The organism is Streptomyces sp. NPDC001515 (assembly GCF_053597115.1).
The window spans coordinates 1-49,383 of sequence record NZ_JBSFHN010000049.1 but is presented as its reverse complement, the minus strand read 5'-3'; the positions used below and the strand labels follow the sequence as shown (position 1 = coordinate 49,383).

46 protein-coding genes and 1 pseudogene are annotated in these 49,383 nt (G+C 72.3%); 16 read left to right on the top strand and 31 right to left on the bottom strand.

Annotated elements, in window-relative coordinates; all coding sequences use genetic code 11:
* The 3 genes and pseudogenes from ACWCXC_RS34550 to ACWCXC_RS34540 all read right to left on the bottom strand — a co-directional run.
* Window positions 1-84 (bottom strand): annotated as a pseudogene (locus ACWCXC_RS34550) (electron transfer flavoprotein subunit beta); the annotation flags it as partial.
* Window positions 85-286: 202 nt separating this feature from the next.
* Window positions 287-793, bottom strand: coding sequence for a flavin reductase family protein (locus tag ACWCXC_RS34545; protein ID WP_450683563.1), 507 nt, complete (start codon window positions 791-793; stop codon window positions 287-289).
* A gap of 196 nt (window positions 794-989) precedes the next feature.
* The gene (locus ACWCXC_RS34540; RefSeq protein WP_450891549.1) at window positions 990-1,316 is read right to left on the bottom strand and encodes a TlpA family protein disulfide reductase; all 327 of its coding nucleotides are present in this window, start codon (window positions 1,314-1,316) and stop codon (window positions 990-992) included.
* A 216-nt stretch (window positions 1,317-1,532) separates the two neighbouring features.
* Between ACWCXC_RS34540 and ACWCXC_RS34535 the strand changes: the two genes are divergently transcribed.
* A complete protein-coding gene (locus tag ACWCXC_RS34535) occupies window positions 1,533-2,255 on the top strand; it encodes a lysophospholipid acyltransferase family protein (protein ID WP_450683561.1) in 723 nt (240 codons plus the stop codon).
* Between the two features lie 28 nt (window positions 2,256-2,283).
* Here the strand turns inward: ACWCXC_RS34535 and ACWCXC_RS34530 are convergent, their stop codons facing one another.
* The 5 genes from ACWCXC_RS34530 to ACWCXC_RS34510 form a co-directional block, all read right to left on the bottom strand.
* A complete protein-coding gene (locus ACWCXC_RS34530) occupies window positions 2,284-2,976 on the bottom strand; it encodes a B3/B4 domain-containing protein (protein ID WP_450683560.1) in 693 nt (230 codons plus the stop codon).
* Window positions 2,977-3,002: 26 nt separating this feature from the next.
* Complete coding sequence (locus ACWCXC_RS34525) at window positions 3,003-3,605, bottom strand: transglutaminase-like domain-containing protein (protein WP_450891548.1); 603 nt, start codon at window positions 3,603-3,605, stop codon at window positions 3,003-3,005.
* A 74-nt stretch (window positions 3,606-3,679) separates the two neighbouring features.
* A complete protein-coding gene (locus tag ACWCXC_RS34520; protein WP_450683558.1) occupies window positions 3,680-4,759 on the bottom strand; it encodes a threonine aldolase family protein in 1,080 nt (359 codons plus the stop codon).
* Window positions 4,738-5,505, bottom strand: a complete 768-nt coding sequence (locus ACWCXC_RS34515; protein ID WP_450891547.1) for an SDR family NAD(P)-dependent oxidoreductase — start codon at window positions 5,503-5,505, stop codon at window positions 4,738-4,740. Before ACWCXC_RS34515 ends, ACWCXC_RS34520 begins: the two co-directional genes overlap by 22 nt.
* 26 nt (window positions 5,506-5,531) lie before the next feature.
* Window positions 5,532-6,929 carry a DUF6421 family protein gene (locus ACWCXC_RS34510; protein WP_450683556.1) on the bottom strand — a complete coding sequence of 466 codons (1,398 nt, stop codon included), beginning with the start codon at window positions 6,927-6,929 and terminating at the stop codon, window positions 5,532-5,534.
* 267 nt (window positions 6,930-7,196) lie between these two features.
* Here ACWCXC_RS34510 and ACWCXC_RS34505 point away from each other — a divergent pair, with 267 nt between their 5' ends.
* Complete coding sequence (locus ACWCXC_RS34505; RefSeq protein WP_450891546.1) at window positions 7,197-7,880, top strand: glycerophosphodiester phosphodiesterase; 684 nt, start codon at window positions 7,197-7,199, stop codon at window positions 7,878-7,880.
* A gap of 58 nt (window positions 7,881-7,938) precedes the next feature.
* Here the strand turns inward: ACWCXC_RS34505 and ACWCXC_RS34500 are convergent, their stop codons facing one another.
* Complete coding sequence (locus ACWCXC_RS34500) at window positions 7,939-8,496, bottom strand: GNAT family N-acetyltransferase (protein WP_450891545.1); 558 nt, start codon at window positions 8,494-8,496, stop codon at window positions 7,939-7,941.
* 225 nt (window positions 8,497-8,721) lie between these two features.
* On the opposite strand from ACWCXC_RS34500, the gene ACWCXC_RS34495 reads away from it, so the two are divergent.
* From ACWCXC_RS34495 to ACWCXC_RS34475, 5 genes are all read left to right on the top strand, one after another.
* Window positions 8,722-9,297, top strand: a complete 576-nt coding sequence (locus tag ACWCXC_RS34495) for a DUF5134 domain-containing protein (RefSeq protein ID WP_450683553.1) — start codon at window positions 8,722-8,724, stop codon at window positions 9,295-9,297.
* 87 nt (window positions 9,298-9,384) lie between these two features.
* Complete coding sequence (locus tag ACWCXC_RS34490) at window positions 9,385-10,320, top strand: M56 family metallopeptidase (RefSeq protein ID WP_450891544.1); 936 nt, start codon at window positions 9,385-9,387, stop codon at window positions 10,318-10,320.
* Between the two features lie 93 nt (window positions 10,321-10,413).
* A complete protein-coding gene (locus ACWCXC_RS34485; RefSeq protein WP_450891543.1) occupies window positions 10,414-11,109 on the top strand; it encodes a phosphatase PAP2 family protein in 696 nt (231 codons plus the stop codon).
* A gap of 46 nt (window positions 11,110-11,155) precedes the next feature.
* Window positions 11,156-11,857, top strand: coding sequence for an HAD family hydrolase (locus ACWCXC_RS34480; RefSeq protein ID WP_450683550.1), 702 nt, complete (start codon window positions 11,156-11,158; stop codon window positions 11,855-11,857).
* Between the two features lie 70 nt (window positions 11,858-11,927).
* Complete coding sequence (locus tag ACWCXC_RS34475) at window positions 11,928-12,107, top strand: hypothetical protein (protein ID WP_450683549.1); 180 nt, start codon at window positions 11,928-11,930, stop codon at window positions 12,105-12,107.
* 135 nt (window positions 12,108-12,242) lie between these two features.
* On the opposite strand, the gene ACWCXC_RS34470 is transcribed toward ACWCXC_RS34475, so the two are convergent.
* Entirely contained in the window at window positions 12,243-13,733 is a 1,491-nt protein-coding gene (locus ACWCXC_RS34470) for an LVIVD repeat-containing protein (protein ID WP_450891542.1), read from the bottom strand.
* A 175-nt stretch (window positions 13,734-13,908) separates the two neighbouring features.
* Here ACWCXC_RS34470 and ACWCXC_RS34465 point away from each other — a divergent pair, with 175 nt between their 5' ends.
* Window positions 13,909-14,577 carry a DUF305 domain-containing protein gene (locus ACWCXC_RS34465; RefSeq protein WP_450683547.1) on the top strand — a complete coding sequence of 223 codons (669 nt, stop codon included), beginning with the start codon at window positions 13,909-13,911 and terminating at the stop codon, window positions 14,575-14,577.
* Between the two features lie 39 nt (window positions 14,578-14,616).
* On the opposite strand, the gene ACWCXC_RS34460 is transcribed toward ACWCXC_RS34465, so the two are convergent.
* Window positions 14,617-15,021, bottom strand: coding sequence for a hypothetical protein (locus ACWCXC_RS34460; protein WP_450683546.1), 405 nt, complete (start codon window positions 15,019-15,021; stop codon window positions 14,617-14,619).
* A gap of 183 nt (window positions 15,022-15,204) precedes the next feature.
* On the opposite strand from ACWCXC_RS34460, the gene ACWCXC_RS34455 reads away from it, so the two are divergent.
* Window positions 15,205-16,575: an FAD-dependent oxidoreductase gene (locus ACWCXC_RS34455; RefSeq protein WP_450891541.1), complete on the top strand. Its 1,371-nt coding sequence runs from the start codon at window positions 15,205-15,207 to the stop codon at window positions 16,573-16,575.
* A gap of 81 nt (window positions 16,576-16,656) precedes the next feature.
* Here the strand turns inward: ACWCXC_RS34455 and ACWCXC_RS34450 are convergent, their stop codons facing one another.
* Entirely contained in the window at window positions 16,657-17,025 is a 369-nt protein-coding gene (locus tag ACWCXC_RS34450) for an ArsR/SmtB family transcription factor (protein WP_450683544.1), read from the bottom strand.
* Window positions 17,026-17,182: 157 nt separating this feature from the next.
* Between ACWCXC_RS34450 and ACWCXC_RS34445 the strand changes: the two genes are divergently transcribed.
* On the top strand, window positions 17,183-17,758 hold the full coding sequence (locus ACWCXC_RS34445) for a YdeI/OmpD-associated family protein (protein ID WP_450683543.1): 576 nt from the start codon (window positions 17,183-17,185) through the stop codon (window positions 17,756-17,758).
* Between the two features lie 7 nt (window positions 17,759-17,765).
* Here the strand turns inward: ACWCXC_RS34445 and ACWCXC_RS34440 are convergent, their stop codons facing one another.
* From ACWCXC_RS34440 to ACWCXC_RS34405, 8 genes are all read right to left on the bottom strand, one after another.
* Window positions 17,766-18,182: an acyl-CoA thioesterase gene (locus ACWCXC_RS34440; RefSeq protein WP_450683542.1), complete on the bottom strand. Its 417-nt coding sequence runs from the start codon at window positions 18,180-18,182 to the stop codon at window positions 17,766-17,768.
* 55 nt (window positions 18,183-18,237) lie between these two features.
* Window positions 18,238-19,365: an aldose epimerase family protein gene (locus tag ACWCXC_RS34435; RefSeq protein ID WP_450683541.1), complete on the bottom strand. Its 1,128-nt coding sequence runs from the start codon at window positions 19,363-19,365 to the stop codon at window positions 18,238-18,240.
* A gap of 124 nt (window positions 19,366-19,489) precedes the next feature.
* Entirely contained in the window at window positions 19,490-20,515 is a 1,026-nt protein-coding gene (locus ACWCXC_RS34430) for a LacI family DNA-binding transcriptional regulator (protein ID WP_450683540.1), read from the bottom strand.
* Between the two features lie 101 nt (window positions 20,516-20,616).
* Window positions 20,617-21,657, bottom strand: coding sequence for an ABC transporter permease (locus ACWCXC_RS34425; RefSeq protein ID WP_450683539.1), 1,041 nt, complete (start codon window positions 21,655-21,657; stop codon window positions 20,617-20,619).
* The gene (locus tag ACWCXC_RS34420; protein WP_450891540.1) at window positions 21,654-22,628 is read right to left on the bottom strand and encodes an ABC transporter permease; all 975 of its coding nucleotides are present in this window, start codon (window positions 22,626-22,628) and stop codon (window positions 21,654-21,656) included. The genes ACWCXC_RS34425 and ACWCXC_RS34420 overlap by 4 nt, the downstream gene beginning before the upstream one ends.
* Window positions 22,625-24,250, bottom strand: a complete 1,626-nt coding sequence (locus ACWCXC_RS34415; RefSeq protein ID WP_450683537.1) for a sugar ABC transporter ATP-binding protein — start codon at window positions 24,248-24,250, stop codon at window positions 22,625-22,627. Before ACWCXC_RS34415 ends, ACWCXC_RS34420 begins: the two co-directional genes overlap by 4 nt.
* Window positions 24,251-24,409: 159 nt before the next feature.
* Window positions 24,410-25,495: an ABC transporter substrate-binding protein gene (locus ACWCXC_RS34410; RefSeq protein ID WP_450891539.1), complete on the bottom strand. Its 1,086-nt coding sequence runs from the start codon at window positions 25,493-25,495 to the stop codon at window positions 24,410-24,412.
* A gap of 462 nt (window positions 25,496-25,957) precedes the next feature.
* Entirely contained in the window at window positions 25,958-26,797 is an 840-nt protein-coding gene (locus ACWCXC_RS34405) for a phytanoyl-CoA dioxygenase family protein (protein ID WP_450891538.1), read from the bottom strand.
* A 153-nt stretch (window positions 26,798-26,950) separates the two neighbouring features.
* Between ACWCXC_RS34405 and ACWCXC_RS34400 the strand changes: the two genes are divergently transcribed.
* Window positions 26,951-27,955: a LacI family DNA-binding transcriptional regulator gene (locus tag ACWCXC_RS34400; protein WP_450891537.1), complete on the top strand. Its 1,005-nt coding sequence runs from the start codon at window positions 26,951-26,953 to the stop codon at window positions 27,953-27,955.
* 124 nt (window positions 27,956-28,079) lie between these two features.
* Here the strand turns inward: ACWCXC_RS34400 and ACWCXC_RS34395 are convergent, their stop codons facing one another.
* The 10 genes from ACWCXC_RS34395 to ACWCXC_RS34350 form a co-directional block, all read right to left on the bottom strand.
* Window positions 28,080-31,334, bottom strand: a complete 3,255-nt coding sequence (locus ACWCXC_RS34395) for a LamG-like jellyroll fold domain-containing protein (RefSeq protein ID WP_450891536.1) — start codon at window positions 31,332-31,334, stop codon at window positions 28,080-28,082.
* A gap of 231 nt (window positions 31,335-31,565) precedes the next feature.
* On the bottom strand, window positions 31,566-32,663 hold the full coding sequence (locus ACWCXC_RS34390) for an NADH:flavin oxidoreductase/NADH oxidase (RefSeq protein ID WP_450891535.1): 1,098 nt from the start codon (window positions 32,661-32,663) through the stop codon (window positions 31,566-31,568).
* A 143-nt stretch (window positions 32,664-32,806) separates the two neighbouring features.
* Window positions 32,807-33,079, bottom strand: coding sequence for a DUF1876 domain-containing protein (locus tag ACWCXC_RS34385; protein ID WP_383636940.1), 273 nt, complete (start codon window positions 33,077-33,079; stop codon window positions 32,807-32,809).
* 69 nt (window positions 33,080-33,148) lie between these two features.
* Entirely contained in the window at window positions 33,149-33,541 is a 393-nt protein-coding gene (locus tag ACWCXC_RS34380) for a hypothetical protein (RefSeq protein ID WP_450891534.1), read from the bottom strand.
* Window positions 33,542-33,574: 33 nt separating this feature from the next.
* Window positions 33,575-36,760: a glycosyl hydrolase 115 family protein gene (locus tag ACWCXC_RS34375; protein ID WP_450891533.1), complete on the bottom strand. Its 3,186-nt coding sequence runs from the start codon at window positions 36,758-36,760 to the stop codon at window positions 33,575-33,577.
* A gap of 13 nt (window positions 36,761-36,773) precedes the next feature.
* Complete coding sequence (locus ACWCXC_RS34370) at window positions 36,774-37,883, bottom strand: endo-1,4-beta-xylanase (protein WP_450683529.1); 1,110 nt, start codon at window positions 37,881-37,883, stop codon at window positions 36,774-36,776.
* A gap of 172 nt (window positions 37,884-38,055) precedes the next feature.
* Window positions 38,056-40,467: a beta-xylosidase/alpha-l-arabinosidase gene (locus tag ACWCXC_RS34365; protein ID WP_450683528.1), complete on the bottom strand. Its 2,412-nt coding sequence runs from the start codon at window positions 40,465-40,467 to the stop codon at window positions 38,056-38,058.
* A 51-nt stretch (window positions 40,468-40,518) separates the two neighbouring features.
* Window positions 40,519-41,412 (bottom strand): carbohydrate ABC transporter permease, encoded by an 894-nt coding sequence (locus ACWCXC_RS34360; protein ID WP_450683527.1) that lies wholly within the window; start codon window positions 41,410-41,412, stop codon window positions 40,519-40,521.
* Between the two features lie 4 nt (window positions 41,413-41,416).
* Complete coding sequence (locus ACWCXC_RS34355) at window positions 41,417-42,346, bottom strand: carbohydrate ABC transporter permease (protein WP_450683526.1); 930 nt, start codon at window positions 42,344-42,346, stop codon at window positions 41,417-41,419.
* Between the two features lie 2 nt (window positions 42,347-42,348).
* Window positions 42,349-43,593, bottom strand: a complete 1,245-nt coding sequence (locus ACWCXC_RS34350) for an extracellular solute-binding protein (protein ID WP_450683566.1) — start codon at window positions 43,591-43,593, stop codon at window positions 42,349-42,351.
* Window positions 43,594-43,808: 215 nt separating this feature from the next.
* Between ACWCXC_RS34350 and ACWCXC_RS34345 the strand changes: the two genes are divergently transcribed.
* The 3 genes from ACWCXC_RS34345 (at window position 43,809) to ACWCXC_RS34335 (ending at window position 46,250) form a co-directional block, all read left to right on the top strand.
* Entirely contained in the window at window positions 43,809-44,873 is a 1,065-nt protein-coding gene (locus tag ACWCXC_RS34345; RefSeq protein WP_385109044.1) for a LacI family DNA-binding transcriptional regulator, read from the top strand.
* Window positions 44,870-45,016: a hypothetical protein gene (locus tag ACWCXC_RS34340; RefSeq protein ID WP_450891532.1), complete on the top strand. Its 147-nt coding sequence runs from the start codon at window positions 44,870-44,872 to the stop codon at window positions 45,014-45,016. The genes ACWCXC_RS34345 and ACWCXC_RS34340 overlap by 4 nt, the downstream gene beginning before the upstream one ends.
* A 145-nt stretch (window positions 45,017-45,161) precedes the next feature.
* Window positions 45,162-46,250 carry a WD40/YVTN/BNR-like repeat-containing protein gene (locus ACWCXC_RS34335; protein ID WP_450891531.1) on the top strand — a complete coding sequence of 363 codons (1,089 nt, stop codon included), beginning with the start codon at window positions 45,162-45,164 and terminating at the stop codon, window positions 46,248-46,250.
* A gap of 24 nt (window positions 46,251-46,274) precedes the next feature.
* Here the strand turns inward: ACWCXC_RS34335 and ACWCXC_RS34330 are convergent, their stop codons facing one another.
* Window positions 46,275-46,952 (bottom strand): uracil-DNA glycosylase, encoded by a 678-nt coding sequence (locus ACWCXC_RS34330; protein ID WP_450683523.1) that lies wholly within the window; start codon window positions 46,950-46,952, stop codon window positions 46,275-46,277.
* A gap of 160 nt (window positions 46,953-47,112) precedes the next feature.
* Here ACWCXC_RS34330 and ACWCXC_RS34325 point away from each other — a divergent pair, with 160 nt between their 5' ends.
* Entirely contained in the window at window positions 47,113-48,138 is a 1,026-nt protein-coding gene (locus tag ACWCXC_RS34325; protein WP_450891530.1) for an N-acetylglucosamine kinase, read from the top strand.
* Window positions 48,139-48,250: 112 nt separating this feature from the next.
* Window positions 48,251-49,174, top strand: a complete 924-nt coding sequence (locus ACWCXC_RS34320) for a sirohydrochlorin chelatase (RefSeq protein WP_450683521.1) — start codon at window positions 48,251-48,253, stop codon at window positions 49,172-49,174.
* Window positions 49,175-49,383: the final 209 nt, after the last annotated feature.

Genomic DNA, 49,383 nt, shown 5'->3' with positions numbered 1-49,383 from the left:
GTCCAACGTCAGGTCATCGGCGAAATGCCGGTCACCGGTCGCGTCGGGCACGTACTTCACACAGACAACGATCCTCAAGCTCACGCCGGCTCTCCTACTGCATCGTCTTTTCCGGGGCTGCCTTGTTGCACGCAGCATAGGCGCCTGATGGGGCGTTTTCCGGTCGGGGCGACCGACGCTCCGACCGTCATATTACTCGCCAGTACATCCATTCGCCGCCTCATGAGCAAGCGCTTTGCCCTGTGATCTGGCCAACGCCCGGCGCCCAGGCGCCGCAAGGAAAAGCTCAGTCGCGCAGCGCCGTGAATCCGCCCTGGTGGTAAACGAGCGGACGGCCGCCGCCGACCGGATCGCCGGTGATCGCCTGGGCGATCACGATCCGGTGGTCTCCCGCCGGAATCCGGGCCACGACCCGGCAGACCAGCCATGCGAGAACGCCGTCGAGCAGGGGGACGCCTTCGGGTCCGCTGCGCCATTGGGTGGAGGGACCGAAGCGGTCGGCCCCGCTGCGCGCGAAGGTCGCGGCCAGGTCGCGCTGGTGCTCGCCGAGTATGTGGACGCCGATGTGCTCGGTGCGGGCGATCACCGGCCAGCTGGAGGAGGACGTGCCCACCCCGAAGGAGACGAGCGGCGGATCGGCGGCGACGGAGTTGAGCGAGGTGGCGGTGAAGCCCACCGGCCGGTCGCCGGCGGCGGTGATCACGGCGACGCCCGCCGCGTGCTGCCTGAAGACGGAGCGGAGGAGGTCGGGGGTGGCCGTGCGGGGGTTGCCGATCTCGGGTGATGCCGTCATGGAAATGTCCTTCTGCGCGTCGGAGGTGCGGGGCCGCGGGTGCTCAGGCACCCGGACAGCGCGCACTCGCGTTGCGGGCGAGGTCGACGTGGACCCGGCCGTAGAGAAGGAGTTCTGGCGGCATAGCGTCAGACTGACGATGGGTGGCGGGTGCAGTCAAGACCGTCCCATCAGGTGGGAGAAGCATCACGGCCCGTCATATGGCGCGGCCCAGTGCGGCCACGACGTCCGCGGTGCGGGGCTGCCCGGCCGCCCGGCGGACGATCCGGCCGGTGGCGTCGAGGACCAGGACCGTGGGGGTGCGGCTGATGTCGAGGTCGCGGACGAGAGTGAGATGCGCCTCGGCGTCGATCTCGATGTGCGCGACGCCGTCCACCATGCCGGCCACCTCCGCGAGGGTGCGGCGGGTGGCCCGGCACGGCTGGCAGAACGCGCTGGAGAACTGGACGAGGGTGGCCTTCTCCCCCAGCTCCGCGCCCAGTTGGGCCGCGGTGAGCCGTTCCGCGTGCTTCTGCCCGTCCACCTTCGGCCTCCTGTCGGATCCCCGCTCAAGGGGTCAGCGCCCGAGGCCCGCCGGACATTCCCTGCCGAGCCACGTGACGAGAATCTCCCGCCCCGGGCCCTGGGAGACTGGCCAGCGCGTCGCGCATGCGGCACGATCGGCCCAATGCCGCAAACCTACGGCTGCGTAACTTCCGCCGGGAGAACCTCTCAGGCGCTGAAGAAGGGTCTTCACCAGATGGCAGAACTCGTCTATCGTCCGGTCATCGGCGTCGCTCGTACGTTTTTCAAGGCGCTCGACCTGAAGATCGACACTCAGGGTTCGGAGCACATCCCGAAGACCGGCGGCGCCGTTCTGGTCAGCAACCACATCAGTTACCTGGACTTCATCTTCAACGGCTTCGCTGCCCTGCCGCAGAAGCGGCTGGTGCGGTTCATGGCCAAGGAGTCGGTGTTCCGGCACAAGGTCTCGGGTCCGCTGATGCGCGGAATGAAGCACATCCCCGTCGACCGCAAGCAGGGCGAGGACGCGTACGCGCACGCGCTTGCGTCGCTGCGCTCCGGCGAGATCGTCGGCGTGTTCCCCGAGGCGACGATCTCGGAGTCGTTCACGCTGAAGAGCTTCAAGTCGGGGGCGGCCCGGCTCGCCCAGGAGGCCGGTGTGCCGCTGGTGCCGATGGCGCTGTGGGGCACGCAGCGGCTGTGGACCAAGGGGCGGCCTCGCAATCTCAGGCGCGACCACATCCCGGTGACGATGCGGGTCGGCGAGCCGGTGGAGGCCCCCGCCGACCAGTACGCGGGGGCCATCACCCGGCGGCTGCGGGAGCGGGTGCAGGAACTGCTCGAAGCGGCCCAGCGCGCCTATCCGGTGCGGCCCCGGGACGCGAGCGACACCTGGTGGGTGCCCGCCCACCTCGGCGGTACGGCTCCGACGGCGGCCGAGGTGCGCGAGCGCGGCTGACTCCGCCGCACCGGGGGCGGCGGAAACGTCACTCCGGGGTGCGGACCGTGATCCGCGCCCCGGGGCTCAGCTTCTCCAGCCCCTCGGCGAGTTCGGCGGCCGCGGCGTCGAGCGCGTCCGCGGTCATCGGCGCCATGGACTCCAGCAGGAACAGCGCGTTGACGGAGTGTTCGGTGAGCCGGGTCCGTACACCCTGGCGCCAGTTCCACCGCCGGCAGGTCACACCCTCGTCGTCGCACCAGACGACCTCGCCGGGCTCGGGGTGCTCGACGGTCTCGGCCCCGCCCGCGACGGTGGCGAAGGGCTCCGCGCCCGTGGCGCGGATGAGGCGCATGGCACCCGCGATGCGGTCGGCGTCCTCCCCGCCGACCGGGATCAGGTGGGCGACGCTGATCGCGTTGTAGAGGTCGACGAGCTGATTGATCCTGGGCAGGCCCGCATCGGTCAGGGCCCGCTTGGCGAGTGCCTCGGCGGAGTTGCGCGTCCGCGAGGGCTTGGCACCGAACGCCGTGTATGCCTCGCGCCAGGCGGCCAGGTGCGGGTCCTCGTGCGGCTGCCGGTCGCCCAGCCGCTCCTTCAGGCGGCGGGCCGCGTCGTCGAGGAGCGCGGAGCTCGCGGCGTCGCTGGGCCCGTTGACCAGGCCCTGCGCCTCGACGACCAGGGGGGTGAAGCCGGGGGCGAGCGTGCGTACCTCGTCGGAAACGGTCAGGGTCAGGGACATCGCGTACCTCGTCTGGAGACGGTGGTTCAGAGTGCCGTGGGGAGCAGCCGCCAGAGTTCCGCGCGGTCGGCGGCCGTCCGCAGGGCGTGCAGCACCTCGGGCTGTGGTTCTGAATAGAGTACCGGATAGTCCACTTCATTGAACTCCGCACGGACCGGCCAGGCCAGCCGCTCCCGGTCGAGGGAGAACTGCGCGTCGACCCCCGGCGGGACGTTGCCCCGCGCGTCCAGGCGGCACCAGCGGTCCCGGCCGGGGAGCAGCACGGCGGTCAGTCCGTGGAGGACGCCGGGCTGACCGTCGTCGTCGGCGAGTGCCTGGTAGCAGAGGGCCGTCGGGATGCCTTCGGCGCGCAGCAGGGCGGCGAGGGCGTGGGACTTGCCGTGGCAGATCCCGTTGCGGGTGGCGAGGACGTCCGAGGCGCGCCAGGCGACGCGCATGTCTCCGGAGTCGACGGAGTGCGCGATGGCGTCGCGAACGAACAGGAAAGCGGCCTCGGCGTATGAGTATGCGCCGTTCGCCTCGGAGCGCAGACGGTCGGCGATCTCACGGACCACCGGATGCTCATGGTCGATGGCCTCGTCGGCCGCCAGGTACGCGGCGATGTCCGGGTTCTGCTGGATCAGCTCCATGAGGGGCGAGCATAGAGAAGCGATCGACCGTGATCAATATCTTTACGGTCGGTCGCAACTCTATGCAGAAGGGTTCAGGCGGCCATCTCTTCCTTCAGCGCGAGGACGAAGGCGTCCACGTCGTCCTCGGTGGTGTCGAAGGCGCACATCCAGCGGACGTCACCGGCCTTCTCGTCCCAGAAGTAGAAGCGGAAGCGCTTCTGCAGGCGTTCGCTCACCTCGCGCGGGAGGCGGGCGAAGACCGCGTTGGCCTGGACGGGGTGGATGATCTCCACCCCGTCCACGGCGCGCACGCCCTCGGCGAGCCGCTGGGCCATGGCGTTGGCGTGCCGGGCGTTGCGCAGCCACAGATCACCGGCGAGCAGCGCCTCCAGCTGCACGGACACGAAGCGCATCTTGGAGGCGAGCTGCATCGAGAGCTTGCGCAGATGCTTCATGGCCCGCACGGCGTCCGGGTTGAGCACGACGACGGCCTCGCCGAACAGGGCCCCGTTCTTGGTGCCGCCGAAGGAGAGCACATCGACGCCGACGGTGTTGGTGAAGGTGCGCATCGGTACGTCGAGGGCGGCGGCGGCGTTGGCTATGCGGGCGCCGTCGAGGTGGACGGCCATGCCGTGCCCGTGGGCGTGCTCGCAGATGGCACGGATCTCGGCGGGGGTGTAGACGGTGCCCAGTTCGGTGTTCTGGGTGATCGAGACGACCTGCGGCATGGCGCGGTGCTCGTCGTCCCAGCCGTACGCCTCGCGGTCGATGAGCTCGGGGGTGAGCTTGCCGTCCTCGGTGGGCACCGTGAGCAGCTTGAGTCCGCCGACCCGCTCGGGGGCCCCGCCCTCGTCCACGTTGATGTGGGCCGACTCGGCGCAGATGACGGCGCCCCAGCGGTCGGTCATCGCCTGGAGCGAGACGACGTTGGCGCCCGTTCCGTTGAAGACCGGGAAGGCTTCCGCGGTGGGACCGAAATGGCTGTGCATCACGCGCTGGAGGTGTGCGGTGTACTCGTCCTCGCCGTAGGCGATCTGGTGGCCGCCGTTGGCGAGGGCGAGTGCGGCGAGGATCTCCGGGTGCGTGCCCGCGTAGTTGTCACTGGCGAAGCCGCGGACCAGCGGGTCGTGATGACGACGCGCGTCGGTCCTTACGGGTGCGGGGTCAGCCACAGGCGCTTTCCGTTCACTTCCGGGGCGGGCCGGTCCCAGACGCCGGCGATGGCATCGGCCAGCTCCTCGACGTCGGTGAAGCCCGCGAACTTCGCATTCGGGCGCTCGGCGCGCATGGCGTCGTGCACCAGTGCCTTCACGACCAGGATCGCAGCCGCGCTGTGCGGCCCCTGCTCGCCCCCCTCCTTGCGGAAGGCGTCCGCGAGGGCGAGGGTCCACGCCTCGGCCGCCGCCTTGGACGCGGCGTAGGCGGCGTTGCCCGCGGTGGGGCTGCTCGCGCCGGCCGCGCTGATCAGCACGTACCGGCCGCGGTCGCTGCGCCGCAGGCCGTCGTGGAAGGCCAGTGAGGTGCTCTGGACCGTGCGGATCAGCAGCCTCTCCAGCAGTGTCCAGTCCGCGAGGTCGGTCTCGCCGAAGCTCGGGCTGCCCCGCCAGCCGCCCACCAGGTGGACCAGGCCGTCGATCCGGCCGAACTCCTTCTCGGTCTTCGCGGCCCACTCCCGGGCCGCCCCGAGGTCGGTCAGGTCGACGGTGTCCCCGGTGACGGTGGCGCCCCCGTGGGCGTACCGCGCCGCGTCCACGGCCTCCGCGAGCCGGGCGGCGTTGGCGTCCGAGGCGACGACGACGGCGCCCGCCTCGGCAAGCCGCAGCAGGGCCGCGCGGCCCGCCGGTCCGGCCGCGCCCGCCACCGCCACGACCGCGCCTTCGAGCGCACCGCTCCCGCTGCCCGTGCCGTTTCCGTTCATGGCCACCGCCTCCTCACGACGTGCGCTCACGCGGCCGCCCGCCCGGCGTCCGCGGCGGTGATCCCCTTGGTGGAGGCGATCACGTTCTTCAGCTTCTTGGAGAGCGCCTCATAGAACATGCTCAGGGGAAACTCGTCCGGAAGCACGTCGTCGACGAGCTTGCGGGGAGGCTGGGTGAGGTCCAGGGCGTCGGGGCCCTTGGCCCAGCGGGATCCGGGGTGCGGTGCGAGGTAGGTCGCGACCAGGTCGTACGCGGCGAACCAGTGCACCAGCTTGGGGCGGTCGATGCCGTCCCGGTACAGCTGCTCGATCTCGGCGCACAGCTGGTTGGTGACCTGCGGGGCGCGCTCCCAGTCGATCCTGAGGGTGTTGTCCGTCCAGCGCACGACGTCGTGCTTGTGGAGGTACGCGAAGAGGAGCTGGCCGCCCAGACCGTCGTAGTTGCGCACGCGCTCACCGGTGACCGGGAAGCGGAACATCCGGTCGAAGAGCACCGCGTACTGCACGTCGCGACCCTGGCGGACCCCGTCCGCCTCCAGCTTCACGGCCTCCTTGAAGGCGGTGAGGTCGCAGCGCAGCTCCTCCAGGCCGTACATCCAGAACGGCTGGCGCTGCTTGATCATGAAGGGGTCGAAGGGCAGGTCGCCGTGGCTGTGGGTGCGGTCGTGGACCATGTCCCAGAGCACGAAGGCCTGCTCGCAGCGCTGCTGGTCGCCGACCATCTCGCGGATGTCCTCGGGCAGGTCCACCCCCAGCAGTTCCACGGCGGCCTCGGTGACTCGGCGGAAGCGGGCGGCCTCGCGGTCGCAGAAGATGCCGCCCCAGCTGAAGCGCTCGGGGGCCTCGCGCACGGCGATGGTCTCCGGGAAGAGCACGGCGGAGTTGGTGTCGTAGCCGGAGGTGAAGTCCTCGAAGGTGATCCCGCAGAAGAGCGGGTTGTCGTAGCGGGTCGCCTCCAGGTCGGCGAGCCACTCGGGCCAGACCATGCGCAGCACGACCGCTTCGAGGTTGCGGTCGGGGTTGCCGTTCTGGGTGTACATCGCGAAGACGACCAGGTGCTGGAGCCCGTCGGCGCGGTCCCTGGCCGGCTGGAAGGCGAGCAGCGAGTCCAGGAAGTCGGGGACGCCGAAGCCCTCGGCGGCCCAGCGGCGCAGGTCGCGGACCAGGGCGTGGTGGTAGGCGGCGTCGTGCGGGAGCAGCGGGGACAGCTCCTCCACGGCGGCGGTCACCCGGCGCAGCGCCTCCTCGGCGCGCGCCCGCTCCGGCGCGTCCTCGGCGCCGAAGTCGATGGAACCGTCCTTCGACTGCCAGGGGCGGATCTCCTCCACGGCACTCTTGAGCGCGGACCAGGCCGGGTGGTCCACCACCCGTTCCGCGGAAGCTATGCCCCCGCCGACACCGTCATGCACAAGAATTTCCGTCATTGCTCTTCCTCCACAGGAGAACCTCGCGTCAAGCAACCGTATCCATGTGCGGTTCCCCGAGACAAGTGGGGTCCGGGAAATTATCCTGCGCCATCCCATGGTCACCGCGATTCTTCCTGTCCCCCACGGCCAGGACGGATTCTTCCGTCGGGCGCGAGGCGTCCTCACGGAGTGGTGGGCCCCGATCGCCTACGGTGTGCGGTCATGCCGGATCGCCCCGTGGGTAGGAGCGGCACGGGCGGAAGCATCGACGGAAGCGAGAGTGCCTTGTCTTTTCTCACCATCGGTCATCGCGGAGTGATGGGGGTCGAGCCGGAGAACACCCTGCGGTCGTTCGTCCGCGCCGAACAGGCCGGAATGGACCTCATCGAGCTGGACCTCCATCTGACCAAGGACGGCGCGCTCGCCGTCATGCACGACGCGGAGGTGGACCGCACGACCGACGGCACGGGAGCGATCGCCGACAAGACCCTGGCGGAGCTGCGCGAGCTGGACGCCGGGCTGGGCGAGCGGGTGCCGGTGTTCGAGGAGGTGCTCGACGCCGTACGGTCCCCGATGCAGGCCGAGATCAAGGACGTGGCGGCGGCCCGCACCCTGGCCGAGGTGCTGACGCGGCGCGCCCTGGCCGACCGGGTCGAGGTCATCTCGTTCCACGACGAGGCGATCGCGGAGGTTGCGCGGTTGGTGCCCGGGGTCCGCACCGCGCTGGTGGCCAGCCGCTGGGGCGACGACGTGGTGGACCGGGCCGGCGCGGTCGGCGCCACCCGTCTGGTGCTCAACATCCGGCGCATCACGCTGGAGCTGGTCGAGAAGGCGCACGCCCGGGGGCTGACCGTGGTCGGCTGGGTGGTCAACACCCAGGACCACCTGCGGCTGGCCCGCGGCCTCGGCCTCGACGGCGCGACCACCGACTACCCGGAGATCCGCCGCGCGGGCCGCTTCACCGCATGAGGAGCGTCACGGGCGCCCCAGGCAGGGCAACCGCCCCGGCCGGGACCGGGGCGGGCGCTCATCCTTCGACGAGGTCCTTGACCAGCAGCTCGAAGGCGAGGTCGTCGCGCTGCGGGATGCCGAAGCGCTCGTCGCCGTACGGGAAGGGGCTCAGCTCCCCGGTACGGCGGTAGCCGCGGCGCTCGTACCACGCGATCAGCTCCTCGCGCGCGGAGATGACGGTCATCTGCATCGAGCGGACGCCCCAGGTCTCCCGCACGGTGCGCTCCGCCTCGGCGATGATCGCCTTGCCGAGACCGGCGCCCTGCTCGGCGGGGCGCACGGCGAACATGCCGAAGTAGGCGGTGTCGCCCCGGTGTTCGAGCTGGCAGCAGGCGACGAGCACGCCGTCGCGCTCCACCATGAGGAGCCGGCTCCCCGGGGCCTCGATGACCCCGCGCACCTCGTCCGGGTCGGTGCGCTGGCCCTCCAGGAGCGCCGCCTCGGTGGTCCAGCCGACGCGGCTGGCGTCGCCCCGGTAGGCGGACTGGACGAGGTCCACGAGCGCCGGTACGTCCGCCTCGGCCGCGTCACGGAAGGTCAGGTGTCCCGGGTCCCGGGTCGGGGCGGTGTCCATGGCGGGTCTCCTCGTCTGCGCTGGGGCGGTGCGGCAGCAGCGTAACTCCCGGGCCCGCGCCGGACGCCACGCGTCCGGGGTGCGGACCGCCCCGCCGGACGGCGTCGCGGGACGGTTCACCCCCCACGCGCGCTCCCCCTTCGCTCCTGTGCGCCGCGTACGGGCGTGCGGCCACGGGCAGCTTCTGAGCGGCGGCGACACCGGTCGCCGGGGGGAGGTCGCGCTGTGCACGGACCGGGCACGTCCGGCTGGCTGCTCACGGCGCTGTGCGCGCTGACGGGGGCGTACTGCCTGCTGCGCACCCGCGGCACGTCCGGCGAGGCGCGCCGCGGTGCGCGGGCGGAGGCGGTGATGGGCTTCGGCATGGCGGCGATGGCCCTGCCCACCGCGGTCCTCACCCCGCCCACGTGGGGATGGACGGTGTACGCGGCGCTCTTCGGCGCCGCCGCGCTGCGAGCCCTGTGGTCCGCCCGGCGGGGCCGTCACCATCTGCACCATCTGGTCGGCTCGTCGGCGATGGTCTACATGTCCGTGGTGATGGCGCGGTCGGGCGGTGCGGGGCACGGTGCCCACGCCTCGCACGCGATGGCGTCCGCCGGGGGTGTGCCGCTGCTGACCGGGCTGCTCCTGGTCTACTACGCGGGGTACGTGCTGCGTGCCGGGACCCGGCTCATACCCGTGTCCGTCGCCCCGGCACCGGCCGGCGCGGCGGCGGTGGGCTGGGGGGCGCGGCCGGAGCTAGCCCTGGCGTGCCGGCTGACGATGGCGCTGGCGATGTTCGCCATGCTGCTCACCCTGTGAGACGGCGGGCTCGGTGAAACCGTGGCGTACGTCACTTGGCGAGCACGGCCATACCCGTGCGGACCACCGCGCTCATAGGCTGACGCCATGGTGGTCTCCGTCGTTCTGCTGCTGCTCGGTGTGCTCGCCGCCGTCGTGACACCGCGGCTGATGGCACGGGCCGCGTGGCCGGAACGCGAGCCCGTGGTCGCGCTGTGGGTGTGGCAGTGCGTGGTGGCGGGGGTGCTGCTGTCGTTCGCGCTGTCGATGACGTTCAGCGCGGCGGCCGCCTGGCAGGCCGTGCGCGGCCATGTGTTCGCGCCGGCCCCGCGCGCGGTCGTGGAGGCCTACGCGCTGGGATCGTACGGGCCCTGGTCCGCCGTGATGGCCGTGCTGCTCGGGCTCGGCGGGGTGTGGACGGCCGCGATGCTCACCCGCGAGATCCGGCGGGCCCGTCGGGAGCGGCGGCGGCGCCGCGACGAACTGCTGGTGCGCTCCCCGCTGCTGCCCGGCGAGGAGCCGGGCAGCAGCCGGCTCGTGGTGCTGGAGGGCGAGCGCCCCGACGCCTGGTGGCTGCCGGGGGCCGCTCCGCAACTGGTCGTCACGACCGCCGCGCTGGGGCGGCTGAAGGGCCGTCAGCTCGACGCGGTTCTCGCCCATGAGCAGGGGCACGCCAACGCGCGCCACGACTGGCTGCTCAACTGCTCCGGGGCGCTGGCCGCCGGATTCCCGCAGATCCCGGTCTTCGCGGCGTTCCGGGGCGAGATGCACCGGCTCGTCGAACTGGCCGCCGACGACACGGCGTCCCGGCGCTTCGGCCGGCTGACGACCGCGCTGGCCCTGGTCGAACTCAACGAAGACCGCGGGGTATTCGGGCCCTGTCCGCCGCCCGACGCGCAGATGCCGGAGCGGGTCAGCCGGCTGCTGGCACCGGCCGGACGGCTGACGGCGGGCCGGCGGCTGGGGCTGACCGCGGCGGCGACCCTGCTGCCCGCGATTCCGCTGCTGGTCGCGTTCGTCCCCGCGCTCGGCACCCTGAAGTGACCGGACGCCCCGGAAGGATGGCGGGCCTGTGCGGAACGGTGAACTCCGTGCGCGGGGATGGCCCGGTCGGTGACGGTCGGCGAAGATCCCCTCATGTCCTCCCTGCTCCGCTCCCCCGCACCCCCCGCCCGCACCCGTGACGCCGCGCCGCTGCTGCGGGCCGGGGCGGCGTGCGCGCTCCTCTCCTTCGCCCTGCTGGCCCCGGTGGCCGCCCGCTGGTCCCCGCTGATGCGTCTGGACGGGGAGATCGCGCGGGCCCTGCACCGGCGGGCGGTCACGGAGCCGGGGCTCGTCCGCGTCAACCGGGTCCTGACGGACTGGGTGTGGGACCCGTGGACGATGCGGGCCCTGATCGCGGTGGTGGCCGTGGTGCTGTGGTGGCGCGGTGCCCGGCTGCTCGCGGTCTGGATCGCGGTGACGGCGGCGGCGTCCAACGTGCTCCAGCAGGTCCTGAAGGCGGCGGTCGACCGGCCCAGGCCCCACTGGCCCGACCCGGTGGACTCCGCGCACTACGCGGCGTTCCCGTCCGGACACGCGATGACGGCGACGGTGACCTGCGGCCTGCTGCTGTGGCTGGTCCACCGCTCGGGCGCCGGGAGCCGGGTCCGGCGGACGGTCCTGGCCCTGGCCATCGTCTCGGTGCTCGGGGTCGGTCTCACCCGGCTCTATCTCGGGGTGCACTGGCCCTCCGACGTGCTGGGCGGCTGGCTGCTCGGCGCGGCGGCGGCAGCCCTGGCGGCGGGCGTGTTCGAACGGCGGGAATCGCGCCACGGCACGGGATCCGGCTGAACGGGCGCCCTTGCCCGCCCTCACGGCCTCCGCGAGGATCGGGGCCATGGCGATCAAGGGTGTGCTCTTCGATTTCTCCGGGACGCTGTTCCGGATCGAGTCCGTCCGCGCATGGCTCACGGGTGCCCTGGCCGAGCGGGGGGTGGAGCTGGGGGCGGCGGAGTTCGAGCGGTGCGCCCGGGAGCTGGAGGCCGCGGGCGCGCTGCCGGGCGGCCCGTCCCCCCGGCGGGTGCCCGAGCGGCTGGCGGAGGCCTGGGCGCTGCGCGACGAGAGCGCGGCGCGGCACCGCGAGGCGTACATCGGGCTGGCCCGTCAGGTCGAGCTGCCCGATCCGGGGCTGTACGACACCCTGTACGAGCGGCACCGGCTGCCGGGCGCCTGGCAGCCCTATCCGGACGCGGCCGAGGTGCTGTCCGCGCTGAGTGACGAGGGGATCGCCGTCGGTGTGGTGAGCAACATCGGCTGGGATCTGCGCCCGGTGTTCCGGGCGCACGGGCTGGACCGCTGGGTCGACGCGTACGTGCTGTCCTTCGAGTACGGCGTCCAGAAGCCGGACGCACGGCTCTTCCGCACGGCCTGCACACTCCTCGGACAGGATCCGGCCGATGTGGTGATGGTGGGGGACGACCGGGTGGCGGACGGCGGGGCGGCGGCTCTGGGCTGCGAGGTGCGGTTCGTGGACCATCTGCCCGTGGACGAGCGGCCCCACGGACTGCGGGAGCTCGAACTGACCCGCCGGGTTGCCTGAGACACATGTGAGAGATGTCCCTGACGCCCCATGGGTCCGATCGTCACATCGGGGCCTTAACCTGGGGGGTATGTCCCCGACCCCGCGCCCGTCCTCTTCCGCGCGTTCCGCCGCCGACGTGAATGACGACATTCGCGAGCTGTGGCGGCGCTCGGGCGGACAGCTGTCGCCGGAGGACGAGGAGGAGTACCAGCGGCTGCTGGTCGAGTGGGCCGCCGCCACGGGCGGCAGTGCCCGGTCGGCCGCCTGAGCGCCGCCTCCCCTCGGGAACCCTCCCCCGACGCCCCCGTGTCCGCCCGGTCGCGACGCGGGGTCCCGCCCGGTGTGCACCGGGCGGGACCGATGTCCGCGACGACCGTGTCCGCCGGGGCGGCCGGGCGCCGGTTCAGCGCGCGAAGTAGTCCGGCTGGGTCTGGACGTTCAGCTCGTCCGTCCGCACCCGCTTCGCCGGGTCCGTGCGCCGGTCGTCGATCCTCAGGACGTCGAGGCCCTTCTCGATGTCGTTCGAGTAGATGTAGCCGTTGTAGTAGTACGCCGACCACGGACCGGCCGTGGAGACCTCGTCCAGGGTGACGGGGCCGCGCTCGAAGTATCCGATCTCCGTGGGCCTGGAGGAGTCGGTGAAGTCCCACACGGAGACCCCGCCCTGGTACCAGGCCTGGACCATCAGGTCGCGGCCCTCGACCGGGATGATCGAGCCGTTGTGCGCGACGCAGACCTCGGTGTCGGCCTGCGGGCGGTCGATCTTGAAGTAGCTGCGGAACACCAGCTTGCGGTGATCGCCGCGGCCGACGATGTCGTAGATGCCGTCGGCACCGCGCTTCGGGCCGACCTCCTCGTTGCAGGTGGCCGCCCCGCCGCCGCCGAGTTCGTCGGTGAAGACGACCTTGTCGGCGCGCTGGTTGAAGGTGGCGGAGTGCCAGAACGCGAAGTTCACGTTGTCCTGGACCCGGTCGATGATCTTCGGGTGTTCCGGGTCCTTGATGGAGAACAGCAACCCGTCGCCCATGCAGGCGCCCGCCGCCAGGTCCTTGGACGGCAGCACCGTGATGTCGTGGCAGCCCGTCGTCCTGGACACGCCCGGGTTCTCCGGGGCGCCCGGGTTCCCGCCGTCCGGGAAGAGGACCGGGAAGTTCACGACGCGCGCCTGTTCGGGCGCCTTGCGCGGCACCTTGATGACGGAGATCCCGTCGTGCGGCGGCTGGCAGTCGGGGAACGTCACGTTCGGCGAGTACGAGGACACGTACACGTACACGTCGTTCCGCTCGGGCACGAGTGTGTGGGTGTGCGAACCGCACGCGGTCTCGACGGCGGCGACGTACTTCGGGTTGCGCTTGTCGCTGATGTCGAAGACCTTCATGCCCTCCCAGGAGGACTTCTCCGTGGCGGGCTGGGTGGTGCTGCTGCACGAGTCGTCGCTGCGCGAGGAGTCCGTGGAGAGGAACAGCAGGTTGCCGGAGACGGAGATGTCGTTCTGCGACCCGGGGCACAGGACCTGGGCCACGGTGCGCGGCTTCCTCGGGTTGCTGATGTCGAAGATGCGGAAGCCGTCGTAGTTCCCGGCGAAGGCGTACTTCCCCTGGAAGGCCAGGTCGGTGTTGAGGCTGCGGAGCGCGTCCTTGGGCACGTTGGCGACGTGGGTGACGTTGGCACTGTGGACGATCTCGTCCACACCGGGCACCTCACCGCTGCTGATCGCGGCGGCCGCCTCGGCCTGACTGCTCGTGGAGAGTGCGGTCCGGGGCGCGGGCGCGTCCCCGGGGTCGGGTGTCGCGGCCGCGGGGCCGGCCATCAGCACGGTGGCGAGCAGACCGGCTGCGGCCACTGCCACGCCCAGACGTCTGCGCCGCACCGGGGTGGTGTGCAACGAGGTCACTGCGTCCTCCCGTGGTTCGGTGGGTAGTTGCCCGGTTCACGGACTACGGCAGTATGGTCCTTGCCATGCCCATACCAACAGATGGCAACAAGAACGTCATGAAGGTTTTTGATCGACGCTGCGCGTAGACGTGTTAGGACAGAGCGCAACCACCCAACCGTCTCTGGAGGTCGCTTTGTTGATACGTCGTCGGAGCACCGCGCCGCGCGTACGCGTCGTCGCGGCGGTCGTGGCCGCCCTGCTCCTTTCCGCGGGGTGCGACGCGGACGGCGGTGGCGACGAGGCGGACACCCGGGCCCACGGGGCCGGTTCGGTCGTCGCTCCGGGCCGGCCCGGCGAGCCCGCGCGGACCCTCTCGCCCTCGCAGGCCGCCAAGGAGGCCGCGGTCGACTCCCCCAACACGGCCGACGTGCGCTACGTGCGGCGCATGATCCTGCACCACACCCAGGCCCTGGAGATGACCGCGCTCGTCCCCTCCCGCGCCCGCTCGTCCTCCGTCAAACGCCTCGCCGCGCGCATCACCGCCGCCCAGCGGCCGGAGATCGGCGCGATGGAGGGCTGGCTCTCCCGCCACGGCAAGGACGAGAAGGCCGCCGGTCACGACGACCACGCGGCCATGCCCGGCATGGCCACCGCCGCCCAGCTGGAGGAACTGCGCGCGGCGAAGGGCGCGGCCTTCGACCGGCTCTTCCTGGACCTGATGATCACCCACCACCAGGGCGCCGTCACCATGGCCACCGAGGTGCTCTCCCAGGGCAACAACGTGCAGGTCGAGGAGATGGCCGACGATGTCGTCGCCCAGCAGACCAGCGAGATCGGCCGGATGCGCGCCCTGTCCCCGTGACGGGCTCCGTCCGGCCGGGCGTCGTCCCGCGCTCGCCCCTCAACGGCCGGTGCCGACGGCACCGGCCGAGTGAAGCGAACGCCCGAGGTCTCCGGTGAGGACGCGGGGGTGGCGCCGCCACCACCACAGGTCGGGGCCGGGCAGTCGGTGGAACCGGCCCAGTGCCTGGCCGTCGTCGTCGACGGTCGCGGCCTTGTACCGGTCGTCCAGGGCTTTGATCCTCGGGGTCCAGAGCTGGACCACGTGTTCGTCCAGGAGCAGCCACGCCTCGTGAAGCCAGTTTCGGCAGAAGAGGTCGTTGGTGTACTCGTCGATGTCGTCGCCGTAGCCGCGCTCGATGGCGCTCACCAGCGCCGCCCACGCGCTCACCCTGTCGGCGACCGTGAACGCCGTCCGCCGGCCGCGCCGGTGCAAGAGTTCTCCCACCTCGGTTTCCGTCGCCACGGGCGCGAGGCTCTCACGTCCGGTCCGTCCGGGCGACCGAGATGTCTCCGTCCACCGGGGTCCGGCAAGCTCCGCAGCGTGACGGCCCCGTGGACACCGACATCCGCCTTGTAGGAGCAGCGCTCTCCCCTTGAGCGCTGTCCGGGTGCGATGCTGGAGGGACCCTCGGGAAAGAGGTGTGCCGTGCTCCGTGTCGCCGTCGTCGGCTCCGGCCCCAGCGGGATCTACACCGCGCAGGCCCTGGTGGGGCAGGACCTGGTGCCGGGGGTGCGGGTCGATGTGCTGGACCGGCTGCCGTGTCCGTACGGACTGGTGCGGTACGGCGTGGCGCCCGACCACGAGAAGATCAAGTCGCTTCAGCGGGGTCTGCGGTCGGTGCTGGAGCACGAGCGGGTGACGTTCGTCGGGAACGTGCCGGTGGGCGCGGGCGGGGTGGAGCCCGGGCGGCTGGCCGGGCTGTACCACGCGGTCGTGTACTGCGTGGGGGCCGCGACGGACCGTCCGCTCGGGATTCCCGGCGAGGAACTGCCGGGCAGCCGTTCGGCCACGGAGTTCGTCTCCTGGTACAGCGCCCACCCGGACACGGCCACGGAGCGCTTCGGGCTGCGGGCCCGTACGGTCGTCGTGATCGGGATGGGGAACGTGGCGGTCGACGTGGCCCGGATCCTGGCCCGGGGCGCGGACGAACTGCGGCCCACGGACGTGCCGCAGCCCGCACTGGGCGTGCTGGCGGGCAGCCGGGTGCGCCGGGTGGTCATGGCCGGGCGGCGCGGACCCTCGCAGGCCCGGTTCACCACGAAGGAGCTGCGGGAACTGGGGGCGCTGCCCGGTGCCCGTGTGGTCGTCGATCCGGCGGAGCTGGCCCTGGACCCCTGGTACGCCGCTCCGGCACCGGGCTCCCCGCCGCCGCCCGCGGTGGTGCGGCGCAATCTCGACGTGCTGCGCGGATGGGCGGCCGGGGCCTCGCCCGCCGGGGATGACCGGGCCCGCCGGATCGCGTTGCGGTTCTTCCTGCGCCCGGTCGAGGTGCTGGAACGCGGCGGCCGGGTGGCCGGCGTGCGGTTCGCCCGGACCGTGCCGGACGGCGAGGGCGGTATCCGCGACACCGGAGCGTACGAGGACATCGCCGCGGAGCTGGTCCTGCGGGCGGTCGGCTACCGGGGCGTGCCGCTTCCCGGGATGCCCTTCGATCCGGTGCACGGGACCGTGCCGCACCGGGCCGGGCGGGTGCTCAGGAACGGCGTGGCGTCGCCCGGGGAGTACGTCGCGGGGTGGATCAAGCGGGGGCCGACCGGGGTCATCGGGTCGAACCGGTCCTGCGCGAAGGAGACCGTCGCCTCGCTGATCGAGGACGCGCCGCTCCTCGCGCGCCGCCCGGCCGCCCCGGACCCCCTGGCGGTGCTGCGGTCCTGGGCTCTGCGCCCCGTGGAGTGGGGCGGCTGGCAGTCCATCGAGCGGGCGGAAGCGGCTCTCGGGCGTTCGCTGGGCAGAGGGCCGGTGAAGATCCCGGACTGGCCGGGGCTGCTGAGCGCCGCCCGGGGCGACGAGGCGTAACCCTCGCCGGACAGCCCGCGCCCGGCGAGGCCCCCGGAGGCGCGGCGGACCGCCCGCCGGGTCCCGGCCGCAGGAAGCGGTTCAGTCCTCGCCGAGGCGGGCCGCCTGGCGGTCGGCGGCTTCGAGGACCGCGTCCAGCAGGCCGGGGAAGAGCGCGTCGAGGTCCTCGCGCCGCAGCCCGTTCATCTTGGCCGTGCCCCGGTAGATCTGCTGGACGATCCCGCTCTCGCGGAGCACCCGGAAATGGTGCGTGGTGGTGGACTTCGTCACCGGCAGGTCGAACCGGGAGCAGGTCAGTTCGCTGTCGGCGGCGGCCAGTTCGCGGACGATGCGCAGCCGGACCGGGTCGGCGAGGGCGTGCAGGACCGACTCCACCCTGATCTCGTCCCGTGCGGGGTGGGCCAGCGCGCGGGCGGCGGCCACCGGGTCGGTGGCGCTGGCAGGGGTCACGTCTCGCTCCGCATCGTCGCTCGGTCCGGCCTCCCATAGTACGAGGTGCGTCGTAGGAGAACGAAGGGGCGCCGTATAGGACAGGAACTGTCCTGAAGCCTGCCTACTGTGGTTCTGCGGCCGGGCACCCGCCCCGGCCCCCAGGAGGCGCGGACCCATGACGGACACGGTGGAGCAGGCACGCCCCTTCTCGGGGCCCGCCGCGCTGGAGGCGTGGCTGGAGGAGCACCACGACAGCCGGGACGGACTCTGGCTGAAGATCGCCAAGCGGGGGTCCGGGGTGGCGTCGGTGACCGCGTCGGAGGTGATCGACACGGCGCTCTGCTTCGGCTGGATCGACGGACAGCGCAAGTCCCTGGACGCGGTGTACTACCTCCAGCGGATCACCCCCAGGCGTCGCCGCAGCCCGTGGTCGCTGATCAACGTGGAGAAGGTCGCGACGCTGACGGCGGAGGGCCGGATGCGGGCCGCGGGGCTCGCGGAGGTGGAGGCGGCCCGCGCGGACGGGCGGTGGGCCGCCGCGTACCCCTCGCAGAGCCGGGCCACCGTGCCGGACGACCTCACCGCCGCGCTCGCGGCCGACGAGGCGGCGCGCGCGTTCTTCGAGGGTCTGAGCAGGTCGGACCGTTATCTGGTGCTGCTGCGGCTGATGACGGCGACGACGCCCGAGGTCCGGGCGGCCCGCCTGGAGAAGGCCGTGGCCTCACTGGCGGCGGGCCGCAAGGTCCGCTGAGGCCCCGTCAGCCGCGCAGCAGCTCCGGCTCCTTGGCGAGCGAGGCCAGCCGGTCCGCCGGGTCGGGGATCAGCCGCCGGGTCGTCAGGTCGAGGATGCCCGCCACACCGGTGATCTCGGCGGCGACCGTGCCGTCCTCCTTGAGGATCTGCTGCGCGACCGTGAAGGTCTTGCCCTCCCCGTAGTCGAAACGGCAGGACACCCGGACCCGTTCGCCGCCGCGCAGTTCGCGGCGGAACTTCACGGTGACTTCGAGCGCGACCGGTCCCACTCCGTCGGCCAGCAGCTTCTCCTGGGGGAGCCCGGCCGCCCGCAGCAGTTCCCAGCGCGCGTGCTCGGCGTACTGGAGGTAGACGGCCTGGTTGAGGTGGCCCTGGGTATCGAGTTCGTAGCCCCGTACGGTCACATCCACGAAGAAGGTCATGAACCGCGCAACAGCGCCCCCGCTTCCGGCATTCCCGCGGGCCGGGTGGTCCGGATCACTCCTCGGGGCGGTGCGCGGGCAGGCGGTCGGCCAGGCTGCCGGTGCGGTCCGGTGCCGTTCCCAGGTGCGGGAAGCGCAGTTCGGTGCGGCTGGTGAAGACCTCGTCCGGACGCAGCACCGTGGTGGGCTGGTCCGGCCGGTTGGGCGAGTCGGGCAGGTGCTGGGTCTCCAGGCAGACGGCGCCGTGCCGGGTGTGGCGGCCGCCGCCCGGCGCGGTCAGGGTCCCGTCGAGCTGGTTGGCCGTGTACACCTGGATGCCCGGTTCGGTGGTCCACACCTCCATGGTCCGGACGGCGTCCGGGGCGGTGAGACGGGCCGCGCGGCGCAGTGCGCCGGGGGTGGCGGGGGCGTCGAGCACCCAGCAGTGGTCGAAGCCGCCGGCCCGGCGGACCTGGGGGTGGGGGTCGGCGACGCGCTCGGCGAGGATCTGCGGGGCGGTGAGGTCGAAGGGGGTGCCCGCGACCGGGGCGGGGGGTCCCTCCGGGATGCCCTCGCCGTCGACCGGGAGGTAGTGCGCGGCGTCGACCTGGAGGGCGTGTCCGAGGACGTCGCCCCGGTCGGTGAGGTCGAAGTACGCGTGGTGGGTGAGGTTGACGACCGTGGCACGGTCCGACGTCGCGGTGTAGTCGAGGGCGAGGGTGCCGGCCGTGTCGAGGGTGTACGTCACCGTCACGTCGAGCGCGCCGGGGAAACCCATGTCGCCGTCGGGGCTGTGCAGGGTGAGCCGGAGGACGGCTGCCTCGTCGTCGGCCTCGCCCTCCGCCTGCCAGACGCGGGTGTGGAAGCCCTCGGGGCCGCCGTGGAGGGCGTGGCCCCGGTCGGTGGGCGGCACCTGGTGGGCCGTGCCGTCGAGGGTGAAGCGGCCGTGGGCGATGCGGTTGGCGAAACGGCCGATGAGGGCGCCGACGAAGGGGTTCTCGCCCGTGTAGGCGTCGAGCGATTCCAGGGAGCGGACCACCGAGGCGGGTGTTCCCCGGGTGTCGGGCACGGTGAGGCGGTGCAGGATGCCGCCGTAGGTGAGGACCTCGGCCCTGACTCCGGTGCCGGAGTCGAGCGTCCAGAGGTCGACGGGCACGGGCCCGTGGGCGCCGAAGGGTGTGCGTGTCGCGGTGGGGCGGGGCATGTGCTTCCTTGGGACGGGGCGGGGCGGCCGGGCGGGGCCGGGCCGTGCCCTGCCGCGGAACGGCGGGGCACTCCCCGGGGACACGCGCCCGGCCCCCGCGTGGGGGCGGATCCGGCGCCGCGCGCTACGCGCCGGCGGCCGGCCGGGGAACGGTGGACTCGCGGACCACCAGACGGTATCCGGGGCGGGGCCGCCGCGGTTCGGGCACGGACTCGCCGGAGAGGCGTTCGACCAGGCTGTCGACGGCGAGCCGGGCGATGGCCTCCTTGTCGGGGGCGACCGTGGTGAGCGTGGTGACGCCGTAGAGGCTCTCCTCGATGTCGTCGAACCCGACGACGGCCACGTCCTCGGGGACGCGCAGCCCCCGTTCGGACAGGGTCCGCATGGCGCCGATGGCGATGAGGTCGTTGTACGCGAACACGGCGTCGGGCCGCTCGCCCCGGTCCAGGAGGGCGGCCATGCCGACGGCGCCGTCCTCGCGGCCGTAGCCGTCGGTGACGACGACCAGCGATTCGTCGGCCCCGATGCCCGAGGCGGCCAGCTCCTCGCGCCAGCCGCGCAGCCGCAGATGGGCCGGCTGGCGTTCGCGGCCGGTGCGGGAGCCGAGGAAGGCGATCCTGCGGTGGCCGAGGGCGACGAGGTGGGCGACGGCCTCGCGGGCGGCGGCCACGTTGTCGATGGCGATGTGGTCGTACGGGGCCTCGTACTCCCGTTCACCGAGCAGCACCAGGGGCGCGGTCTCGGTGCGTGCCATCAGGTCCTCGGTCTCCAGATGGATGGGGCTGAGGATCAGACCGTCGATCACGTGGGATCGGAAGCCCTGGCTGACCAGGAGTTCCTTCTCGCGCAGTCCGCCGGTGTGGTCGACCAGCACGGTGTAGTCGTGCCGGGCGGCGGCGTCCACGACGGCGCCGGCCAGTTCCGCGAAGTAGGGGTTGCCGAACTCGGGGACGGCGAGGGCGATGATGCCCGTGCGGCCCTTGCGCAGATGGCGTGCGGTGAGGTTCGGCCGGTAGCCCAGCTCGTCGATGGCCTGCTGGACCTTCGCCCGCATCTTCGGTGTGACGTGCTGGTAGTTGTTCACCACGTTCGACACGGTCTTGATGGACACGCCCGCCCGTTGTGCAACGTCCTTGAGGCTGACGCCCACGGCACTCCCTGGATCGATTCGTCGCGCGGTGACGCGCGGGGGGACCGGCTCCGCCGGTTCTGCTCCGGAGGTGCCGGGGCGCGCGGGCCCCGGCACCGGCTTCAGGTGGTTCTGCGGCTGCGCGACAGATAGCGCTGGGCCACGACGACAACGATAAGGAACCCGCCGCTGACGACCGACTGGTACGAGGAGTTCAGCGAGCCGATCTGGTTGATCAGGTTCTGGATGACCGCGAGGAGCAGGACGCCCCAGAGCGTTCCGCTGATCGAGCCGGCGCCGCCGATGAGGAGGGTGCCGCCGATGACGACGGCGGAGATGGCGTCGAGTTCCATGCCCACGCCGACGATGGTGACGCCGGAGGAGAGCCGGGCCGCGTTGAGGGCGCCGGCGAGCCCGGCCAGCAGCCCGCTCAGGGTGTAGACGAGCATCTTGGTCCGGGCGACCGGCAGGCCCATGAGCAGCGCGGCGTCGTTGCTGCCGCCGACGGCGAAGAGGGTCTGCCCGAACGAGGTGCGCTGGAGCAGCAGTCCGCCGGCGCCGAACAGCGCGAGGGCGACGAGGATCGGGTAGCCGAAGCCCCAGACGCTGCCCTGTCCCAGCTCCGCGAAGGCGGAGTCCTTGGGCACCAGATAGGTGGTGGCGCCCTCGTCGGTGAGCGCGAGGAGCAGTCCGCGCGCCCCGAGGAGGGTGGCGAGGGTGACGATGAACGGGGCCATGCCGGCCCGTGCCACGAGGAATCCGTTGAGGAGTCCGATCGCCCCGCACACCACGAGCGGCAGGAACAGCGCGGCCAGGAAGCCGTATTGCGAGGCCCAGGCGGCGAGGACCCCGCCGAGGGCGAAGACCGAGCCGACCGAGAGATCGATGCCGCCGGTGATGATGACCAGGGTCATGCCGAGGGCGACGACGGCGGGGAACGCGGCCTGGACGGTCACGCCGCGGGCGTTGTCCAGGGTGCCGAACGTCGGGTAGACGAAGGACGCGACGATCACGACGACGAGCAGGACGGCCAGGACGCCCTGGCGCTGGAGGAGTTCGGCGACGCGCTGCCCGCCCGTGGGGCGGGGGGCGCTGCCGGACGGGGGCGGTGCCGTGCGCGGCGCGGGGGCCTGGGCCACGGGGGCGGAGGAGATTTCGTTCATCGGGACCGACGCTCCCGGGCGACGTAGACGGCGGCGATGATGATGGCCGCCTGGGCGATCTGTGCGGTGGAGTCGGGCAGGTCGTGCTTGACGAGGGTGGCGCGCAGCAGCTGCATCAGCAGGGCTCCGGCGACGGTGCCGAGGATGCGGATCGATCCGCCGTTGAGCGGGGTGCCGCCGACCACGACCGCCGTGATGGCGGAGAGTTCCATGAGGGTGCCGAGCGACGAGGGGTCGCTGGCGGTGAGCCGGGCGGTGGCGAGGATGCCGGCCAGGGCCGCGAGGACCCCGCAGAGCATGTACACCCCGATGAGCACCCGGCGCACCGGCAGTCCCGCCAGGGCGGCCGCGGAGCGGTTGCCGCCGATGGCGACGATCTGGCGGCCGAAGGTGGTGCGGGTGACGAGGAAGGCCACGGCCAGGGCGAGGACGCCGGCGATGAGCACGACGGTCGGGATGCCGAGGACGGAGCCGGTGCCGAGCGAGAGCAGGTCGGGGTTGACGATCTGCTTGAGCTGGCCGTCCGCCATGACGAGGGCCAGTCCCCGGCCGCCGACGAACAGGGCGAGGGTGGCGACGATCGGTTGCAGCCCGACCAGCGAGACGAGGCTGCCGTTGACCGCCCCGACCACGGCGCCGGCCAGCAGTGCCACGAGGAGCGCGGGCACCAGCCCGTATCCGAGGTACAGCGGGAGCAGGGCCGCGGCCAGGGCCATGGTGGAGCCGACGGAGAGGTCGACGCCCTCGGTGCCGATGACGAGCGCCATGCCCAGGGCGACGATGACGATCGGGGCGACCTGGACGAGCTGGGTGCGCAGGTTGTCCACCGTCATGAAGTGCTCGGTGAACAGGGCGTTGAAGAAAAGGACGACCGCGACGGCGAGGTAGACGCCGTACTCCTGGTACCAGGCGGGGTCGCGCAGCCGGGCCAGCGGGCCGGCGGCGGGGGTGGTCAGTGCGGCCTGGGTCATCGGGGGTCCTCCTTCGCGGCCGGCGCGTGGTCGGCGAGTACTTCGAGCAGATGGCTCTCGGCCACCTCGTCGCCGGAGAGTTCACCGGCGACCGCGCCGCCGCGCAGGACGACGATGCGGTCGGCGCCCTCGATGAGTTCCTCGATGTCCGAGGAGATGAGCAGCACGGCGAGCCCTTCGCCGGCGAGTTCGTCGATGAGGCTCTGGACCTCGGCCTTGGCGCCGACGTCGATGCCCCGGGTGGGTTCGTCCAGGAGCAGCACCTTGGGTTCCAGGCAGAGCCAGCGGGCCAGCAGGACCTTCTGCTGGTTGCCGCCGGAGAGTTCGCCGACCTTCTGCTCGGGGCTCGCGGCCTTGATGCGCAGCCGCTTCATGAAGATGTCGACGATGCGGTCCTGCCTGGCGCGGGAGACGATCCCGGCGCGGGAGAGCCGGGGCATCGCGGCGAGCACGATGTTCTCGCGGACGGAGAGTCCGGGGACGATGCCCTCGGCCTTGCGGTCCTCGGGCAGCAGGCTGATGCCGGCCCGGATGGCCCCGGCGGAGGTGAGCCGGCGCAGGGTGCGTCCGCCGATGCTCAGTTCGCCGGAGTCCAGGGCCAGCGCGCCGGCGAGCGCCTTGGCGGTCTCGCTGCGGCCGGAGCCGAGGAGCCCGCCGAGGCCGAGCACCTCTCCCCCGTACAGCGAGAGGGAGATGTCGTGGAGCTGGTGGCCTCGGGTCAGGCCGGTCGCGGTGAGCACGGGGGTGCGGGAGGCGTCGTGACCCTCGGCGCCGAAGCTGGTGACGCCGGAGCGGCGGACCTCGGCCATGTCGCGGCCGAGCATCATCGAGACCAGGCGCATCCGGTCGAGGTCGGCGAGATCGCCGGTGTGAATGTGCTTGCCGTCGCGGAGCACGGTGACGCGGTCGCAGATCCGGTACAGCTCGTCCATGCGGTGGCTGACGTAGACGACGGCGATGCCGCGCGAGCGCAGGTCCTCGATGACCCGGAACAGGGTCTCGACCTCGCGCGGTTCCAGCGAGGAGGTGGGTTCGTCCATGATGACGACCTGCGCGTTGACGGAGACGGCGCGGGCGAGGGCGACCATCTGCTGGGTGCCGATGCCCAGGGTGTGCAGGGGGCGCCGGGGGTCGACGCGCACGCCGAAGCCGTCGAGCAGGCCGGTCGTCTCGCGGTGCATCCGCGCGAAGTCGATCAGGCCGAAGCGGTTCTTGGGTTCGCGGCCCAGGAAGATGTTCCGCGCCACGCTCATCAGCGGGACGAGGTTCACCTCCTGGTAGATCGTGGAGATGCCGGCCTGCTGCGCCTCGAAGGGGCGGGCGAAGGCGACGGGGTCCCCGGCCAGTCGGAGTTCGCCGTCGTCGGGGCGGTAGACGCCGGTCAGTACCTTGATCAGGGTGGACTTGCCGGCGCCGTTCTCGCCCACGAGCGCGTGCGTCTCGCCGGCGCGCAGGGTGAAGGTGACGCCGTCCAGGGCGACGACGCCCGGGAAGCGCTTGCTCACCCCGCGGGCTTCGAGGACCGGTGCGGCCGTCGCGGGGTCCTCGGGCGCGGCGGCCGCCGGCGCGGGTGACTCCTTGGTGCCGGCGGCCGGCTGCGGTACTGCTTCGGGTGGTGCCATGGCTGTTCTTGGCCTTCCGCTCTTCCAGAAGTGGGGGCCCGGGTCCGCCGTGCGGTGGTGCCGGCGGGGCCGGGGGCCGGCCGCGTACGGTTCGTTACGCGGCCGGCGCCGGACGCCGGGCGGTCCGCCGGCGGTACGGGCCGTGGGGGCCGGTCTCGGTCAGAACGCGCCGCCGAGCGAGGCCTCGGCGTTCGACTCGTCGTAGGCGCGGTCGGTGATGATGACGTTCTCCGGGATCGCCTCGCCGCCGTAGAACTTCTGGGCGGTCGCGAAGGCCAGCGGGCCGAAGCGCGGGTTGGACTCGATGACGGCGTTGTACTCGCCGTTGACCAGGGCCTGGACGGCGTTGCGGGTGCCGTCGACGGAGACGATCTTGACGTCCTTGCCGGGCTTCTTGCCGGCGGCCTTCAGGGCCGTGACGGCACCGAGGCCCATCTCGTCGTTCTCCGCGTAGACGGCGGTGATGTCGGGCTTGGACTGGATGAGCTGCTCCATGACCTGCTGGCCCTTGTCGCGGGCGAACTCGCCGGTCTGCTGGGCGACGATCTCCAGGCCGGGCGCCTTGGCCTTGAGCTGGTCGACGAAGCCCTTGGTGCGGTCGGTGGTGACGTTGTTGCCGGAGGCACCGAGGAGGATGGCGACCTTGCCCTTGCCGCCGGTGGTCTTGATCATCGCGTCGGCGGCCCGCTTGCCCTGCTCCACGAAGTCGGAGCCGAGGAAGGCCACATAGTCCTTGCAGGCCGTGGAGTTGAGCTTGCGGTCGATGGTGAGGACCGGGACCTTCTTGGCCGCGGCGGCCTTGAGCGCGGGCTCCAGGCCGTCGGAGTTGAGCGGGGCCACGATGAGGAACTGGGCGCCCTGCGCCAGCATGTCCTGGATGTCGCTGATCTGCTTGGACAGCTGGGACTGGGCGTTGGTGGTGAGCAGCTTCTTGACGCCGACCTTCTTCGCCTCGTCCTTGATGGACCGGGTCTCGGCGATACGGAAGGGGTTGGCCTCCTTCTCCGACTGGGAGAAGCCGACCACCGCGTCCTTCAGGTCCAGCTTCGGGGCGCCGTAGGTCTGGAGCGTGCAGCCCGAACCGGAGGTGGACTCGGGGGTCTTGGCCGCCTGCGCGCCCTGGCTGCTGCCGGCGTCGGCGGTGTCCGAGGTCTCCGACTTGGAGCAGCCGGAGGCGGCCAGCGTGGCGGTGGCGGCGAGGAGGCAGGCCACGGCGAGGGTACGGGTTCGGCGCTGGATCATCATGCGCGGGAGCTCCTTGGCGGGATGACGGCACGCCGATGTGCGTGCGGTCGGGCATGGCTGGACGGTGCGTCCGCTGCCGCGGGGGTGCGGCAGCGACGACTGCGTTCCTCACGGCCCCTGTACGGCCACACGGTTCCCACCTGGGAGAACTGTGGTCGTGAGAGCCTTCGCGGCCTCTCGGCGGCTCGGTTTACAACGTTATATATGCGCCGCGGCGCGGGCGGCAAGAGTGGCGTCGCCCCGTTTCCAAAATGAGTCGGAGCCCTCCGCGGCGACCGCGTCGCACCTGCCGCCGCACCCCTGGACAGCCGCCCGAAGCCGTGTTGTCATACCGCGGGCACACATATGTCCCACGTTGCACGACAACGCTGTCACGCACCGCCCCACGGACAGCGGTGCCGCTGTCGTCCGGCTCGACGACGGCGGCACCGCCGACCGCCTCCGGCAGCTCGCCCGGTCCCCTCAGGCGTCCCCCATGACCAGACCCTCGATGGTGTGCTTCTGGACAATGGGCGCGAGCGCGTCGACCACCGGGCAGCCCAGGTGCGCCCGGACCCGCTCGGGCAGCGACTCCCAGAAGCCGCGGGTGACCGCCATGTCGTGGTGACCGTCGTTGCCCGCGCCCGGGGCGTCCACGCCGAGGACCAGGACCGGGCGGGGGTCGGCCGACCGGTTGGCCGTGCCCCGGTGGATCGTCAGGGCCGAGCGCGCCGAGATGTCGCCGCGCCGCGGGAACTTGCGCTCGGCCAGGGCCTCGTAGCGCGGGTAGTCCTCGCGGCGCGGGAACATGGCGTGCCCGAAACGGGCGCCGTCGTCCCACTGGGTGCCGGGGGCGATCTCGAACGGACCCATGTCCTCGCGCGTGTCCACGGCGGTGAGGTTGAACGCCAGCGAGGTGAGCCGGCGCTCGCGGCGGGTCTCCTCGGGCATCGGGAAGTCGCGGTGCCAGGGCTGGTTGACCGCCCCGGCGAGCGGCACGTCGAAGCCCAGTTCCACGATCCGGTAGTCGGGGCCGAGGACGGCCTCGCTGACCGCGCGCACCCAGGGGTGGTCGACGAGGTCCACGAAGCCCCGCAACTGCTCGGGGTGGATCTCCACGTAGTAGCGGTGCGGACCGCGGCCGACCGCGCCGCCCTCCCGGCCGCGCGCCTCGGCGAAGGCGGCGTCGATGTCCTCGCGCATCCGGTCCGCCCAATCCGGGGCGAAGGCTCCCCGGCACGCGGTGATCCCGGGCCCGTACAGATCGCGCACCGCGTCCTCGGCGGGCGGGAACGGGGCGGTGGTGGTGACGGCCTGCTGCATGGTGTGGTCCTTCCTTCGCTGGGAGCACCCTCATATTGCAACGTTGCAAGCAACGTGGCAAGAGGGTGCACGGGGGAACCTCGCACCACCTGTTACGGTCACTGCGCACGGGCGCGGGCCCTCCGCCCCCGGCAGAGAGCGGGAGCACCGGACGTGGCAGCGAGACTCAAGGACGTCGCCGCACGGGCGGGCGTGTCCGTCAGGACCGTCTCCAACGTGGTGAGCAACGCGGCCGCCGTGGCCCCGGCGACCCGGGCCCGGGTGCTGGCCGCGGTGGAGGAGCTGGGCTACCGGCCGAACCTCGCCGCCCGCAACCTCCGCCAGGGCCGCACGGGCCTCATCGGCGTGGTCGTCCCCGAGATCCACTCCCCCTACTTCGGGGCGCTCGCGGGTCTCCTCATCGACGCGGCCCAGGAGCGCGGCTGGACGGTGCTCCTGGAGCGCACCGGGGGCCGCGCGGAGCTGGAGCGGCGGCTGCTGGACGGCTCCGAGGGCCATCAGGTGGACGGGATGATCATCAGCCCGTGGTCCACGCCCCCGGCCGAACTCGCCTCGCTGGCGGGCGGGTTGCCGCTCGTGGTCCTCGGCGAGCTGGATCCGCACGGGTCCATCGACCATGTGGCGCTGGACAACGTGGCGGCGGCCCGGGACGCCGCCCGGCACCTGGTGGCGGCCGGCCGCCGGCGCGTCGCCGCGATCGGCCTCCAGTCCGCGCTCGGGCACGGCACCGCGGAGCTGCGGGCCGAGGGGTTCCGGCTGGCGCTCGCGGAGGCCGGGCTGGACGCGGTGGCCGAGATGGAGGTGGCGGATCTGCACCGCGAGGAGGGGGCACGGGCGCTGCGGGAGCTGCTGCTCCTGCCGGAGCGCCCGGACGCGGTGTTCTGCTTCAGCGACGAGCTGGCGCTCGGGGCGCTGCGGGCCTGCGGCGAGCGGGGCGTGCGGGTGCCGGAGGAGCTGGCGCTGGTGGGCTTCGACGACATCGAGGACGGACGGTTCTCCACCCCTTCGCTGACGACGGTCTCCCCCGACCTGGCGCAGATCGCCGAGCGGGCGGTGCAGTGCCTGAGCGAGCGGGTGCTCGGCCGGCTGGCGGATCTGCCGGCGCGCCGGATCATGGTCCCGCACCGGCTGCTGGTCCGCGAGAGCAGCGGGGCGTAGGGCCTGTCCGACCGTTCCCGTCCGCCGGGCAGCAGGAGGCTCCCGGCGGCGCGGGCTCGTGCCGCGCCGCCGGGAGCGGTTCTGAGGGGCGGGTGCCGCACGCCGGGGTGCGGCACCCGGGGTGTTACGCCTTCCCGCCGTCGTGCAGGGCGGTCACCTCCTGATCGGTGAGCGCCTTGTCGAACACCTGGACCTGGTCCACGGAACCGTTCCAGAAGTCGGTGTTGTTCCCCGACCACTTGGCGCGGCCCACGGACAGGGCTCCGCTGCTGACGTCGGCCGATCCGGCGGGGGCGGTGGAGACGAGGGTGCCGTCCACGTACAGCTTGATCTCGTGGCCGCTGCGGACGCCGACCAGGTGGTACCACCGGCCGAGCTGCGGCGTCATCTCGGCGCGGGCACGGTGGGCACCGGGCGTGGAGAAGGCGAACGCGCCCTGGCCGTACTGGAGGTAGAAGGGGTTCTCCTGGCGTCGGCCGTCCTGGCTGACGACGGTGGCGTAGTTTCCGGGGAGCGCGTCCAGGGACGCCCAGGCGGAGACGGTGTAGTCGCCGGTCGTGTCGACGACCGGGCCGTCGGTCTCGGCGTACTGGCCGTCGCCGTCGAACCTCAGCGCCGAGCCGTGCACGCCGGTGGTCCAGGACGTGCCCCCGGAGAGGGTGAGGTCCTTGTGGTTCGGTCCGGCGTCGGCGGCCGTGGTGCCCTTGTTCTCGTCCAGCGACCAGGAGCCGCCGCCCTTGACCGGGGTACGGCTGCCGGCGGCGGCGCCGGCGGCGATGACCTCGCGGTTGATCTTCCGGACCTGGGCGGCGTCGACCTTGATCTCGCGGCGGTCGTACGTCCAGAGGCCGTTGAGCTCGTTCTCCAGGTCGGTCACCTGGGTGTAGATGGAGCCGGAGAGTTCGGCGCCGGCCGCCTCCAGGTAGTACTTACGGGTGTTCTCGACGTACGTGGCGGTGAGCGCGGCCTTGTCGGCGACGCCGCTGTAGATCACGGTCGGGGCGCCGGGCCACATGTGGCCGGGCATCCGCAGGGTGAAGCCGCCGTGCTCGCCGTCCATCGCGGCCCGGTTCGCGTCCGGGAAGGCCGGGTCGGTGTTGTTGTAGTCGTGGTGGTCGATGATGTCGCCCTTGCCCGAGTCACCCTTGGAGTTGCAGCAGTTGACACCGCTGTGGGCGTTGACGATGCGGGAGGGGTCGGCCGCCCGGACCTTCTCGGTGATCCTGCCGGTCTCGGTGCGGTCCCACTCGCCCCAGCCTTCGTTGAAGACGATCCAGGAGCCGATCGAGGGGTAGTTGTGCAGCTGCTCCATCATCTCGGCGCCCTGGTCGACGAAGGCATGGTGGCCCTTGTCGTTGGTGAGGTTGCCGGAGACGAAGTCCTGCCAGACGAACAGACCGAGCCGGTCGGCGTGGTAGTACCAGCGGGCGGGCTCGACCTTGATGTGCTTGCGCACGGAGTTGAAGCCGAGGTCCTTCTGCGCCTTCAGGTCGAAGACCAGCGCGTCGTCGCTGGGCGCGGTGTTCAGTCCGTCCGGGTAGAAGCCCTGGTCGAGCTGGGCGAGCGAGAAGAACGGCTTCCCGTTGAGGACGATCTTCCGGTAGCCGCCGACGTCGGCGATGCCGACGGAGCGCATGCCGAAGTAGCTGTCGACGGTGTCCTTGGACCGGCCGTCCTTGAGGGTGACCTCCAGGTCGTACAGGTAGGGGTCGTCCGGGGTCCACAGGTGCTGCTTGGCGACGGGCAGGCTCAGCTCCCTGTTGGCCGGTCCGGTGACCGTGCCGACGACCTTGCCCTTCTTGTCGCGGGCGACGGCCGTGACCCGGGCGGACGTCGAGGCGTCCTCGGAGTTCGCCTTCAGGGCGAGGCGGCCCGTGCCGATGTCCGGGGTCGTGGTCAGGGAGTCGATGGCCGCCGGGGCGACGGGCTCCATCCAGACGGTCTGCCAGATGCCGGAGGACGCGGTGTAGAAGATGCCGCCGGGGTTGGCGGACTGCTTGCCGGTGGGCTGGTCGGGTCCGGTGGTGTCGGTGACCGCGACAACGATTTCCTGCGGGCCGCTGCCCTTGACCGCGTCGGTGATGTCGGCGCTGAAGGCGGTGTAGCCGCCGGTGTGCTCGGCGACCCGCGTGCCGTTGACCCAGACCGTCGCCTCGTAGTCGACGGCGCCGAAGTTGAGCTTCAGCCGGTTGCCCTTGTCGGCCTTGACGGCCCAGTTCTTCGGGACGGTGACGAGCTTGCGGTAGAACATGTGGTCTTCGTGGCGTTCGAGACCGGAGAGCTGCGATTCGACCGGGTACGGCACGGTGATGCGCTCGTCGAGCTTCTTGCCGAAGACCGGCTTCTCGCCCGCCTCGGCACCGGCGAACTCCCACGGGCCATTGAGGTTCTGCCAGCGGTCACGCACCTGCTGCGGGCGGGGGTACTCGGGCAGCGGGTGCTCGGGGTCGACCTTGTCGCCCCACTGGGTGGTGAGGCGGTGCGTCGACTTGTTGGTGGCCGTGCGGTTGATCGCGGGGACGGTCTCGCCGCCCGCCTTCAGGCCGGCCTCGCCGTCGTACGCGATCTTGACGCGCTGGTCCTTGAGGACCGCCGCGCCCAGCTTGACGACGAGTTCCCTGCCGCCCCGGGCCCGGGTGACGGACGTGACGGGCATCGGGGTGGTGTCGGCCTCGACGGTGAGGTGGTCCTTCAGGGACCCGTAGTCGCTGACCTCGTCGTCGAAGACGGCGTGCAGTTCCGTGCCGTTGTCCGCGATGCTCAGCCCGACGGGGTAGACCTCGAAGTCGGCGGGCGGGGTGAAGGCGGACTCCGGGACGAACTGCTTGGCCAGCTTCGCGCTGGACCAGCGCAGGAACATGTTCGCGCCGCCGGTGTCCTGGAACATCTCCAGCTTGAACGCGTGCGGCTCGCCGGCCTTGAGCGTTATCGGCTCGCTGGTCTGCTCGTTGTCCCAGTCCGGCTGCCAGTGGTCGATGACGGCCTTGCCGTCGATGAACAGGCGGAAGCCGTTGTCGCCGCTGGCGGAGAAGGTGTAGTCGCCGTCCTCGGGGGCGGTGAGGAAGCCGGTCCAGCGGGCGGTGGTGTTCTCGGTCCGGCCGGTGGTCGACTGGAACGTTCCCGTGAGGCCGGGGAAGTTGATGTTCGGTTCGAGAGCGACCCCGCCGAGCTGGGCGAAGTCCCGCGCGCCCGGCGCGGACATGCTGTAGTACTCGCCCTTCAGACCATGGACGGTGGTGGCCGGGTCGGACGCGGCGAACGCGGCCGGGACGGCACCGACCGGGGTGGCCGCGGCGGCGGGAACCAGGGTCGCACCGACGGGTATGAGGAGCGCGGCAGCACACGCCACCGTCCTCAACACCGCACGGGAACAGGGCATTTGTCGTCTCAAGGCGTCGTCCTGTCGAGAGAGCCGTAGTGCCTCGATCCTGTGAGGCACAGCACATGATCGAACATTGAGTCACAGCGTCAAACGCAAAACAACAGTCGTGCACGAAGAATTTTCAACGATAGAAAATTTGCTCGCAGGAAAAAGTCCCATGGACGCGCGGACCCCCGCCACGCTCTCCGGCGGGGAGGCGCGACGGGGGCGGGGGCCCTGCCGACAGGGTCAGATCGCGTAGGCGTACTGCTCCGGGGCGCGGCCCCGGACGTTCAGCCCGGCGGCAGCGTGCCAGGCCCAGGACGGGTTGCGCAGCAGTTCGCGGCCGAGGAGGACGGCGTCGGCGCGGCCCTCGGCGAGGATCTTCTCGGCCTGCTGGGGGTCGGTGATGAGACCGACGGCGGCGACCGGGAGCGAGGTCTCGCGCTTCACGCGCTCGGCGAAGGGCACCTGGTAGCCGGGGCCGGTCGCGATGCGGGCGTGGGGAGCGTTGCCGCCGGTGGAGACGTCGAGCAGGTCGACGCCGTGGGCGCGCAGCTCCTCCGCGAAGCGCACCGTCTCGTCGGCGGTCCAGCCCTCGCGCGCGTCGTCGGCGTTCTCGCTGAGCCAGTCCGTGGCGGAGATACGGAAGAAGACCGGCAGGTCGTCCGGCCACACCTCGCGTACGGCGTCCACGACCTGGAGCGCGAAGCGGGTGCGGTTCTCGTAGCTGCCGCCGTAGGCGTCGGTGCGGTGGTTGCTGTGCGGCGAGAGGAACTGGCCGATGAGGTAGCCGTGGGCGCCGTGCACCTCGACGACCTGGAAGCCCGCGGCGAGCGCGCGGCGCGCGGCCTCGCGGAAGTCGTCCACGACCCGCTGGATCTCCTCGACGGTCAGCTCGTGCGGGACGTGGTGACCCTCGTCGAAGGGCAGCGGACTCGGGGCGACGGGCGTCCAGCCGTGCGCCTCGGGGCCGACGGGCGCGCCGCCCTTCCAGGGCGCGGCGACGGAGGCCTTGCGGCCGGCGTGTCCGAGCTGGATGCCGATCACCGCACCCTGCGCCTTGACGAAGTCGGTGATCCGGCGGAAGGCGGCGGCCTGGGTGTCGTTCCAGAGGCCTAGGTCGTTCGGGCTGATCCGCCCCTCGGGGCTGACCGCCGTCGCCTCGGCGAGGATCAGACCGGTGCCGCCGGCGGCACGGGCGGCGAGGTGGGTGAAGTGCCAGTCGGTCGGGACGCCCGCGTCGGGCCCCTCGGGGGCCGCGCTGTACTGGCACATGGGCGCCATCCACACCCGGTTGGGCACGACCAGCGACCTCAGGGTGTACGGCTCGAACAGGGCACTCACGACAGACTCCGCATCGACGGGCCGGAAAGGATCGCTAGTACGATACATCCCGTACTACGACGCTCGTCAAATTACGAAGCCTCTCGTACCAAGCGGCAGGCGCGACAGCCCGGCGCGACCCTGCCCCCGTTGCGCGGATTTCCTCAGGTCAGCGGGTACGAAGTGCGCCCCGACGCCTCGTCGATCTCGTCGTGGGCCTTGGTCAGAAGCTTCATCGCGAGTTCGTTGAGGGCGCGGGCCCCCGCGATCTCCTCGCCGACCCGGGGCTGGCGGGCGTCGGCGGGGTGCCGGCTGGCGTAGCCGTGGGCGCGTACCTCGGTCCCGTCCGACAGCCGCACGAGCGCTGCCGCACGGGTGCGCTGGGTGTCCTCCTCGAATTCGAGCTCGATGTGCCATCCGACAGCCGTCTGGGTCATGGCGCTCACCTCCGGGAGCTACCTCTCCAGGGTGCGCCCGCTCCCCCGGCGTCGCACGGCGGCCCGGGGTCAGGCGGCGGGGTCCGCTCCCCTGCGGCGCAGCACGATCGGGGCGTCGGCGTCGTAGGACTGGCTCCAGCCGCGCCCCGCGCCCGACTTCCAGGCGATGTGGACGGTGGCCCCGTCGACCCGGACGGAGTCCACCGTCATGGCGCGCTCGCCGTCGCGCACATCGCCCCGGCGCAGCCCGTCCGCGCGGACGGTGACCCGGTCGGCCGTGCGCGCGGACTCCGCCTCCTCGGCCGCGGCGCCGAGCGCGGCGGCCAGTTCCCGGGCCCGGTCGGGTGAGCAGACGAGCGAGAACGCCCCCGACGCCGTCACGGCGCGGATCCGCACCCCGGTGCCCTCGGGGGTGATCTCCAGATCCCCGGCCACCGCGTCGTGGTCGTTCCAGCTCGTCATCGTTCTGTTCTCCTCCGTGCCCGGTCCCCCGGCTCAGCGCAGCCGGAGGCTCTCCGGCGGGCCCAGATAGCTGGGCTTGAGGCCGCCGGTGTCGATCACCAGGTTCTGCAGCACCACCGTCGGATCGACCATCCAGAATTTCAGCACATGGACGCCGGCCTCGCCGATGCGGTGCACGGTGCTGGTGACGTTGACGTTGTCGGAGGTGTGGCGGGCCCACTGCGGGTTCATCGTGCCGTCGTCGGCCCCGGTCGTCCGCGTGACGTTCACCGACTGCGGGGCGTCGTCGTCGAAGGAGACGGCGTAGGTCAGCCCGTCGGTCGGCAGCGGGTTGTTGCGGGGCGAGAGGTACGCGTGGACGGTGACCGGTCCGGTGGTGAAGAGGGTGACCCGGTACTCCAGCCTCGGTCCCCGGCCGCCGGGCACCTGGCGGGCGGCGGTGACCGGGAAGGGCTCCATGCCCGCGCCGGTCCGGCCGATGCCCGGCAGGCGCCGCCAGGTGATGCCCCGGCCGCCGACGGCCCGGGTGACGTGGTCGGCCTCGATGGAGACGTAGCCGTTGGCCTCCACGAAGCCCTCCGGCCGCCCTCCGGGGAGCGCGGGCCGCTCGACGACCGCCGTGACGACGACCTCGTGGCCATCCGGCCCGGTGACGGTGACCGGCACCTCGGTGGTCCCCCGCGGGGCGCGGTCCCAGTCGACGCGCAGGGTGATCCGGTCCTGGTCGGTGACCCGGCCCCGGACGCGGTCCGCCCGCAGCCAGGGGGCTCCGGTGCGCACCCGGTAGTCGAACGGGGCCCGGCCCCGGTTGAACACCTCGATGTACTGGGCGGGCTGGCTCTGGTACGGGCTGAAGACCGGCAGCACGGGGCGGCCCGGCTCGCGGGGCCACCAGTGCGCGGAGCCGTCCACGGCCACGCCCATCTCGGCGGCGGCGGGCAGGTCGATGCGCCGGACTGCGGGGAAGAGCACGTCCTTGATCGCGACGTTGTCGATTTCGGGCTGCTGCCAGGGAGCGTTGGGCCCGTAGCGGGCGACGTCTCCGTAGTCGATGTGCGGCTGGGTCTGGAAGCCCTTCCACTTCCCGCCCGCGACACGGGTGTTGAAGCGGTCGGCCAGGGCCAGGTCGTCGGCGAGCCGGGCCTCGGCGGCGTCCGCGAGGGCGTTGGTGCGGGCGCGGCCCTGTCCGGCGTAGTGCAGGTTGGTGAACTCGGCCTCGCGCAGCGCGTACAGGTTGGCCGTCGCCGTGACCTCGTAGCCGACCAGTTCGTACCACGCGTCCTGGGCGGACGCCGGCAGACCGCGGCCGACGCGTTCGGCCTCGGCGCCGAGGAGGCGCCACTCCTCGGTGACGCGCTCCAGCTCGCGGTAGTCGACGAGGCTGAACGGGGTCGCCTCGTCGTCGTACACGATCGCGGAGGAGTCGTGGGCGGGGTCCTTGGCCGGGTCCAGGGTGATCTTCCGGTTGAGGAGTTCGGGCTTGCGGCGCGACTGGAGGCGGGCGTAGGCGTTCAGCACGGCGGCGATCTCGGCGGCCTTCCGCTCGCCGAAGTTCTGCCGGGCGAAGCCCTGCTCCCACTCCGGCAGCCGGTCCAGGGTCCACCGGCCGGGGTTCCAGGCGTAGTCCAGGAAGAACTGGGTGGGCAGTTCGTTGCCCTTGAGATCGCCGACGTTGGCGACCCACAGACCGCGGTTGCCGTAGGCGGCGCACTGGTGGAGCTGGTCCCAGAGGTTGGGCAGGGAGGCGGTGTCGACCCACTTGTAGTTGCGGCCGACGCCGACGTAGTCGAAGTGGTAGTAGAGCCCGTAGCCGCCGGCGCGGGCGCCCTCGCGGGGGTCGGGCAGCTTGCGGATGTTGGCCCAGTTGTCGTCGGTGAGGACGACCGTGACGTCGTCGGGGACCCGCAGTCCCCGGTCCCAGTAGCGCTGGACCTCCTTGTAGAGCGTCCAGACCTGCGGAATCGTGGTGACGTCCCTGCCGGACACCTCGGCGAGGATCTGCCGCTGGGTGGCGATGATCTCGGTCATCAGCTCGATGCCGTCGCCGTCGGGGAGGCTGACGTCGCCGTTGCCGCGCATGCCGAGGGTGACGACGCCTTCGAAGTCCTCGTCGCGCATCCGCCGGATGCCCTCGGCCCAGTACGCCTTGATCGCCTCGGCGTTGCGGCGGAAGGACCATTCGCCGGTGCCGCCGTAGGGGTCGTGGCCGGGTGTGACGATCGTGCCGTCGCCGTCGCGCACGGCGGGGACGGCGTGGCGGTTCCACTCCTCGATGCCGCGCATCATCGGGGCCTCGTGCGAGGTGCCCATGACGACGCCGTACGCCTTGGCGGTGGCGTGGTTGAGCGGGTCGTCCTCGGCGAAGGCGCGTCCCCAGACGGCCGGCCAGAGGTAGTTGGCCTTCAGGCGCAGCATCACCTCGAAGACCTTGGCGTAGAAGGCGGCGTTGAAGCCGCCCTCGAAGCCGGGTGCCTTGCCGGGGCCGAAGTAGCCGGGGGCCCAGGTGCCGAGCGCCGGGTTCTCGTCGTTGATGAAGAAGCCCCGGTACTTCACGGCGGGGGTGCCCTGGGTGTGCCGGCCGGGGCGTATGTGGATCCGGTCGCGGTGCACGGGCCGCACGTCGTCCCACCAGTACCAGGGCGAGACGCCGATGCCGCGCGAGACGTCGTACGCGCCGTAGATCGTGCCCCGCTGGTCGCTGCCCGCGATCACGAAGGCCCGGTCGACGCCGGGCAACGGGTGCTCGACGACGGTCTGGAGGCTGGTCTCCCAGGCACCCCGCAGACCGGTCACGTCCAGCTTGCCCCGGGCGACGAGGTCGTCGATCAGGGGGCTGCGGCCCAGGGTGCCGATGACGGTGATCTCGCGGGCCCCGGGCACGGCGGTGTGCGCCAGGGCGGGGCGGATGCCGGTGACCCGTTCGATGTCGTCGCGCAGGTCCCCCGCGACCCGCACCACGCCGGGCCAGTCGCGGTCACTGACCAGCATCGGGGTGGCGCGCCCGTTCCCGGCCAGGGGGAAGGTGCCCCTCCCGGGGGTGAAGGTGACGTACGCGCCCGGGTCGGTCGGCTCGGCGGCCGGTCCGTGCCCGATGGCGGACGCCTCCGCCGCGAGTCCGGTGAGGGAGCCGAGCGGGGTGGCGGCCAGGGCGGTGAGCCCGAGTCCGAGCCCGAGCGCGGCCCTGCGGCTGGGAGTGCGCGGAACGCTGTCGTCGCTCATGCGGATGCCTCCCTCACTTCCGGCCGGCGGCGAGCTTCAGGTCCTCGGTGAGCGCCTGGTACGCGGGCTTGGGAACGTCGTTCTCGTCGAGGAGGTTGGCCGCGCCCTCGCCCTCGAAGACGTCGGGGACCCAGGAGTAGCGGTCGGTGAAGCCCCACACCGTGAAGTCGGTGCAGTGCCGGGTGAGCAGGCAGCCGCGCAGCAGGACGTCGTATCCCTCGGCCTGCGCCTCCTGCTTCGTGCTGTCCACGGGCATCGGGACGCGGACGTCGGCCTCGGTGATCGCGGTCTCCAGTCCGAGGTCGTCGAACCGCTTCATGTTGGCGGCGATGTCGTGCGGCGCGTTGTACCGGACGGAGAGGTGGCCCTGGATGCCGACGCCGTCGATGGGCACGCCCTGGGCGCGCAGGTCGGCGACCAGGCGGTGGAGAGCGGTGCTCTTCGCGTTGACGCCCTCGATGTTGTAGTCGTTGATGTACAGCTTGGCCTTGGGGTCGGCCCGGTGGGCCCAGCGGAAGGCGTCCGCGATGTAGCCGGGCCCCAGGGTGCGCAGCCAGAGGCTGTCACGCAGGGTGCCGTCCTCGTTGAACGCCTCGTTGACGACGTCCCACTGCCAGATGCGGCCCTTGAAGTGGCTCGCCTGGTCGGTGATGTGCTTGCGCAGCAGGGCGCGCAGCTCGTCGGCGCCGAAGTCGCCCTCGGTGAGCCAGGCGGGCAGCTGGCTGTGCCAGACCAGGGTGTGGCCGCGCACCAGCTGGCCGTTGCTCCGGGCGAAGTCGACGAGCGCGTCGGCGGCGCTCCAGTCGTAGCTGCCGCGCCGGGGTTCCACGACCTCCCACTTCATGACGTTCTCGGGGGTGACGGAGGTGAACTCGCTCGCCGCGCGGGCCCGGTAGGGGGCGTCGGTGGCCAGGGCGTCCATGTCCACCGCCGTGCCGACGCGCAGTCCGGCCCGCCGGCCGAGGCTTCCGAGGGTGTCGGCGGCGGGCGGCTTCGGCGTGACCCGCGCGGCGGAGGGCTCGGCGGAGGGCTCGGGCGCGGCCGAGGCGTCGAGGGTGAAGGAGGAGACGAGGAGGGCCGCGGCGGCGGTGCCGACCAGACCCGCCCGGATTGACTTGCGCATGACACATCCCTTTCGCTGGACGCGCCGTCCCGGACCCTGGGTAGCGGGATCGGCGCACGTTCGATGAAGGTGTTTCGAAAGTTTCGTGGACCTCCCCGCATCCGGCGAAAAGGCCGGCGGGGGCGGGGAGGTCCACACGAGGGGTGCTACGCAGGGGCCGGTGCCCGGCCGGTCAGTTCGCGGCGGGCTCCGCGACGGGAAGGGGCTCGACCGAGACACCGCAGACCAGGCGGCGCCGGTGGTCGACGACGCGTTCCGGCCCGGTCAGCCGCAGCCGTACGGTCCGGCGGACCGCGGAAGCGTCGCTGGAGGCGGCCAGCCTCAGCTCCAGCTCGCCCGGTTCGACGACCTTGCGGCCCCCGACCCCGGTGAACGAGGCCAGATCGGCGTGGAAGCCGAACCGCACCCGGGCGGCGGCGCCGGCGGCGAGCGGGACCCGGGCGTAGCCGATCAGCCGCGCCTGGGGACGGGTGGTCTGGGCGACCGGGTCGTGGAGGTAGAGCTGCACCACCTCGGCTCCCTCGCGGTCCCCGGTGTTGCGGACCGTGATCTCCACGTCGGCGGAGCCGTCGGTGGGCAGCTCGGCGGGCTCCGGATCGTCGCCCTCCCACGCGAAGGTGGTGTACGTCAGACCGTGGCCGAAGGGGTAGAGCGGCGTCGGGTCCAGACTGCTGACCCCGCTCGCCAGCCCCAGCGGCGGCTGCAGATACGTCCACGGCTGCCCGCCCGCCCCGCGCGGCACGCCCACCGGGAGCCGGCCCGAGGGGTTGACCCGGCCGGAGAGCACCCCGGCCAGCGCCGGACCGCCCTCCTCACCGGGGAAGAACGCCTGGACGACGGCGGCGGTCCGGTCCGCCCACGGCCCGAGCCCGTAGGGGCGGCCCGTCAGCATCACCAGCACCACCGGCGTTCCGGTGGCCAGCAGGGCGTCGAGCAGTTCGCCCTGGACACCGGGCAGCGCGAGGTCGGCCGCGTCGCAGCCCTCGCCGGAGGTCCCCCGGCCGAAGAGCCCCGCCCGGTCACCGAGCACGGCGACGCAGACGTCGGCGTCCTCGGCCAGCCGGACCGCCTCCGCGAAACCGGAGGTGTCGGTGCCGTCCACCGCGCAGCCCCCGGCGAAGCCGACGCCCGCGTCCGGGAACTCCGCGCGGACGGCCTCCAGCACGGTCGGGACGTCGATCCCCATGCTGCTCTCGGGGTGCGAGACCCCGACATGGCTGGGGAAGGAGTAGCAGCCGAGCATGGCCAGCGCGTCGTCCGCGCGCGGCCCGACGACGGCGATCCGTCCGGGGGCGCGCAGCGGCAGCGTGCCCCCGGGGTTGGCGAGCAGCACACAGGCCTGTTCGGCGAGTTCGCGGGCCAGCGCCCGGTTCTCCGGCGGATCCAGGTCGACCCGTTCGCGGGCCCGGGCGGGGTCGGTGTCCTCCAGGGCGGCGGGCAGCGGCGACCAGTCGGGGTCCAGCAGGCCCAGCTCGCACTTCTGGAGCAGGACGCGGCGCAGCGCGCGGTCGACCAGCTCCTCGTCGACGGCCCCCTCACGCACGGCGGCGACCAGGACGTCGCCGTAGCTGCGGACGGTGGGCAGTTCGACGTCCACGCCCGCGGCCAGGGCGAGCCGGGCGGCGCCGGCCCGGTCGGCGGCGACCTTGTGCAGGGTCTCCAGGAAGCCGATGCCGAAGTAGTCGGCGACCACGGTCCCGGTGAATCCCCAGGTGTCCCGGAGCAGTTGGGTCAGCAGCTCCGGGTCGGCGGCCGCGGGCACCCCGTCGATCTCCGCGTACGAGTGCATGACCGAGCGCGCACCGCCCTCCAACAGCGCCATCTCGAAGGGCGGCAGGATCACGTCGGCCATCTCTCGGACGCCGGCGCGCACCGGAGAGAGGTTGCGGGCTCCGGCAGAGGCCGCGTATCCGGCGAAGTGCTTGAGGGTGGCGACGATGCCGGCGGACTCCAGTCCGCGGACATAGGCGGTGCCGAGGGTGCCGACGAGATAGGGGTCCTCGCCGATGGTCTCCTCCACCCGGCCCCAGCGCAGGTCGCGGACGACGTCCAGGACGGGGGCGAGGCCCTGGTGGATACCGACGGCGCGCATGTCGGCACCGATCCGGCGGGCCATCTCGGCCACCAGCTCCGGGTTCCAGGCCGCGCCCCACGACAGGGGCACGGGGTAGGCGGTGGCGCCCCAGGCGGTGAAGCCGGCCAGGCACTCCTCGTGGGCCAGGGCCGGGATGCCGAAGCGGCCGGCCTCGGCGATGCGGCTCTGGGCGCGGGCCAGGGCGAGTGCCCCGAGGCCGGGGTCGACGGGGGCGGTGCCGAAGGGGCGGGTGAGCTGGCCGAGGCCCCGGGGGGTCAGCGCGTCCCAGTCGACGGGGTCGACCATGTCGTTCTGGTGGGGGGCGACCCCGTCGCCGTCGGCGTCGGCGCCGACCCAGATGCCGTACAGCTGGGCGGCCTTCTCCTCCAGGGTCATCCGGGGGATCAGATCGGCCACCCGCTCCTCGGGGGTGCGGGACGGATCGCGCCACGGGCCGTCGACGGCCGGGTCCGGTGTGGAGCGGGCATGCGGGACAGCGGGGATTGCCATGGGGGCAGGGGTTCCTCTCATGAGTACGGTGGTGCGGGGCGGCGTGGGTCTCTACTTGCCGCCCACCCCCATCAGTCCGTTGACCAGCGCCTTGCGCGCCACGAGGTACACGGCGAAGATCGGCACGACCGAGAGCACGATCGCGGCCAGCACGGCGGGGATGTTCACCCCGAACTGGGACATGAAGTTGAACAGGCCGAGGGTCAGGACCCGGTTCTCCTCCGACTGCGTCAGGATCAGCGGGAACAGGAAGCCGTTCCACGCCTGGAGCGCCGTGTAGATGGCCACGGTGCTGATGCCGCCCTTGGACATCGGGATGGCGAGCTGCCACAGCATCCGCAGCGGCGACGCGCCGTCGAGCGCCATGGCCTCGTACATCTCCTCGGAGACGTCGCGCATGGTGCCGCTGAGGATCAGGACCGCGACCGGCATCGCGAAGGCGGCGGTCGGCAGGATGATCGCCGGCAGGCTGTCGTACAGGCCCAGCTTGCTGATCAGCAGGTAGAGCGGCACGATCACGGCCTGCGCCGGAATGGCGACACCGAGCAGGAAGGTGCGGAAGGCCAGCCCGGAGAGCCGGCTGCGGGTCCGTACCGCGACATAGGCGACGGGGACCGCGAGCACCAGGACGATCGCCACGGTGACCACGGCGACGATCGCCGTGTTGAGCAGCATCGAGGAGAAGCCGCTGTCCAGCACCGTGCGGTAGTTGTCGAGCGTCGGGTCCGTCGGAAGGGCCAGCGGGTCGCCGTTCAACGCCTGGTCCTGGTGCATCAGGGAGGCGGAGACGAGGGTGTAGAGCGGTACGGCCACGATCACGAGCCAGACCAGGGAGCCGAGGCCGGCCAGGGGGTTGCCCCAGCGGCGGCGGCGCGCGGCGGCCGCGGTCCGGCTGCGGGTCACGGGCGACGCGAGGCGCGGCGCGGGGCGGGTGTCGGTCGACATCTCGTCACATACCTTCCCGGGTGGACCGCATGTTCCCGAAGCCGCTGAAGCGGACCAGGATCAGCGACAGCGCTGTGGCCACGACGACCAGGGCGGTGGCGATCGCCGCCGCGTAGCCGAGGTCGTAGGTCTGGAAACCGGTCCGGTACATCAGGTACGGCAGCACGGTGGTGTCCGTGCCGGGCCCGCCCTTGGTCATGATCAGCACGGTGTCGAAGTAGGTCAGCGAGCCCACGATCATCAGGACCGAGGAGGTCGTGATGGTGTGGCGGAGCTGCGGCAGCGTGATGTGGAAGAACTGCCGGAGCATGCCGGCGCCGTCGATCTCCGCCGCCTGGTAGAGCACCTGGGGGATCTGCCGGGTTCCGCCCTGGTAGATCAGGGTGTGGAACGGCATGAACTGCCAGCCGCCGACGAAGGCCACGGTGAGCAGCGCCCCGTTGGACGAGCCCATGATGTTGGGGTCGACGCCGATCCACGGTCCGATCGCGTTGATCACACCGAAGTTGGGGTCGAGCAGCGCGTGGAAGAGCATCGCGATGGCCGTGGTGGACAGCAGCAGCGGGATGAAGAAGATCGCGGAGAGCACGGCCCGGCTGCGCTGCCTGCCCGCCGCCCAGACGCCGAGCAGCAGGGCCACCGGGGTCTGGAAGGCCCAGCTGATGGTGGTGAGCAGCAGGCTGAGCCAGGCCGCCTGGCGGAACTCCGGGTCCTTGAACAGCCGGGTCCAGTTGTCCGCGCCGGTGAGGGTCGGGGAGTTCAGCCCGTCCCAGTGGCAGAAGGAGAGATAGGCGGCGATCGCCAGCGGGACGATCGCGAAGAGCGCGAAGAAGAGGATGCCGGGCAGGGCCCAGGCGACCGAAGGGCGGCCGACGCTGCCGGCGGCCGCCCTTCCTCCTCCGCGCACCTTCCTGTACGTGGAGAGCTGGGACATCGTTACTTGACGGCCTTCATCGCGGCGACGAACTGCTCGGGCGTGGACTTGCCGGCGAACAGCTTGCTGATCTCGGTGAGCAGCGGGGTGGCGATCTTCGACTCCAGGGCCTGGTCCCAGGAGAGCGTGAAGTCGGGCGCCTTCTGGACCATCGTGTACTGGTCGTTGGCGAACTGCGGGTTCGGCGAGGAGTTGAGCATCGACGCGGCGTTGGACGTGGTGGGGACGTCACCGTTGTCGATCAGGGCCTTGCTGTAGGACTCGGCGGCCATGGCCTTCAGGAAGGCTATGGCGGCGTCCTTGTGCTTGGTGCGGGCGTTGATCGACCAGTAGTTGGTGGGGTTGCCGACCACGTTGGCCGGGTTCCCGACGCCTCCGGCCACGGTCGGGAAGGCGGTCCAGCCGAGGTCCTTCTCGGCGAACTTCGGCGCCTTGCCCAACTGCGTCGAGTACTCCCACGAACCCATCAGGTGCATGGCCGCCTTGCCCTTGTTGAGCAGAGTGGGGGCACCGCCGTTGCCGTAGTCGACGGAGTTGAAGTTCTTGCCGAAGGCTCCGTCGTCGACGAGCTGCTTGACCGTCTGCGCCGTCTTGAGCACGGCCGGGTCGCCCCACGCCGAGCTGTCGCCGTTCTGGATCTTCCGGAAGACGTCGGGGCCGCCGATCCGGTCGAGGAGGTACTCCATCCACATCAGCTCGGGCCACTTGTCGGAGCCGCCGAGGGCGAACGGCGTGATGCCCTTGGCCTTGAAGGTGGTGATGGCCTTCTGCAGGTCCTCCCAGGTCTTGGGGACCTGGACGCCGTTCTCGGCGAAGAGGGTCTTGTTGTAGAAGAGCATCACGGGCTGCATGCCGCGCATCGGGATGCCGTAGGTCTTCCCGTCGAGGCCGCCGGCGGCGACGATCGAGGGGAGGAACCCGTTCTTGAGCGTGGCGTCGTTCTTGACCGTGGAGGTGAGGTCGACCAGCTGGTTCGCGTCGACGTACGGCTTGATGGAGCCGCCGCCCCAGTTGAAGAAGATGTCGGGCGCGCTCGGGGAGCCCATGGCGCTGCGGAGCTTGTTGACGTACTCGGTGCCGGGCACGGAGACGAGCTTGACCTTGACGTCGGAGGTCTTGTTGAACTCCTTCACCGCGGCCTGCTGAACCTTGACGGCGTCGTCGCCGTAGACGTACGCGGTGAGGGTGCCGCCGCCCCCGCTGCCGCCGTCGGAGCCGCAACCGGCGAGCAGACCGGCCATGACCATGGCGGCGCCGGCCGCGGTCCATCTCGCCGTACGTGAACCATGAGTGAAAATACCCGACCGCATGACCGCACCTCTGTCGAATGTTTCGGTACCACTTCCGAATGTTGCCGGAACCGTACGGTCGCGTTTCGGGCGCGTCAAGAGGGTGGGAGAAGGTATTTGGCCGGACCCCACCGAGACGTTGCCCCGACGCCGAGGGGAGCTACGATCCCTCCATGAGCCCCGCAAACGTCCAGTCACATCAGGAGAACGCGCCGGCCGGCGACGCGCCGGAAGGCACTGCCACCCTGGCGGAAATCGCCCGAGCGGCCGGAGTCTCGGCTCCGACAGTTTCGAAGGTGCTGAACGGGCGCGCGGATGTCGCCCCGGGTACCCGCACCAAGGTGGAGGAGTTGCTGCTGCGCCACGGCTACCGCCGCAGACGCGGCTCCGCCACCCAGTCGCAGCTGATCGATCTGGTCTTCCACGAGCTGGACAGCGCGTGGGCCATGGAAGTCGTGCGCGGGGTGGAGAACGTCGCGCGCGAGGAGGGCCTGAGCCTGGTCCTCTCGGAGAGCGCCGGCCGGCTGACGCCCGGCCAGACCTGGGTGGACGGGGTGCTGGCCCGCCGCCCCGTCGGGGTGATCCTGGTGCTCTCGGACCTCACGGCCGCCCAGCGCGCCCAGCTGACCAGCCGCAGCATCCCGTACGCGGTGGTGGACCCGGCCGGCGACCCGGGCGACGACGTCCCCTCGGTCGGGACCACGAACTGGCAGGGCGGGCTGGCCGCCACCCGTCATCTCACCGGCCTCGGCCACCGCCGCATCGGCGTGATCAGCGGCCCTTCGCGCATGATGTGCAGCCGCGCCCGGGTGGACGGCTACCGCGCGGCGATGGAGACCGCCGGGCTGCCGATCGACCCCGAGCTGTTCCGCGAGGGCGAGTTCCAGCACGAGGCCGGGTACACGGCGGGGCTGGAGCTGCTGCGGCTGCCCGACCGGCCGACGGCGGTCTTCGCGGGCAACGACCTCCAGGCGCTCGGGGTCTACGAGGCCGCGCGCGAGCTGGGACTGCGCATCCCGGAGGACCTGAGCGTCGTCGGCTTCGACGACCTCCCGCTCACCCGCTGGATCGGCCCGCCGCTCACCACCGTGCGCCAGCCGCTGATCGAGATGGCCGAGACGGCGGCCCGGCTGGTCCTCGACCTGGGCCGGGGCCGGCAGCCGGCGACGACCCGCGTCGACCTGGCCACCAACCTGGTGACCCGCAGCAGCACGGCCGCGCCCGGCGGCCGGTCGTGAACCCCCGCCGCGGTGGCCGCGACGACGCCGCCCCGCCGACCCTGCCGAACCGCATCGGCTCCCGCCACGTGGACGACCTCACCGAGGAGGACGGCTCCCCGACACGGCTGCTCACCCGGACCGCCGGCCACCCGGGCTCCTGAGCCCGGCCGGCGCGGTCGCGGGCCGGGCGGCGAGGGGCGCGGACCGAGGAAGGCGCGGTGCCCGGTGCCGTCCTGCGGGGCGCTGTCAGTGCCGGGGTGCAGACTGGCCCGTATCCGGCACAACGGCGTCTCGGGAGGTTCGGTCATGACAAATGTTCTGCTCGCCGTGGGCACCCGCAAGGGGCTCTTCATCGGCCGCAGGCGCGGCGGCACGTGGGAGTTCGACGGTCCGCATTTCAACGCCCAGGCGATCTACTCGATCGGCATCGACACCCGCGGGGACGTCCCCCGGCTGCTGGTGGGCGGCGACAGCGCGCACTGGGGCCCGTCCGTGTTCCACTCCGACGACCTGGGCGCGAGCTGGGTCGAGCCGACGAAACCGGCCGTCAAGTTCCCGGAGTTCACCGGGACCTCCCTGGAGCGGGTCTGGCAGCTGCACCCGGCGGGCCCCGAGGCGCCCGACGTGGTGTACGCGGGCACGGAGCCGGCCGCGCTGTTCCGCTCCCGGGACCGGGGCGAGTCCTTCGAGCTGGTGCGGCCGCTCTGGGAGCATCCGACGCGTGACCGGTGGGTGCCCGGCGGGGGCGGCGAGGGTCTGCACACCGTGCTGACGGACGAGCGCGACCCCCGCGCGGTGACGGTCGCCGTGTCGACGGCCGGGGTGTTCCGGACCGCCGACGGCGGCGAGAGCTGGGAGCCCGCCAACAAGGGGGTCTCGGCGGTGTTCCTGCCCGATCCGGACCCCGAGTTCGGCCAGTGCGTGCACAAGGTCAGCCGGGACGCGGTCGACCCCGACCGGCTCTATCTCCAGAACCACTGGGGGGTGTTCCGCAGCGACGACGCCGGGGGCCACTGGACGGACATCGGCGCGGGGCTGCCCTCCGACTTCGGCTTCGCCGTGGCGGCGCACCCGCACCGGGCGGACACCGCGTACCTCTTCCCCATCAACGCCGACGCCGACCGGGTCCCGGCCGAGCACCGCTGCCGTGTCTTCCGGACCACCGACGCGGGCGCGAGCTGGGAGCCGCTGTCGAACGGCCTGCCCGAGGGCGCCCACTACGGCACGGTGCTGCGCGACGCCCTCTGCACGGACGACGCCGACCCGGCCGGGATCTACTTCGGCAACCGCAACGGGGAGGTGTACGCGAGCGCGGACGACGGGGGCACCTGGCAGCAGCTCGCCTCGCACCTGCCGGATGTGCTGTGCGTCCGCGCGGCGGCCGTGGACGGCTGAGCCGGACCGGGCCGGAGCCCCGGATCAGGGCAGGCGCCAGTCCACGGGCTGCGCGCCCTGCCGCTCCAGCAGTTCGTTGGCCCGGCTGAAGGGACGCGATCCGAAGAAGCCCCGGTCCGCGGACATCGGTGAGGGGTGGGCCGACTCGATAGCCGGGTAGTCGCCCAGCGAGGGCCGGAGGTTCCGGGCGTCGCGGCCCCAGAGGATGGAGACCAGCGGGGTCCCGCGCGCGACCAGCGCGCGGATGGCCTGCTCGGTGACTTCCTCCCAGCCCTTGCCCCGGTGGGCGCCGGGCTTACGGGGCGCGGTCGTCAGCGCCCTGTTGAGCAGCAGCACGCCCTGGCGCGTCCACGGCGTCAGATCGCCGTTGGACGGGCGGGGCAGCCCGAGATCGCTGTGGAGTTCGCGGTAGATGTTCTCCAGGCTGCCCGGCAGCTGACGGACCTCGGGAGCGACCGCGAAGCTCAGCCCGATCGCCATGCCGGGGGTGGGGTACGGGTCCTGACCGACGATCAGCACGCGGACGTCGTCGAACGGCTGCTGGAAGGCGCGCAGGACGTTGGCCCCGGAAGGCAGGTAGGTGCGGCCGGCCGCGACCTCCGCGCGCAGGAAGTCGCCCATCTCGGCGACGCGTCCCGCCACGGGCTCCAGCGCCTTGGCCCAGCCGGGCTCCACCACTTCGTTCAAAGGTCGTGCTGTCACGGTGATCACCCTACCGGCGTAACGGGCGTCCGCCACCCGCCGGCCCGGGCGGGCCCGCGCGGACCGCAACGCCCCGGCCGGTGCCGCCGGTTCGCTCCGGCGACGGAGGGATAGGCTGCCGCCGTCATCGCACCGTTCAAGCATCGAGGGGAGCCACTCCATGGGGTCGTACGGACACCGGCCCGGGGAGTTCGTCCTCGGCGTCGACTCCGGCGGTTCCGGGCTGCGCGTGGCCCTGGGCACCGTGGGCGGGAATGTCCCCCTGGCCACGGCGGACTGCGCCGAGCCGGTGCGGACCGGTCCCGGCGGCATCGACGCCGCCCATCTCCTGGAGCAGTTGCTGCCCGCGGCACGCGGGCTGCTGGAGGCCCACGGCGGGAAGCGGATCGCCGCCGCGGCGATCGGGGCGGCCGGCATGGCCACACTCGGTGACCGTCTCCGTGCCGAACTGCCGGCCGCGCTGGGGAAGACGCTGGGCGTGCGCCGGCTGGCGCTCGCCGCCGACGCGGTCACCGGATACGCCGGAGCGGTCGGTGAGCGGCCCGGCGCGGTCGTGGCGGCCGGCACCGGGCTGATCGCGCTCGGCACGGACCTGACGCACTGGCGGCGGGCGGACGGCTGGGGGCATCTGCTGGGTGACAGCGGGGGCGGGGCGTGGATCGGGCGGGCCGGACTCGACGCGGCGATGCGCGCCTACGACGGGCGGCGCGGCGGCTCCCCCGCCCTGCTGGCCCGGCTGGAGACGGTGTTCGGCCCGGCGGCGGAACTGCCGGGTCTGCTCTATCCGCGCACCGACCGGCCCAAGGTACTGGCCTCGTTCGCCCCCGAGGTGGCCGGCTGCGCGGCGGACGACCCGGTCGCGGCCGGGATCCTGCGCGAGGCGGCGGTCCACGTCGCGGAGGCGGCCGCGGCGGTGTGCCCCGAGGCCGGGGCGGACGGCGCGGGCTGCGAAGTGGCGCTCACCGGAGGGCTGTTCCGGATCGGGGAGCCGCTGCTCGCCCCGCTGCGCGAGGAACTGGCCCGCCTGGTGCCGCACGCACGCGCGGTCCCCGGTTCGGGTGATCCGCTGGCCGGCGCCTCGCTCCTCGCTCGGGCGCTGGCCACCGGCGGTCCGCGACTGCCGGAGCATCCCACGCTGCTCCGGGTCACCACGTGCACCTCGGAACCCACACCCTCAGGGGGCTGACAGAGCAGGGCAGTCGACCGGTAAGGCACTGATCGGACAAAGGCGGACAGACGACGCTCGACCGGGCCCTACCCGAGCAGCGGGCCACCCAAAACCAGTAGCATGCGGCGCCATGAGCACCCCCACTGGGCCCGCTTCCGGCCTGCCCGTACGAATGCCGCGACCTCGCCAGTCCGGACGGCACCGCCGCCCGGAGCCCGTGGTCGCACCCGAGGGCGCCGCCGCGCTCGTTCTCGCCGTGCCCGGCACCCCCTCCCCGGCCAGCCGCGGTCTGGCCGAAGAGGTCATCAGCATCGCCCGTTCCGAGCTTCCCGGCCTGAACGCCCTGATCGGCTACGTCGACGGCGACGACGCCGAGTACCCGGCCCTCTCCTCCGCCCTGGCGCACGCCGCCGCCGAGCGCACCGCGCGCTACGAGCAGGCGCTGGCCGTGGGCCGCGAGGTCGCCGAGCCCGAGGGCCCGGCCGCCGTCGTGGTGCCGCTGCTCGCGGGGCCGGACGGCGCGCTCGTGCAGCGGATACGCGACGCGATCGAGGACAGCAAGGCCCCGGCCGAGCTGACCGATGTGCTCGGCCCGCACCCGCTGCTCGCCGAGGCCCTGCACGTGCGGCTCTCCGAGGCCGGGCTCGCCCGTGCCGACCGGGCGCGGCTGTTCACGGTGGCCACGGCCGCCGACGGCATCGTGCTGGCCACGGTGGGCGGCGAGGAGGCCGTGCAGGCGGCCGGGATCACGGGCATGCTGCTGGCCGCGCGGCTCGCCGTGCCGGTGATGGCCGCCGCGCTGGACGTGGAGGGTTCCGTCGCCGCGATCGCCGAGCAGCTGCGGGGTTCCGGTTCGCTCCAACTGGCCGTGGCTCCCTATCTGGTCGGCCCCGAGGTCGCCGACGGGCTGCTGGACGCCGCGGCGAAGGAGGCCGACTGCGCGAGCGCCGAGCCGCTCGGCGCGTATCCGGCGATCGGCAAGCTGGTGCTGTCGCTGTACATGAGCACGCTGGGCATCGCTCCCGCCCTGGCGCAGGGAGCGCAGACTCTCTGATCCGTACCGCCGGAACGCGGCGGCCGGGGCGTGCGCACGTCCGTGACGGGCGGGTACGCGGGGTGGACCTCACCCCGCGCACCCGCCCGTCACGCGTGGGAAGCGCCGTGCCCCCGGCCGTGGGACCGCGGGCCCCGGCCCCGCGGAGGGTCCGGTCACGCCAACACCCCCCATGAGGGGGGGGGGACCACCAGCGTTCCCGCCGGGGC

What these genes read in the sequence shown, in the direction of transcription:
- ACWCXC_RS34545 (WP_450683563.1), bottom strand. Translation starts at nt 793, where the DNA reads ATGACGGCATCACCCGAGATCGGCAACCCCCGCACGGCCACCCCCGAC.
- ACWCXC_RS34535 (WP_450683561.1), top strand. Translation starts at nt 1,533, where the DNA reads ATGGCAGAACTCGTCTATCGTCCGGTCATCGGCGTCGCTCGTACGTTT.
- ACWCXC_RS34530 (WP_450683560.1), bottom strand. Translation starts at nt 2,976, where the DNA reads ATGTCCCTGACCCTGACCGTTTCCGACGAGGTACGCACGCTCGCCCCC.
- ACWCXC_RS34525 (WP_450891548.1), bottom strand. Translation starts at nt 3,605, where the DNA reads ATGGAGCTGATCCAGCAGAACCCGGACATCGCCGCGTACCTGGCGGCC.
- ACWCXC_RS34515 (WP_450891547.1), bottom strand. Translation starts at nt 5,505, where the DNA reads ATGAACGGAAACGGCACGGGCAGCGGGAGCGGTGCGCTCGAAGGCGCG.
- ACWCXC_RS34510 (WP_450683556.1), bottom strand. Translation starts at nt 6,929, where the DNA reads ATGACGGAAATTCTTGTGCATGACGGTGTCGGCGGGGGCATAGCTTCC.
- ACWCXC_RS34500 (WP_450891545.1), bottom strand. Translation starts at nt 8,496, where the DNA reads ATGGACACCGCCCCGACCCGGGACCCGGGACACCTGACCTTCCGTGAC.
- ACWCXC_RS34490 (WP_450891544.1), top strand. Translation starts at nt 9,385, where the DNA reads ATGGTGGTCTCCGTCGTTCTGCTGCTGCTCGGTGTGCTCGCCGCCGTC.
- ACWCXC_RS34485 (WP_450891543.1), top strand. Translation starts at nt 10,414, where the DNA reads ATGTCCTCCCTGCTCCGCTCCCCCGCACCCCCCGCCCGCACCCGTGAC.
- ACWCXC_RS34480 (WP_450683550.1), top strand. Translation starts at nt 11,156, where the DNA reads ATGGCGATCAAGGGTGTGCTCTTCGATTTCTCCGGGACGCTGTTCCGG.
- ACWCXC_RS34475 (WP_450683549.1), top strand. Translation starts at nt 11,928, where the DNA reads ATGTCCCCGACCCCGCGCCCGTCCTCTTCCGCGCGTTCCGCCGCCGAC.
- ACWCXC_RS34445 (WP_450683543.1), top strand. Translation starts at nt 17,183, where the DNA reads ATGACGGACACGGTGGAGCAGGCACGCCCCTTCTCGGGGCCCGCCGCG.
- ACWCXC_RS34440 (WP_450683542.1), bottom strand. Translation starts at nt 18,182, where the DNA reads ATGACCTTCTTCGTGGATGTGACCGTACGGGGCTACGAACTCGATACC.
- ACWCXC_RS34435 (WP_450683541.1), bottom strand. Translation starts at nt 19,365, where the DNA reads ATGCCCCGCCCCACCGCGACACGCACACCCTTCGGCGCCCACGGGCCC.
- ACWCXC_RS34425 (WP_450683539.1), bottom strand. Translation starts at nt 21,657, where the DNA reads ATGAACGAAATCTCCTCCGCCCCCGTGGCCCAGGCCCCCGCGCCGCGC.
- ACWCXC_RS34420 (WP_450891540.1), bottom strand. Translation starts at nt 22,628, where the DNA reads ATGACCCAGGCCGCACTGACCACCCCCGCCGCCGGCCCGCTGGCCCGG.
- ACWCXC_RS34415 (WP_450683537.1), bottom strand. Translation starts at nt 24,250, where the DNA reads ATGGCACCACCCGAAGCAGTACCGCAGCCGGCCGCCGGCACCAAGGAG.
- ACWCXC_RS34410 (WP_450891539.1), bottom strand. Translation starts at nt 25,495, where the DNA reads ATGATGATCCAGCGCCGAACCCGTACCCTCGCCGTGGCCTGCCTCCTC.
- ACWCXC_RS34405 (WP_450891538.1), bottom strand. Translation starts at nt 26,797, where the DNA reads ATGCAGCAGGCCGTCACCACCACCGCCCCGTTCCCGCCCGCCGAGGAC.
- ACWCXC_RS34395 (WP_450891536.1), bottom strand. Translation starts at nt 31,334, where the DNA reads ATGCCCTGTTCCCGTGCGGTGTTGAGGACGGTGGCGTGTGCTGCCGCG.
- ACWCXC_RS34385 (WP_383636940.1), bottom strand. Translation starts at nt 33,079, where the DNA reads ATGACCCAGACGGCTGTCGGATGGCACATCGAGCTCGAATTCGAGGAG.
- ACWCXC_RS34380 (WP_450891534.1), bottom strand. Translation starts at nt 33,541, where the DNA reads ATGACGAGCTGGAACGACCACGACGCGGTGGCCGGGGATCTGGAGATC.
- ACWCXC_RS34375 (WP_450891533.1), bottom strand. Translation starts at nt 36,760, where the DNA reads ATGAGCGACGACAGCGTTCCGCGCACTCCCAGCCGCAGGGCCGCGCTC.
- ACWCXC_RS34370 (WP_450683529.1), bottom strand. Translation starts at nt 37,883, where the DNA reads ATGCGCAAGTCAATCCGGGCGGGTCTGGTCGGCACCGCCGCCGCGGCC.
- ACWCXC_RS34365 (WP_450683528.1), bottom strand. Translation starts at nt 40,467, where the DNA reads ATGGCAATCCCCGCTGTCCCGCATGCCCGCTCCACACCGGACCCGGCC.
- ACWCXC_RS34360 (WP_450683527.1), bottom strand. Translation starts at nt 41,412, where the DNA reads ATGTCGACCGACACCCGCCCCGCGCCGCGCCTCGCGTCGCCCGTGACC.
- ACWCXC_RS34355 (WP_450683526.1), bottom strand. Translation starts at nt 42,346, where the DNA reads ATGTCCCAGCTCTCCACGTACAGGAAGGTGCGCGGAGGAGGAAGGGCG.
- ACWCXC_RS34350 (WP_450683566.1), bottom strand. Translation starts at nt 43,593, where the DNA reads ATGGTCATGGCCGGTCTGCTCGCCGGTTGCGGCTCCGACGGCGGCAGC.
- ACWCXC_RS34345 (WP_385109044.1), top strand. Translation starts at nt 43,809, where the DNA reads ATGAGCCCCGCAAACGTCCAGTCACATCAGGAGAACGCGCCGGCCGGC.
- ACWCXC_RS34335 (WP_450891531.1), top strand. Translation starts at nt 45,162, where the DNA reads ATGACAAATGTTCTGCTCGCCGTGGGCACCCGCAAGGGGCTCTTCATC.
- ACWCXC_RS34325 (WP_450891530.1), top strand. Translation starts at nt 47,113, where the DNA reads ATGGGGTCGTACGGACACCGGCCCGGGGAGTTCGTCCTCGGCGTCGAC.
- ACWCXC_RS34320 (WP_450683521.1), top strand. Translation starts at nt 48,251, where the DNA reads ATGAGCACCCCCACTGGGCCCGCTTCCGGCCTGCCCGTACGAATGCCG.